Source organism: Ruegeria sp. AWH4_226 (assembly GCF_056159225.1).
This window is the reverse complement of the sequence record NZ_JBSWUU010000001.1, coordinates 1,080,102-1,136,450: the sequence shown is the minus strand read 5'-3', so window position 1 is coordinate 1,136,450 and position 56,349 is coordinate 1,080,102. Positions and strand designations below refer to the sequence as shown.

At 56.5% G+C, this 56,349-nt stretch carries 52 protein-coding genes and 4 tRNA genes (2 of these 56 running past the window's edge); 26 read left to right on the top strand and 30 right to left on the bottom strand.

The features are described 5' to 3' along the window. Nucleotides 1-6 (bottom strand) — tRNA-Asn (locus ACXAET_RS05490) (it extends 69 nt beyond the left edge of the window). A gap of 77 nt (nt 7-83) precedes the next feature. Next, nucleotides 84-998 carry an MBL fold metallo-hydrolase gene (locus tag ACXAET_RS05485; protein WP_475182276.1) on the bottom strand — a complete coding sequence of 305 codons (915 nt, stop codon included), beginning with the start codon at nt 996-998 and terminating at the stop codon, nt 84-86. A gap of 44 nt (nt 999-1,042) precedes the next feature. Here ACXAET_RS05485 and ACXAET_RS05480 point away from each other — a divergent pair, with 44 nt between their 5' ends. Next, nucleotides 1,043-2,362, top strand: coding sequence for an ATP-binding protein (locus ACXAET_RS05480; RefSeq protein ID WP_475182274.1), 1,320 nt, complete (start codon nt 1,043-1,045; stop codon nt 2,360-2,362). A gap of 178 nt (nt 2,363-2,540) precedes the next feature. Here the strand turns inward: ACXAET_RS05480 and ACXAET_RS05475 are convergent. Beyond that, a tRNA-Ile gene (locus ACXAET_RS05475) sits at nt 2,541-2,614 on the bottom strand. Between the two features lie 185 nt (nt 2,615-2,799). Between ACXAET_RS05475 and purM the strand changes: the two genes are divergently transcribed. The 3 genes from purM (at nt 2,800) to rnd (ending at nt 5,713) form a co-directional block, all read left to right on the top strand. Then, nucleotides 2,800-3,846: a phosphoribosylformylglycinamidine cyclo-ligase gene (gene purM / locus ACXAET_RS05470; RefSeq protein WP_475182271.1), complete on the top strand. Its 1,047-nt coding sequence runs from the start codon at nt 2,800-2,802 to the stop codon at nt 3,844-3,846. After that, nucleotides 3,843-4,439: a phosphoribosylglycinamide formyltransferase gene (gene purN / locus ACXAET_RS05465; RefSeq protein ID WP_475182268.1), complete on the top strand. Its 597-nt coding sequence runs from the start codon at nt 3,843-3,845 to the stop codon at nt 4,437-4,439. The genes purM and purN overlap by 4 nt, the downstream gene beginning before the upstream one ends. A gap of 116 nt (nt 4,440-4,555) precedes the next feature. Then, entirely contained in the window at nt 4,556-5,713 is a 1,158-nt protein-coding gene (gene rnd, locus ACXAET_RS05460; protein WP_475182264.1) for a ribonuclease D, read from the top strand. A 6-nt stretch (nt 5,714-5,719) separates the two neighbouring features. Here rnd and ACXAET_RS05455 read toward each other — a convergent pair whose 3' ends face one another. Further along, nucleotides 5,720-6,247, bottom strand: coding sequence for a hypothetical protein (locus ACXAET_RS05455; RefSeq protein ID WP_475182262.1), 528 nt, complete (start codon nt 6,245-6,247; stop codon nt 5,720-5,722). Between the two features lie 139 nt (nt 6,248-6,386). Between ACXAET_RS05455 and ACXAET_RS05450 the strand changes: the two genes are divergently transcribed. Further along, nucleotides 6,387-6,797 (top strand): SufE family protein, encoded by a 411-nt coding sequence (locus ACXAET_RS05450; protein ID WP_475182261.1) that lies wholly within the window; start codon nt 6,387-6,389, stop codon nt 6,795-6,797. A 6-nt stretch (nt 6,798-6,803) separates the two neighbouring features. On the opposite strand, the gene ACXAET_RS05445 is transcribed toward ACXAET_RS05450, so the two are convergent. Continuing rightward, nucleotides 6,804-7,469, bottom strand: coding sequence for a DUF1638 domain-containing protein (locus ACXAET_RS05445; protein ID WP_475182255.1), 666 nt, complete (start codon nt 7,467-7,469; stop codon nt 6,804-6,806). Between the two features lie 83 nt (nt 7,470-7,552). Beyond that, complete coding sequence (locus tag ACXAET_RS05440; RefSeq protein ID WP_068331454.1) at nt 7,553-8,251, bottom strand: corrinoid protein; 699 nt, start codon at nt 8,249-8,251, stop codon at nt 7,553-7,555. A gap of 299 nt (nt 8,252-8,550) precedes the next feature. On the opposite strand from ACXAET_RS05440, the gene ACXAET_RS05435 reads away from it, so the two are divergent. After that, a complete protein-coding gene (locus ACXAET_RS05435) occupies nt 8,551-9,615 on the top strand; it encodes a PA0069 family radical SAM protein (protein WP_475182250.1) in 1,065 nt (354 codons plus the stop codon). 45 nt (nt 9,616-9,660) lie between these two features. Here the strand turns inward: ACXAET_RS05435 and gltA are convergent, their stop codons facing one another. Continuing rightward, nucleotides 9,661-10,956 (bottom strand): citrate synthase, encoded by a 1,296-nt coding sequence (gltA, locus tag ACXAET_RS05430; protein ID WP_475187107.1) that lies wholly within the window; start codon nt 10,954-10,956, stop codon nt 9,661-9,663. A 121-nt stretch (nt 10,957-11,077) separates the two neighbouring features. Further along, a complete protein-coding gene (gene gltX, locus ACXAET_RS05425) occupies nt 11,078-12,478 on the bottom strand; it encodes a glutamate--tRNA ligase (protein ID WP_475182246.1) in 1,401 nt (466 codons plus the stop codon). Nucleotides 12,479-12,557: 79 nt separating this feature from the next. Here gltX and ACXAET_RS05420 point away from each other — a divergent pair, with 79 nt between their 5' ends. Next, nucleotides 12,558-14,609 (top strand): ComEC/Rec2 family competence protein, encoded by a 2,052-nt coding sequence (locus ACXAET_RS05420; RefSeq protein WP_475182242.1) that lies wholly within the window; start codon nt 12,558-12,560, stop codon nt 14,607-14,609. On the opposite strand, the gene lexA is transcribed toward ACXAET_RS05420, so the two are convergent. The 6 genes from lexA to ACXAET_RS05390 form a co-directional block, all read right to left on the bottom strand. After that, nucleotides 14,603-15,301 carry a transcriptional repressor LexA gene (lexA, locus tag ACXAET_RS05415; RefSeq protein ID WP_475182237.1) on the bottom strand — a complete coding sequence of 233 codons (699 nt, stop codon included), beginning with the start codon at nt 15,299-15,301 and terminating at the stop codon, nt 14,603-14,605. The two genes, ACXAET_RS05420 and lexA, sit on opposite strands and share 7 nt — an antisense overlap. A 78-nt stretch (nt 15,302-15,379) precedes the next feature. Then, nucleotides 15,380-16,552 (bottom strand): molybdopterin molybdotransferase MoeA, encoded by a 1,173-nt coding sequence (locus tag ACXAET_RS05410; protein WP_475182232.1) that lies wholly within the window; start codon nt 16,550-16,552, stop codon nt 15,380-15,382. After that, entirely contained in the window at nt 16,549-17,022 is a 474-nt protein-coding gene (moaC, locus tag ACXAET_RS05405) for a cyclic pyranopterin monophosphate synthase MoaC (protein ID WP_475182229.1), read from the bottom strand. The genes ACXAET_RS05410 and moaC overlap by 4 nt, the downstream gene beginning before the upstream one ends. Next, nucleotides 17,022-17,834, bottom strand: a complete 813-nt coding sequence (trpC, locus tag ACXAET_RS05400; RefSeq protein ID WP_475182226.1) for an indole-3-glycerol phosphate synthase TrpC — start codon at nt 17,832-17,834, stop codon at nt 17,022-17,024. The genes moaC and trpC overlap by 1 nt, the downstream gene beginning before the upstream one ends. Further along, nucleotides 17,831-18,850: an anthranilate phosphoribosyltransferase gene (gene trpD, locus ACXAET_RS05395; protein WP_475182222.1), complete on the bottom strand. Its 1,020-nt coding sequence runs from the start codon at nt 18,848-18,850 to the stop codon at nt 17,831-17,833. The genes trpC and trpD overlap by 4 nt, the downstream gene beginning before the upstream one ends. Then, nucleotides 18,847-19,428 (bottom strand): anthranilate synthase component II, encoded by a 582-nt coding sequence (locus ACXAET_RS05390; RefSeq protein ID WP_475187104.1) that lies wholly within the window; start codon nt 19,426-19,428, stop codon nt 18,847-18,849. Before ACXAET_RS05390 ends, trpD begins: the two co-directional genes overlap by 4 nt. A gap of 194 nt (nt 19,429-19,622) precedes the next feature. On the opposite strand from ACXAET_RS05390, the gene ACXAET_RS05385 reads away from it, so the two are divergent. Continuing rightward, nucleotides 19,623-21,212 (top strand): divergent polysaccharide deacetylase family protein, encoded by a 1,590-nt coding sequence (locus ACXAET_RS05385; protein ID WP_475182218.1) that lies wholly within the window; start codon nt 19,623-19,625, stop codon nt 21,210-21,212. 38 nt (nt 21,213-21,250) lie between these two features. Here ACXAET_RS05385 and trpE read toward each other — a convergent pair whose 3' ends face one another. From trpE to fabI, 5 genes are all read right to left on the bottom strand, one after another. Continuing rightward, nucleotides 21,251-22,765, bottom strand: coding sequence for an anthranilate synthase component I (trpE, locus tag ACXAET_RS05380; RefSeq protein WP_475182215.1), 1,515 nt, complete (start codon nt 22,763-22,765; stop codon nt 21,251-21,253). A 12-nt stretch (nt 22,766-22,777) separates the two neighbouring features. Further along, a complete protein-coding gene (locus ACXAET_RS05375) occupies nt 22,778-24,619 on the bottom strand; it encodes a peptidyl-prolyl cis-trans isomerase (protein WP_475182212.1) in 1,842 nt (613 codons plus the stop codon). Nucleotides 24,620-24,698: 79 nt separating this feature from the next. Continuing rightward, nucleotides 24,699-25,874, bottom strand: a complete 1,176-nt coding sequence (locus ACXAET_RS05370; RefSeq protein WP_475182208.1) for an aminotransferase — start codon at nt 25,872-25,874, stop codon at nt 24,699-24,701. A 27-nt stretch (nt 25,875-25,901) separates the two neighbouring features. After that, a complete protein-coding gene (gpt, locus tag ACXAET_RS05365; RefSeq protein ID WP_475182205.1) occupies nt 25,902-26,411 on the bottom strand; it encodes a xanthine phosphoribosyltransferase in 510 nt (169 codons plus the stop codon). A 3-nt stretch (nt 26,412-26,414) separates the two neighbouring features. Beyond that, nucleotides 26,415-27,221, bottom strand: coding sequence for an enoyl-ACP reductase FabI (gene fabI, locus ACXAET_RS05360; protein WP_475182201.1), 807 nt, complete (start codon nt 27,219-27,221; stop codon nt 26,415-26,417). A 135-nt stretch (nt 27,222-27,356) separates the two neighbouring features. Here fabI and pdxH point away from each other — a divergent pair, with 135 nt between their 5' ends. From pdxH to ACXAET_RS05340, 4 genes are all read left to right on the top strand, one after another. Beyond that, nucleotides 27,357-27,962, top strand: coding sequence for a pyridoxamine 5'-phosphate oxidase (gene pdxH, locus ACXAET_RS05355; RefSeq protein ID WP_475182198.1), 606 nt, complete (start codon nt 27,357-27,359; stop codon nt 27,960-27,962). 142 nt (nt 27,963-28,104) lie between these two features. Then, the gene (locus tag ACXAET_RS05350) at nt 28,105-28,611 is read left to right on the top strand and encodes a cold-shock protein (protein WP_263618898.1); all 507 of its coding nucleotides are present in this window, start codon (nt 28,105-28,107) and stop codon (nt 28,609-28,611) included. Between the two features lie 6 nt (nt 28,612-28,617). After that, on the top strand, nt 28,618-29,085 hold the full coding sequence (locus ACXAET_RS05345; RefSeq protein WP_475182194.1) for a DUF192 domain-containing protein: 468 nt from the start codon (nt 28,618-28,620) through the stop codon (nt 29,083-29,085). 43 nt (nt 29,086-29,128) lie between these two features. After that, nucleotides 29,129-29,205: transfer RNA gene (locus ACXAET_RS05340), tRNA-Pro, on the top strand. Nucleotides 29,206-29,214: 9 nt separating this feature from the next. Here ACXAET_RS05340 and ACXAET_RS05335 read toward each other — a convergent pair. Continuing rightward, nucleotides 29,215-29,649 carry a hypothetical protein gene (locus ACXAET_RS05335; RefSeq protein WP_475182192.1) on the bottom strand — a complete coding sequence of 145 codons (435 nt, stop codon included), beginning with the start codon at nt 29,647-29,649 and terminating at the stop codon, nt 29,215-29,217. Between the two features lie 533 nt (nt 29,650-30,182). Here ACXAET_RS05335 and ACXAET_RS05330 point away from each other — a divergent pair. Beyond that, nucleotides 30,183-33,803: a vitamin B12-dependent ribonucleotide reductase gene (locus ACXAET_RS05330; RefSeq protein WP_475182190.1), complete on the top strand. Its 3,621-nt coding sequence runs from the start codon at nt 30,183-30,185 to the stop codon at nt 33,801-33,803. 407 nt (nt 33,804-34,210) lie between these two features. On the opposite strand, the gene ACXAET_RS05325 is transcribed toward ACXAET_RS05330, so the two are convergent. Then, on the bottom strand, nt 34,211-35,755 hold the full coding sequence (locus tag ACXAET_RS05325) for a trimethylamine methyltransferase family protein (RefSeq protein ID WP_475182189.1): 1,545 nt from the start codon (nt 35,753-35,755) through the stop codon (nt 34,211-34,213). Between the two features lie 415 nt (nt 35,756-36,170). Between ACXAET_RS05325 and ACXAET_RS05320 the strand changes: the two genes are divergently transcribed. Continuing rightward, nucleotides 36,171-36,689, top strand: coding sequence for an outer membrane protein (locus ACXAET_RS05320; RefSeq protein ID WP_475182188.1), 519 nt, complete (start codon nt 36,171-36,173; stop codon nt 36,687-36,689). A 5-nt stretch (nt 36,690-36,694) separates the two neighbouring features. On the opposite strand, the gene ACXAET_RS05315 is transcribed toward ACXAET_RS05320, so the two are convergent. Together ACXAET_RS05315 and ACXAET_RS05310 are read right to left on the bottom strand one after the other, a co-directional pair. Further along, on the bottom strand, nt 36,695-37,063 hold the full coding sequence (locus ACXAET_RS05315) for an aminotransferase class I/II-fold pyridoxal phosphate-dependent enzyme (protein ID WP_475182185.1): 369 nt from the start codon (nt 37,061-37,063) through the stop codon (nt 36,695-36,697). Between the two features lie 287 nt (nt 37,064-37,350). Next, entirely contained in the window at nt 37,351-37,695 is a 345-nt protein-coding gene (locus tag ACXAET_RS05310; RefSeq protein WP_475182183.1) for an MmcQ/YjbR family DNA-binding protein, read from the bottom strand. Nucleotides 37,696-37,923: 228 nt separating this feature from the next. Here ACXAET_RS05310 and cysS point away from each other — a divergent pair, with 228 nt between their 5' ends. From cysS to ACXAET_RS05295, 3 genes are read left to right on the top strand one after another with little or no spacing between them, the layout of a single operon-like run. Continuing rightward, a complete protein-coding gene (gene cysS / locus ACXAET_RS05305) occupies nt 37,924-39,318 on the top strand; it encodes a cysteine--tRNA ligase (protein WP_475182180.1) in 1,395 nt (464 codons plus the stop codon). Then, nucleotides 39,318-40,952, top strand: coding sequence for a citramalate synthase (gene cimA / locus ACXAET_RS05300; RefSeq protein WP_475182177.1), 1,635 nt, complete (start codon nt 39,318-39,320; stop codon nt 40,950-40,952). Before cysS ends, cimA begins: the two co-directional genes overlap by 1 nt. Then, entirely contained in the window at nt 40,949-41,731 is a 783-nt protein-coding gene (locus tag ACXAET_RS05295; RefSeq protein ID WP_475182172.1) for a squalene/phytoene synthase family protein, read from the top strand. Before cimA ends, ACXAET_RS05295 begins: the two co-directional genes overlap by 4 nt. A gap of 3 nt (nt 41,732-41,734) precedes the next feature. On the opposite strand, the gene ACXAET_RS05290 is transcribed toward ACXAET_RS05295, so the two are convergent. Continuing rightward, nucleotides 41,735-42,961, bottom strand: coding sequence for an MFS transporter (locus tag ACXAET_RS05290; RefSeq protein ID WP_475182168.1), 1,227 nt, complete (start codon nt 42,959-42,961; stop codon nt 41,735-41,737). Between the two features lie 98 nt (nt 42,962-43,059). On the opposite strand from ACXAET_RS05290, the gene ACXAET_RS05285 reads away from it, so the two are divergent. From ACXAET_RS05285 to ACXAET_RS05275, 3 genes are read left to right on the top strand one after another with little or no spacing between them, the layout of a single operon-like run. Further along, nucleotides 43,060-43,692, top strand: a complete 633-nt coding sequence (locus ACXAET_RS05285; RefSeq protein WP_475182163.1) for a DNA-3-methyladenine glycosylase family protein — start codon at nt 43,060-43,062, stop codon at nt 43,690-43,692. Then, nucleotides 43,689-44,354: an alpha/beta hydrolase gene (locus tag ACXAET_RS05280; protein ID WP_475182162.1), complete on the top strand. Its 666-nt coding sequence runs from the start codon at nt 43,689-43,691 to the stop codon at nt 44,352-44,354. The genes ACXAET_RS05285 and ACXAET_RS05280 overlap by 4 nt, the downstream gene beginning before the upstream one ends. A 2-nt stretch (nt 44,355-44,356) precedes the next feature. Further along, a complete protein-coding gene (locus tag ACXAET_RS05275) occupies nt 44,357-44,860 on the top strand; it encodes an N-acetyltransferase family protein (RefSeq protein WP_475182160.1) in 504 nt (167 codons plus the stop codon). Between the two features lie 11 nt (nt 44,861-44,871). Here the strand turns inward: ACXAET_RS05275 and ACXAET_RS05270 are convergent, their stop codons facing one another. After that, nucleotides 44,872-45,297: a VOC family protein gene (locus ACXAET_RS05270; RefSeq protein WP_475182158.1), complete on the bottom strand. Its 426-nt coding sequence runs from the start codon at nt 45,295-45,297 to the stop codon at nt 44,872-44,874. A gap of 31 nt (nt 45,298-45,328) precedes the next feature. Further along, on the bottom strand, nt 45,329-45,934 hold the full coding sequence (locus ACXAET_RS05265) for a pseudouridine synthase (RefSeq protein WP_475182155.1): 606 nt from the start codon (nt 45,932-45,934) through the stop codon (nt 45,329-45,331). A 214-nt stretch (nt 45,935-46,148) separates the two neighbouring features. Here ACXAET_RS05265 and ACXAET_RS05260 point away from each other — a divergent pair, with 214 nt between their 5' ends. Further along, nucleotides 46,149-46,736, top strand: coding sequence for an HNH endonuclease (locus tag ACXAET_RS05260; protein WP_068331393.1), 588 nt, complete (start codon nt 46,149-46,151; stop codon nt 46,734-46,736). Here ACXAET_RS05260 and ACXAET_RS05255 read toward each other — a convergent pair. Then, entirely contained in the window at nt 46,706-47,200 is a 495-nt protein-coding gene (locus ACXAET_RS05255) for a disulfide bond formation protein B (protein WP_475182150.1), read from the bottom strand. The genes ACXAET_RS05260 and ACXAET_RS05255 overlap by 31 nt on opposite strands. Next, nucleotides 47,197-47,775, bottom strand: a complete 579-nt coding sequence (locus tag ACXAET_RS05250; RefSeq protein ID WP_475182148.1) for a YqaA family protein — start codon at nt 47,773-47,775, stop codon at nt 47,197-47,199. Before ACXAET_RS05250 ends, ACXAET_RS05255 begins: the two co-directional genes overlap by 4 nt. Nucleotides 47,776-47,920: 145 nt before the next feature. Between ACXAET_RS05250 and ACXAET_RS05245 the strand changes: the two genes are divergently transcribed. The 5 genes from ACXAET_RS05245 (at nt 47,921) to ACXAET_RS05225 (ending at nt 53,822) form a co-directional block, all read left to right on the top strand. Next, a tRNA-Leu gene (locus ACXAET_RS05245) sits at nt 47,921-48,006 on the top strand. A gap of 211 nt (nt 48,007-48,217) precedes the next feature. Further along, on the top strand, nt 48,218-49,423 hold the full coding sequence (locus ACXAET_RS05240) for a glycosyltransferase family 2 protein (RefSeq protein WP_475182145.1): 1,206 nt from the start codon (nt 48,218-48,220) through the stop codon (nt 49,421-49,423). Between the two features lie 286 nt (nt 49,424-49,709). Next, nucleotides 49,710-50,681: a TAXI family TRAP transporter solute-binding subunit gene (locus ACXAET_RS05235; RefSeq protein ID WP_475182142.1), complete on the top strand. Its 972-nt coding sequence runs from the start codon at nt 49,710-49,712 to the stop codon at nt 50,679-50,681. A gap of 100 nt (nt 50,682-50,781) precedes the next feature. Further along, a complete protein-coding gene (locus ACXAET_RS05230; RefSeq protein WP_475182139.1) occupies nt 50,782-53,394 on the top strand; it encodes a TRAP transporter permease in 2,613 nt (870 codons plus the stop codon). Then, nucleotides 53,391-53,822 (top strand): universal stress protein, encoded by a 432-nt coding sequence (locus tag ACXAET_RS05225; protein WP_475182137.1) that lies wholly within the window; start codon nt 53,391-53,393, stop codon nt 53,820-53,822. The genes ACXAET_RS05230 and ACXAET_RS05225 overlap by 4 nt, the downstream gene beginning before the upstream one ends. A 40-nt stretch (nt 53,823-53,862) precedes the next feature. On the opposite strand, the gene ACXAET_RS05220 is transcribed toward ACXAET_RS05225, so the two are convergent. Continuing rightward, nucleotides 53,863-54,903 carry a lipocalin-like domain-containing protein gene (locus ACXAET_RS05220; RefSeq protein ID WP_475182134.1) on the bottom strand — a complete coding sequence of 347 codons (1,041 nt, stop codon included), beginning with the start codon at nt 54,901-54,903 and terminating at the stop codon, nt 53,863-53,865. Beyond that, on the bottom strand, nt 54,893-56,349 hold the 3' portion of the coding sequence (locus tag ACXAET_RS05215; RefSeq protein WP_475182132.1) for an ABC transporter permease. The gene runs 958 nt beyond the window's last position; the window shows 1,457 of its 2,415 coding nt (coding positions 959-2,415); its start codon lies beyond the right edge, outside the window; it ends in the stop codon at nt 54,893-54,895. Before ACXAET_RS05215 ends, ACXAET_RS05220 begins: the two co-directional genes overlap by 11 nt.

Genomic DNA, 56,349 nt, shown 5'->3' with positions numbered 1-56,349 from the left:
GCCGGAACTGAGGCGCGTATAACAATCCCGAATTTTCCCGTCCAGAGGGGAAAATGACGATTTTGCAAAAAACTTATGGCTGTTCAGGTTTGCCTTTTAAATTCGACGTTTACGGAAAGCTGTCCTTGTGCTGAGACCTGATGCTTTCCAAGTAAGTCGATGAGGTGAGCGAACACGTTTCTTTCGGCAGCAGGTAGCAGGGCGGCTGGAGTCTCTACATAGATTCTCTGGGCTAAATCTCTGGCTGTACCGGGGTGATCCTCTAGCGCTGATAAGATCTGCGCCTCGCGGGTCAGGCGGTGATTGATTAGCCAATCCAACCGCGCGCCAGGTTCGGTGATCGGTGCGCCATGCCCGGCGTGAAAGACCGACCAATCACGTGAGCGCAGGCGGTGGCAGGCTGTCATGAAATCCGTCAGGTCACCGTCCGGGGGCGAGACAAGCGAACTGGCCCATCCCATCACGTGATCCCCGGTAAAACAGACATCGCCCCAGCCCAAAGCGATATGATTGCCCAGATGACCGGGCGTATGAATCACCTCAAGCTGCCAGCCCGCACCAGAGATAAGCGCGCCGTCTGGTAGTTCGATATCAGGGCGGAAAGCGGTATCAATGCCTTCACCTCCGCCCACCAGTCCGTTCTGAGCAAGTTCAGCCATGACCATGCTGCGTCCGGCGTCGGGCCCGCCAAAGGCCAGAACCGGTGCTCCGGTGCGGTCGGCAAGTGGACGCGCCAAGGGCGAATGATCCAGATGGCTGTGTGTTACGATGATATGGCTGATCCGCTGACCCGGTAGCACTGCCTCTAGAATCGCGTTCAGATGTGACTCGTTCAACGGCCCGGGGTCGATTACGGCAAGTTCGGATGTGCCCAGCAGGTATGTGTTGGTTCCGCGATATGTCATCGGGGATGGATTCGGGGCCAAAATACGCCGCAAACCCGGCGCAAGCTCTATAGCTGCGCCAGTGGGTGGGTTGAAATCGTCAGGAGCCTGCATTCTGCGCTCTTTCTCTTGTCGTAACAGCTCGTTAGGTTTAGCGCATGTCCGCGGATTGGCTCAAACCCTATATGCCGCGCAGCCTCTATGCCCGCGCTGCGCTGATACTGGTCCTGCCGGTGGTTGTCGTGTTGCTGGTGGTTGGGATCGCATTTCTGCAAAAACACCTGGAAGACGTCACCGAACAAATGACGCGCGCAGCGTCGCGAGAAGTTCTTTTGGTTGTGGGCGTGATGGAGGGTGCAGAAACGCAGCAAGAGGCCCTGGCGGCCGCGCGTCCTGATTTGAAGGCGCTGTCCATGACAGCCCGGTTCTTGAGTATCAATGAGGAACCCATGATCGGGCAGCGTCGGTGGTATGACTTTATTGCGCCGCGTGTCGAGACCGACCTGAGAGCATTGTTGCCCGATATCGAGGGCGTGGCTTTGCCCAGCGGTCAGGAAGCAAGGTTGTACATGAATACTGATCTAGGGTTGCTGCAACTGACGTTTGACCGCCGTCGACTGTCCCCGGCGGCGCCGCATCAGTTGATCGTAACGATGGTGTTTTTTGCGGTCGTTATGACAACAATTTCTTTCCTGTACATGCGCAATCAGTTGCGTCCGATCACACGGCTGGCCGAAGCTGCGCAAGCCTTTGGTCGGGGTAGGGTGGTGCCATATTCGCCTGGCGGTGCGATTGAGGTTCGCGCGGCCGGCAGCGCTTTTCTGGACATGCGCGCACGTATCGAACGCCAGATGGAACAGCGGACCATGATGCTGTCCGGTGTCAGCCATGATCTACGGACGCCGCTAACACGTCTGAAATTGGGTTTGTCGATGTTGCCCGAGGATGAAGCCGCGCCCTTGAAACAAGATGTTGACGAAATGCAGCTGCTCTTGGACTCGTTCCTGGAGTTTTCGCACGGGACAACCGAAGGAACACCGGAAACCGTTGAGCCGATAGCGTTGATTGAGCAAATCGTGAAAGACGCATGCAGAGCGGGGCATGAGGTTGCCGTGGTTTCGGTCGAGGGGGAAGGCACAATTGCGCTGCGTCCAACCGCGATGCGGCGCGCCGTGGAAAACTTGATCGGAAACGCAGTCCGTTATGGTGAGCGTGCGGATATCAGCCTGTCAATCACGCCAAAATCCATGCGCATCCGCGTTGAAGATGACGGGCCCGGCATCCCGCCCGAACAACGGTCCGAGGCGATCAAGCCATTCTCACGCCTTGATCCAGCGCGCAATCAGAACAGGGGCAGCGGTGTGGGATTAGGTCTTGCCATCGTCTCGGACATTGCACGCGCCCATGGCGGCGTACTGCGCCTGAGCAAAAGTGAACGTCTGGGCGGCCTTTGCGCCGATATCATCATCGGCCGCTAAGCGCTGTTCCGGTGGATCCGCCGCATCAGCGGATAGAGCCTCGGCCCGAGGAGCCGATTCGCGCGACATCAAACGAATGACTGGGCTCCATAAAGCCCAATCGTGACAGACGTTTACTGGCAGCGAGGTGATGTATGATTCCTTAGCGAGCCACCTTTGTTTTCAATGGCTGCTCACCTAGGGGATGAGGGACTTGAACCCCCAGCCAAAGCGTTATGAGCGCTCTGCTCTAACCAATTGAGCTAATCCCCCAGGAGCAGGCGTTGAGTACAGCAATGTTGCCGCGACGCCAAGGGTCATCGGTCATCAAATTGAATTTTCTTGCAGGACCGCCCAAAGACTTTTCGTGTCCCTTGGATGTCCGCGTCAAGCGTGACCGTTGCAACACGCGTCACAATCGACTAACCCGCGCGGGAACCATTCATGAGGGGCTGGAGATGACAACTGGCAAGAACGGAATCACCTATGCGGATGCGGGTGTCGATATTGATGCTGGGAACGCTCTGGTCGACCGGATCAAGCCTGCGGCCAAACGGACAAACCGGTCGGGAGTGATGAGCGGGCTAGGCGGATTTGGTGCTTTGTTCGATCTCAAGGCTGCGGGGTACCAAGACCCGATTCTTGTTGCCGCGACGGATGGTGTGGGAACAAAACTGCGCATTGCCATCGACACCGGCGTGGTTGATGGCGTGGGCATTGATCTTGTTGCGATGTGCGTGAATGACCTGATCTGTCAAGGCGCGGAACCCCTGTTTTTCCTAGATTATTTTGCAACCGGCAAGCTGGATACCGATACCGCCGCACGGATCATCGAAGGTATTTCCGAGGGCTGCGTGCAGTCCAACTGCGCCCTGATCGGCGGTGAAACAGCAGAGATGCCCGGCATGTACCCGGATGATGATTTTGATCTGGCCGGGTTCTCGGTTGGCGCGATGGAGCGCGGGGCGCATTTGCCAGCGGATGTGCAAAACGGTGATGTCCTGCTTGGGCTTGCTTCGAACGGCGTGCACTCCAACGGTTACTCGCTGGTGCGAAAGCTGGTTGATCTTTCCGGCTTAAACTGGAACTCGCCGTCGCCGTTTGGCGATGGGGCGTTGGGTGAGGCGCTGCTGACACCGACACGGCTGTACGTAAAGCCAGTGCTGCAGGCGATCCGGGCAGGGGGCGTTCATGCGCTGGCTCATATCACCGGGGGCGGCTTGACCGAGAACTTGCCGCGTGTCTTGCCCGAGGGGATGGGGGCATCGATTGACCTGAATGCCTGGGACCTGCCGCCCGTCTTCCGCTGGATGGCCGAAACCGGCGGCATCCACCAGACCGAGATGCTCAAGACCTTCAACTGCGGCGTCGGCATGATCGTTGTTTGCGCTGAAGAGCGTGCTGACGAACTAACCGTCCTGCTGACCGAAGCCGGTGAAACCGTTGCCCGCATCGGCACCGTTACCGAAACGCCTGGCGTGGCATACACAGGCCAATTGTTGTGAGCCATAAACGCGTCGCGATCCTGATTTCAGGAGGCGGATCCAACATGGTGTCGCTGGTCGACAGCATGGTCGGCGACCATCCGGCGCGGCCATGTCTGGTGTTGTCAAACGATGCTGAGGCAGGCGGGCTGAAAAAAGCCACCGCGCGCGGTATTCCAACGGCTGTTGTGGACCACCGCCCGTTCAAGGGCGACCGCGCGGCCTTCGAGGCCGAGCTGCTGAAACCGCTTGAACAGGCGCAGCCAGATATTGTTTGCCTGGCAGGGTTCATGCGGGTTCTGACCGGTGGTTTTGTTTCCCGTTTTCAAGGTCGTATGCTGAATATCCATCCCTCGTTGCTGCCAAAGTTCAAAGGCCTCAACACGCATGCCCGCGCTATTGAGGCCGGAGAGACAGAGCATGGATGCTCGGTTCACGAAGTCACAGCGGCGTTGGATGACGGTCCGATCCTGGGACAGGCGCGGATCAGGATTGAATCAGGCGACACTCCTGACAGCCTTGCTGCCAAGGTTCTGGTGTGGGAACATCAGCTTTATCCCGCAGTGTTGCGCCGATACGCCAATGGAGACCGGACTCCGGTGTTGCTGCCCTGAAACTCTCAGGATGATTTACACGCCTGTCATAATCGTCCTATGGTCCGCACTACGGTTGGATACGGCAAAGAACTAACTTCCAACCGCTGAAAACAAAAGCAAGAACAGCACGGCGTATGAAAACCCTTACAACGACGCAAGAGCTGGCCGATTTCTGCAAGGCCGCGGCGCAATATGACTATGTCACCGTAGACACCGAGTTCCTGCGCGAACGGACGTACTACTCAAAGCTATGTCTGGTACAACTGGCGTTTCCATCCAGTGATGAAGACAGCGCGGTTTTGCTAGATCCGCTGTCCGAGGGGCTTTCTCTGGATCCGCTTTACGCGCTGTTCAAAAACGAGGATGTGGTCAAGGTTTTCCACGCCGCGCGTCAGGACCTTGAAATCTTTTGGGTCGAGGCGGGCATCTTTCCCAAGCCGCTGTTTGACACTCAGGTCGCTGCCATGGTCTGCGGCTTTGGTGAACAGGTGGGCTATGAGACGCTGGTGCGCAAGATCTGCAAACAGGGTGTCGACAAAACATCGCGCTTTACGGATTGGTCGCGGCGGCCGTTGACTGATGCGCAAAAAAACTACGCCCTGGCTGATGTGACGCATCTCCGCCAGATTTATGAACACCTCGCAGCGCAACTGAAGAAAACGAAACGTAGTCATTGGGTGGCTGAGGAATTGCGGACACTGACCCAGCCGGAAACCTATGACATCCGCCCCGAGGATGCGTGGAAACGCGTGAAAACACGCACAAACTCAGCCAGATTTCTGGCCGTGGTGCGCGAATTGGCACAGTTCCGCGAGTCCTACGCCCAGGATAACAACGTCCCCCGCAGCCGGGTGTTCAAAGATGATGCACTGATCGAACTGGCCTCGACCAAGCCCAGAACGCCTTCTGATCTGGGCGGTTCGCGTCTGTTGTTGCGCGAGGCGCGCAAAGGCGCGATCGCAGAAGGGATTTTGGCCGCCATTGACAATGGCCTGAACTGTCCGGCAGATCAAATGCCCAAGGTGGACAACAGTCGCGACAAGTTGAAGGTCAACCCGGCCTTGGCAGACCTGCTGCGGGTGCTGTTGAAATCGAAAACCGAAAGCTCGGGTGTGGCGGCAAAGCTAATTGCCACCAGTTCGGAACTGGACCAGATTGCCGCAGGTGAGCGTGAATTGCCCTCGATGTCAGGATGGCGGTTCGAAGTGTTCGGCGAGGATGCTTTGAAGCTGTGTGAAGGCAAGATCGCCTTGGCTGCCCAAGGACAAAGCGTCAAGGTTGTTGCCCTGTAACGCCGCTTAGCGGCGCCGTGATTCCAGTGTGTTTTGCTGCCCGACAACCCGCACCAAACGGGTGGCTTGCAAGTCGTCCCTGCTGATGTTGATGGCGTCCGAGACCATGCGTGAGCGTTCGGTTCCCTGATTTGTCGCTCTTTCTGGATAAGTCACTCGAAAGACGAACTCCAAAACGCCGTTCTCCTGATTCTCTTCATTTTCAGAACGAACGAGCCGGGCGTCGTAAGCCCCTTGTCGGCTTGCGGTTCCTGACGCAAATATGATCGCTCCGTTAGGCGTCGGATCAATCCTCAATTCATCAATTCGCGTGATCGGAACGCTGGTATCCTCAGGTACTGGTCGGGAAAACAGACCTCCGCCCTCTGACACTTCGGGCACAAGGGCGTTTGGATCATAGGTGGCTGTATCCACTGTTTCCGTGGACGAGCTGGACCCAAACCAATTAGACGGGTTCGCCCGAGAGTTGCTCCAACTGTTACAAGCAGACAAGGTCAGAGTGGCCACCAAGAGAACAATAAACGATTTTTGCATGGTCCCAACGTCCAGAGCAGTAAGTCCTGCAACGGGTTATCGCACTTTCCGCTGATTGAAAAGCCACGCAAAGGGGTGGACAGGGATAGTTCGGCGGCATAGTTCACAATTGTGGTTGCAATGAAAGGATCGCCGCACCATGGCAACACCTGCCTTTGAAGAGATCGTCGAGGATTTTGAGTTCCTGGAGGACTGGGAAGACCGGTATCGTCATGTCATTGAACAGGGCAAAGCGATGGATCCATTGGACGATGCGCTCAAAGTTCCTGCCACCAAGGTTGACGGCTGTGCCAGTCAAGTCTGGTTGCATCCGATCATCGAAGGTGGTGTCTTTCGGTTCGACGGCGATAGTGACGCGTTGATTGTGCGAGGGCTGATCGCCGTTTTACGGTCCTTGTACAACGGTTTATCGGTCAGCGAGGTTCCGAAGGTCGACGCTGGGGGTGAGCTGGCACGTTTGGGCTTGAACGACCACCTGTCTGCGCAGCGTTCGAACGGTTTGCGCGCTATGATCGAACGCATTCGTGAGGTCGCGCAAGAGAACGCCTGATAGGGTCTAATCTACAGGTTTGCGGTTCGCCCATTCAGCAAGGGTGGTTTCAAGGTCGCCGTACCCGGTAAACCGCCGTTCGAATTCCAGACCCATCCGTTCGGCACAGTCGCGAGCACGGGCCGTCAGGCTCGGATCATCGATCTGCGCTTGGTAGATCAGTTTCGTGTAATTACCGAAATACATATCGCGCAATTCGGGGTGCCGATCCAAACCAAGGGGTTTCCAGACAAACGCATCGAACTGGCGGGCCAGAAAGTCGGTGAGATAAAACGCTGTCGTTTCATCTTCGCCTCGCGTCTCAAACGCTTGATTCCCCTCGAAAAAGGAATAGCAGTGGGGGCCTTTGACCATCTCAACGCCCAACTCAGTACACGCTTTCTCTAGCAGACCACCGGTGCCACAGTCAGCATAAACGACAAAAATCTGATCGTAGTCTTCGCGATGTTTTTCGATGGCTTCCTGAACGGCCTGAGTGATTTTCTCTGGATGGATATGCAGGATTGCAGGCAGGCAAGTCAGCGCCATGTGATCCCAACCATTTCGACGCTTCAGGTCCAGAATCTCACGCGCAAGGGCGCCGCAGGCCAACAACAATATCCGCCCCTGGGAATCAGAGTTGTAACCTGAGGTTGTCAGGCTGGCATCATCTGGCAATTCAGTTGGCTGCATCATGCGCCCCTTAGATAGTACGTGACCGGCACGAAAAAAGCCGCCCGCAGACCGGACGGCTTTGGAACAGTCTTTTTGTCCGTTCAGCCGGCCAGTTGATTGTGTTTGCGAGACACGAAGGTCTTGGCCGTCTCAACAGCGACCGCCGCGTCACGGCAATAGGCATCCGCGCCGATCGCTTTGCCAAATTCTTCGTTCAGCGGCGCGCCACCGACCAAAACAATATAGTCTTCGCGCAGGCCTTGTTCGACCAGCGTGTCGATCACAACTTTCATATAGGGCATGGTCGTGGTCAGCAGGGCCGACATGCCCAGAATGTCCGGCTGTTCAGTCTCCAACGCCTCAAGGTAGTTTTCGACCGGGTTGTTGATTCCGATATCGACCACCTCGAACCCTGCGCCTTCCATCATCATTGACACAAGGTTTTTGCCAATGTCGTGGATGTCGCCCTTCACGGTGCCGATAACCATTTTGCCCACACGTGGTGCACCGGTTTCGGCCAACAGCGGCTTGAGGATCGTCATGCCACCCTTCATCGCGTTTGCCGCAAGCAGAACCTCGGGTACAAAGAGGATACCATCGCGGAAGTCGTGACCAACGATGGTCATACCGCCGACCAGAGCTTTGGTCAGAATGTCATAAGGCGTCCAGCCGCGTTCCAGCAGGATGTTCACGCCTTCTTCAATTTCTTCTTTCAGGCCGTCATAAAGATCGTCGAACATCTGTTCGACCAGTTCGTCGTCATTCAGTTCGGACAGGACGATGTCTTCTTCATCGGACATGGGGCGTTTCCCTAAGCTTTTCGGACCATCGGCCCTTGGTGGCATTTTTTCCGTTTTGGCCAAAACGTCGCAGTTTTACTGTGACGATTGCGACCTCAGTGGTTTCGGGACCGACCTATACGCCAGATTCTAACGTCCCACGACAGAATTATCTGCATGATTATCCTGCATTCCGCTCAACAGATTTACGGCGTGTCATTTGGGTTATTCAGCGTGCAAGCGTATGAATTTGCATGGAGTGCTTGTTCGGTTGCTTCTTTCTAACTATTACTAAGCATTAGAACAAAGAAAGAACAAACATGGATGCGCCGCATATCAAGGGGCGGGGAACTGCCACAAACAACGCGGGACGGTTCGAGAAATTCAACACCGTTCCCTGTGAGGACGGTTGGGATATCGAAGAAGATATCCCACCGCTTCGGACGGATGTGCGGGACGAGTTTGCGCGCAGCCTGATCACTTATAACCGCTCACCAGACTTGCCCTTCGACCGCTCGATCAATCCCTATCGCGGGTGTGAGCATGGCTGTGTCTATTGTTTTGCGCGTCCGACTCATGCCTATCTCGGCCTATCGCCAGGTTTGGATTTCGAAACGCGCCTGATCGCGCGGCCAAACGCGGCCGAGGTACTGCGTAGCGAGCTGTCTGCGAAGGGATACAAGGTTGCTCCCATCGCCCTTGGGACGAATACTGACCCTTACCAGCCGATTGAAAAGACACGCTCGATTACAAGGGATTGCCTCTCGGTCTTACAAGAGTTCAACCATCCGATCGGAATCGTGACGAAGGGAACGTTGATTGAGCGTGACTTGGATATTTTGGCCCCGATGGCGCAACAAGGCTTGGTGCGGGTCGGGATTTCTCTGACCACGCTGGACGCCGGGCTGTCCCGCAGGATGGAGCCACGCGCACCATCGCCTCGGCGTCGTTTGGGCGTTATTCGTCGTCTAACCGAGGCGGGCGTTCCCGTACGTGTCATGACCTCACCGATCATTCCGGGGCTTACGGATCACGAGTTGGAACATCTGTTGGAGGCGGGCCGGGATGCGGGCGCGGATGCCGCAAGCTGGATAATGCTGCGCCTGCCGCGCGAAGTCTCGACTCTGTGGCAAGAGTGGCTGGAGACTTACGAACCAGCGCGGGCCGAAAAAATCATGTCCAAGCTACGGGACATGCATGGGGGCAGGGCCTATGATCCGCGGTGGGGGCATCGCATGCGCGGACAAGGTGAGTATGCCGAGTTGATCGCCAAGCGGTTCAAGCTGGCAGTAAGACGGTTTGGCCTTGCTGTGAAGCTGCCGCCTCTTAGATCTGATCTGTTTGCGCGGCCTGCCCAGATTGGCGATCAACTGAGCCTTCTATAGAAAAAGCCCCGGACAATCGACCGGGGCTTTTGGGATTTGGTGCTTTCAGCGCTTTTCGATATCTACGTAGTCGCGCAAGGTTTCGCCCAGGTACAATTGGCGCGGGCGGCCGATTTTGTTCTGTGGATCAGCGATCATTTCTTTCCACTGGCTCACCCAACCGACGGTGCGCGACAGCGCAAAGATCGGCGTGAACATGGAGGTCGGGAAGCCCATCGCCTCAAGGATAATACCCGAGTAGAAGTCAACGTTGGGGAACAGTTTCTTCTCGGCGAAATACGGATCCTCCAAAGCCTGTTTTTCCAGTGCTTTTGCGACCTGAAGCTTCGGGTTGTTTTCGATGCCAAGCAGATCCAGTACTTCGTCAGCCGACTGCTTCATCACCTTCGCACGCGGGTCGAAATTCTTGTAAACCCGGTGACCAAAGCCCATCAGGCGGAACGGATCGTTCTTGTCCTTGGCGCGTTCAATGAACTCGGGGATGTGGTCAACGCTGCCGATTTCTTCCAGCATTTCCAAACAGGCTTGGTTTGCACCACCATGAGCAGGACCCCACAGGCAGGCAATACCAGCCGCGATGCAGGCAAATGGGTTCGCACCGGAAGACGACGCCAGACGCACGGTCGAGGTCGAGGCGTTCTGTTCGTGGTCAGCGTGCAGGGTAAAGATACGATCCATTGCCCGGCTCAGGATCGGGTTGACCTCATATTCCTCGGCCGGAACGCTGAAGCACATGCGCAAAAAGTTCGAGGCATAGTCCAGATCGTTGCGCGGATACACGAACGGCTGGCCGGTATGATACTTATATGCCCAGGCCGCGATGGTTGGCATTTTGGCGATCAGGCGGTGAGAGGCGACCTCGCGCTGATGAGGGTCCGAGATGTCGGTCGAGTCGTGGTAGAACGCTGACATGGCACCGACCACACCAACCATGATCGCCATCGGATGCGCGTCACGGCGAAAGCCACGATAGAAATACTGCATTTGTTCGTGCAGCATGGTGTGGCGCGTGATGGTGGTTTCAAAGTTTTCCAACTCTTTGGCGGCTGGCAGCTCTCCGTACAAAAGCAGGTAGCAGACTTCGAGGAAGTGCGATTTTTCTGCCAGTTGGTCGATCGGATAGCCGCGATGCAGAAGTTCACCCTTTTCACCGTCGATATAGGTGATGGTGCTGTCGCAGCTGGCTGTCGAGGTGAAACCCGGGTCATAAGTAAACACGCCAGCGTCGCTGTAGAGTTTACGAATGTCGATTACATCCGGACCAGCAGTCGGCGAGTGAACCGGCAACACGTGTTTTTCGCCATGGATGGTGAGGGTAGCTGTTTTTTGGCTGTCGGTCATCATTGTCCCTTCTTCGTTCATGCGCGTGCCAAACGAGTTATCGGCACAGCGGTCTGCGGTCACGCACTAATGTGCTGATCGTCTCGTAGCGGAGCAGCGTTACCGGAATATAAAACCAATTTCAGTTCGCTGCGTCGTTAAGCCGTGCCAGAGTTTCTTCGCGCCCAAGCACAAGCATCATGTCAAAAACCGAAGGAGTTACCGCACGGCCTGCCAACGCCGCCCGCAAGGGGGCAGCCAGCTTGCCGAACTTTATGCCCTTGTCGTTTGCAAAGGCATTGAGCGTCTCCTCCAGTCCGTCTCGCGACCAGCTAGCATTTTGCACATGCGGCGTCAATTCTTTCAGTATACCATCGGATACTGAATCTAAGGCTTTTGCGGCCTTCTCATCCATCTCAATCGGTCGTGATGTCAATACAAATTGAGCTTTTTCAAGCAATTCCGGGAATGTACGCGCGCGATCTTTGAGGCAATACATCGCACGTTCCAAATCACTATTTTGTGTCTCGGTGAGACCAGATTGCCCTGCGGCTTGCAGATACGCGCCGATTTCATGCCGCAATGCAGCATCATCAGAGATAGCAATATGCTGGCCACAGAGATTTTCGAGCTTTTTCAAATCGAAACGAGCCGGGCTTTTCCCTATTCCGTCAAGGTCGAACCATTCTTTCGCCTGAGCATCGGTAAAAAACTCATCGTCACCGTGGCTCCAGCCGAGGCGCGCCAGGTAGTTGCGCATTCCGGCGGCTGGGTAGCCCATTGCCTGATATTCCTGCGCTCCCAATGCGCCGTGTCGTTTTGATAACTTCTTGCCATCCGGGCCGTGAATCAGTGGAATGTGCGCCCAAACCGGTACGTCCCAGCCCATCGCTTCATAGATCATCATTTGGCGCGCCGCATTGTTCAGGTGGTCGTCGCCCCGGATTACGTGGGTCACGCCCATCTCGTGATCGTCCACGACCACTGCCAGCATATAGACCGGCGTACCGTCCGAGCGGAGCAGGACCATGTCATCCAACTGATCGTTGCGGATGGTCACGTCACCCTGTACCTGATCCCGGATCACGGTCGCTCCGTCCTGAGGTGCTTTGATGCGGATCACAAAAGGTGCATCCGGTTGGGTCGACGGGTCAGCGTCACGCCAAGGGCTGCGGAACAGGGTCGATTGGCCTTCAGCTCGCGCGTTTTCCCGGAAAGCCGCGATTTCGTCTTGGGTCGAGTAGCATTTGTATGCCTTTCCTTCCGCCAGCAACTGATGGGCCACTTCGGCATGACGCGCTGCGCCCTCGAACTGGCTGATCACATCACCATCATGATCCAGTCCAAGCCATTCCATACCCTGCAGAATCGCTGCTGTTGCTTCGGGAGTCGAGCGTTCGCGGTCGGTATCTTCGATCCGCAGCAGGAACTTCCCACCGCGGCCACGCGCGTAGAGCCAGTTAAACAGGGCAGTGCGGGCACCACCAATATGCAGAAAGCCGGTGGGCGACGGGGCGAAACGGGTGACAACCTGATCGGGCATTATCGAAAATTAACCTTTTGGTAACCTTGGCGGGCATAGTTTGGCGTCTGTCTAACGAGCCCTAAGGACGGGGGCAACCATGCGCGTTCTGACACGGGTTGAAGCCGCAGTGCTGAACCAGACTGGGTATCTGTTCCAATGGTCTCCGATTTGTTTGGCCGTTGGAGTCGGCCTTTACTTCAGCCTTCGGTTTGAGCCGGGTTGGCAGATCTATTCCTGTCTTCTGGCTGCCCTTGCGGCGTTGGTCTGGATCGGTCTTGCGCTGCAATCCGGTTGGGCTCCGTTGGCATTCGGGGCCGCGCTGATTGCCGCTGGGTTTGTCTTGGCGGGTGCGCGGGCCCACTCAGTTGCAGAGCCGGTCCTGTCCTGGCGCTACTACGGCCCCATCGAGGGGAGGGTCGTTGCCTTGGACCGCTCTGCGTCGGACGCGCTGCGCGTGACGCTGGACCAGGTGCGTATAGGGGATGTGCCCCCGGACCGCCGACCGCAGCGCGTCCGACTTTCATTGCATGGCGGATCGACATCCTTGACGCCGGGTCAAAAGATCATGACCACGGGACATCTGTCGCCGCCTCAGGGGCCGGTTGAGCCCGGTGGGTTCGATTTCCGTCGTCACGCCTGGTTTCAGCGTCTTGGTGCGGTTGGATATACGCGTGTCCCTGTTGTAACGATTGCGCCGCCAAGCGACGGAGCCGAAGGGGTACGCATTACAGCCCTGCGAATGGCTATTTCCGAACGGGTACGCTCAATCCTGCCGGGTGAGGTTGGAGGGTTCGCGGCAGCGGTTACCACTGGTGACCGTAGTGGTATGGGGCAAGACACGCTCCGGTCGTTGCGCGCATCGAACCTGGCGCATCTATTGGCGATTTCTGGTCTGCACATGGGGCTGCTGACCGGGTTTGTGTTTATGGTCTTTCGATTGACAATGTCCGCCATTCCCGCTGTGGCGTTGAGGTTGCCTGTGCGCAAGCTGGCCGCGCTCTTTGCGCTGGTCGCCGCCACGTTTTACCTGTTGCTGTCCGGGGGGAACGTTGCAACCGAACGTGCGTTTGTGATGGCTAGCGTGATGCTGGGCGCCATCCTTATTGATCGCCGCGCAATTTCTCTGCGCGCTGTTGCTGTCGCCGCGATGATTGTTTTGATCCTGCGACCCGAAACGCTTTTGAGTCCCGGGTTCCAAATGTCCTTTGCTGCAACCACGGCGCTTGTTGCAGTGTTCAGTCGCCTCCGCGATTTCGGACCGATGCCTGGCGCCAAATGGCTCAAGCCTGTGGCCGGTCTTTTTCTGTCATCGGCTATTGCCGGATTGGCCACCGCGCCGATCGGTGCAGCGCATTTCAACACGATGTCGCACTACGGCCTGTTCGCCAACATGCTCTCGGTCCCGATGATGGGTGCGATTGTTGTTCCTTCTGCTTTTGTTGCGGCACTCTTGGCTCCGTTCGGGCTTGAGGCTATTGCGCTGCACGTCATGGGATTAGGGTTGGAGTGGATACTGACTGTGTCCGAGAAGGTGGCGGGTTTGAGCGGCGCACAGGGCTATATCGTTAGCCCGCCGCACTATGTCCTTCCCATGTTTGCGCTAGGAGCTTTGTGGCTGGCGCTGTGGCGGGGTCGGGCCAAATGGATTGGGATCGCTCCGGTTGTTGCGGCATTCTTGCTTTGGGGGCAAGGGCACCGTCCCGAGGTTCTGATCGCTGATTCCGGCGGGCTGGTGGGTGTAATGACCGTAAATGGTCGAGCGCTGAGCAAGGAAAAAGGCAGCGGCTTTGTTGCATCGGTTTGGCTGGAGAACGACGGCGACGGTGTGGATCAAGTAAAAGCGGCAAGTCGTTGGCCAACCAACTCCGGTTTTATCCGGCGGTATGTTTGGCAGGATAAAGAACTGGTTCACATCACAGGAAAGCGCGCCGCCAATGGTTTTGAGGAATGTAGCGAACACCAAATCGTTGTGTCCGCGGTAAACCTGCACCTGAGCGGGGATTGCGGTCGTTTTGACCCCGAACTTTTGAAGCACACGGGGAGCATCGCACTTATTGGCGACCGAATAACAACCAGCCGCGAAACGACCGGCCATAGGTTGTGGTCCCCAGATGAGGGCGGTGGCCGAGGCTTTAAGTCAGATCAGTAGCTGCGGATCAGTCCGACCAGCCGACCTTGGACTTTGACTTTGTCCTCGGGCAGAACGCGGGTTTCGTAAGCTGGATTTGCTGCTTCCAGCGCGATGGCATTTCCGCGACGGAAAAAGCGTTTTAGCGTGGCTTCCTGATCCTCAACCAAAGCGACAACGATGTCGCCATTGTCGGCCACTCTGCTTTCGCGGATCACCACGACGTCACCGTCATTGATGCCGGCGTCGATCATCGAGTCGCCACGCACCTCCAGCGCGTAATGCTCCCCTTTGCCTGAGACCATGCTGCCCGGCACTGCAACACGATGTGACACATGACTAATGGCTTCGATAGGCACACCGGCAGCAATGCGGCCCATCACCGGCAGTTCCATTGCGTCTACCGTCACAGGTTCAAAATTGGCAGGGCGCGGACCTGTCGGTTTGTCACCTTCAATTACCCGAGGTTTAAAAGCGACGGTCGGTTCGCCCCCGAGGCTTTCGGGTAGTTTCACGATCTCAATTGCCCGGGCCCGATGGGCGAGCCGGCGGATAAAACCACGCTCTTCCAGCGCAGTAATCAAGCGATGAATACCGGACTTTGAACGTAAATCCAGCGCGGCCTTCATTTCGTCAAAGCTGGGCGGAACACCGTCCACCTGAACGCGCTTGTGGATGAATTCCAACAAATCCAACTGTTTCTTGGTCAGCATTGCTCTCACCTCGTCGGTCGTGCGTTTTCTTTTGTTCTACGCATGTTCACGTTTTGTGTCAATGGATTTGAACGAGGACTATAAAGGTAGGTACTGGACTTCATCACCGGCGGGGCGTGCTGGATCGTGTGGTTCGCGTACCAAAAGGGCGTTGGCTTGGGCCAGGACGCTAAGCAGCGAACTGTCCTGATCCGCGCAAGCACGTATACCGTCAGCCCCAAGAACAGCGCGTATGTAGTGCTCACGTGGGCCATTCTTACCGATTGGCTCGGCCAGTCGCGCACTTTTAAATGGAGTGATAACCTGTTCGATACCCAGCATACGGCGAAGCATCGGAAGCAAGAAGAGATAGCCGCAAACCATTGCACTCACTGGATTTCCTGGCAATCCCACCATGGCGGTTTTCCCCAACCGCCCAGCCATCAGGGGCTTACCGGGGCGCATGCGGATTTTGTAGAAAGATCGCTCCATCCCTAGGCTCTGGGATACTTCGGCGACCAGATCATAATCCCCGACAGATGCTCCGCCAATTGTGACGACCAGATCGGCCCCGGTGGCCAGTCCAAAAGCCGTTTCAAGTGATGCAACCGTATCACGTGCTATTGGAAGAATGCGCACCTGGGCGCCCGCGTTTTCCAACAGTGCTTTTAATCCAAAGGTGTTCGACGCAATGATCTGGTCCGGGCCGGGAGTTTCGCCGGGCATCACCAACTCATCCCCGGTTGAGATCAACGCGATCACAGGTTTGCGCGTCACAGGAACGGTAGGAATGTTCATCGCAGCCATCAATGCAATGTCTTCGGGGCGCAAAATGCGTGGGGCGACGATTTTGGTGCCTTTTGAAAAGTCTATGCCTGCAGGTCGGATGTTTGATTTCGGCCCAGGGTTCTGAGTGATGGTAATCAGACTTTTACGTCTTTCGGCATCTTCTTGAATTAAAATAAAATCTGCACCTTCCGGCACTGGGGCGCCAGTAAAAATTCTCACTGCCTGACCCGCACCAACCACACCGTCGAACCGACGCCCGGCCGCAGATTCACCAATGACTTCAAACATGGCGTGCAGCTCGGCCTCAGTCGATTTCAGAGCATAGCCATCCATCGAGGATGCAGCAAAAGGCGGCTGATCGCGCGTTGCCGTCATATCCTCGGCCAGAACACGTCCGGATGCTTCTGCAAGCGGGACATGTTCCGAATGGAGTGGTGAGACAAGATCAAAAAGCAGTGCCCGCGCTTCTTCAACTGATATCATGTCGCCTCGTAACGCCCTGACTTACCACCATCTTTTAGCAGTACGCGAATGCCGCCAATTTCCATCGACTTATCAACTGCCTTGGTCATGTCATACACGGTCAGTGCGGCGGTTGAGGCAGCGGTCAGCGCCTCCATTTCCACTCCGGTCTGGCCCGAAGTTTTTACGGTCGCCCGAATCTGAACGCCCGGCAAATCAGGGTCTAGCGTCAGATCGATGGATACTTTTGTGACAGGCAGAGGATGACACAGCGGGATCAAGTCCGGCGTCTTTTTCGCACCCATGATGCCAGCAAGACGTGCTACGCCCAACACGTCACCCTTTTTTGCCCGACGTTCCGATATTAAATCAAAGGTTTCCGACGTCATCTTAATGTAGGCTGCCGCAACCGCCACCCTGTCGGTCACGTCCTTTCCCGATACATCAACCATGTGTGCCTGGCCCTGCGTGTCAAAATGGGTCAGGGGCATCACATCACTCCCGGGACCAATGGGTTGGCAAGCAGGTTCCGCGTGGCGGCTGCAACATCATCCTGACGCATCAGGCTTTCCCCAATCAGGAAACACCGCGCGCCAAATCTGGCAATATCGGCCAGATCTTCGGGTGTGCTCAGCCCGCTTTCGCAAACAATTGTTCGATCAGCGGGAACCAGTTTCGACAACCGTCGTGTCGTATCAAGAGTCGTCCCGAAAGTCTTGAGATTGCGATTATTTATTCCTATCAGTGAACTCTTCAGTTGAGTCGCACGTTCAAGTTCGGCTTCATCATGAACCTCAATCAGGACATCCATACCCCAATCAAACGCGGTCTGTTCCAGTTCAACGGCCTGGGTATCTTCGACGGAGGCCATGATGATCAAAATGCAGTCCGCACCCAAGGCCCGCGCCTCAACCACCTGATAGGGGTCATACATAAAGTCCTTGCGCAAGACTGGCAGCGAGGTTGCCTCGCGGGCTGCAGTCAAATAGTCTTTAGCACCTTGGAAACTGGGTGTATCGGTCAGCACGGACAGACAGGCTGCCCCTCCGTCTTCATACGCCTTGGCTAGTGATGGCGGATCAAAGTCCGGGCGGATCAGTCCTTTGGAGGGGCTGGCTTTCTTAACCTCGGCAATCAGGCCATAACCGCTGCGCGCAGACACCTGCAAAGCCTCGGAAAAACCACGAACTTGAGGGGCGCCCTGTGCCTCACTTTCCAGTTCTTCCAGTGGTTTACCAGCTTTATCTGAAGCGATTTCCTCCAGCTTATAGGCTTTTATTCTATCCAGTACCGTCTCGGTCATGCGGCCTCCTGCGTCAATCGGGCCAGTGCGGCGATTTTTTCTTTTGCTTTTCCGCTGTCGATGCTTTCGATGGCCATGGCGACGCCTTCGCGCAAATTTGAAACTGCGTCCGCCACCACCAACGCAGCGGCTGAATTCAGCAGTACAGCGTCTCGGTAGGCCGAGGGCTTTCCATCCAGCAGCGCGCGGAAAGCGACTGCGTTTTCTTCAGGTGATCCGCCGAGGATGTCTTCGAACGGGTGAACCGGCAATCCCGCGTCGTCGGGGTGCAGTTCGACCTCTTTGACAACCCCATCTTCAAGGGACGCGACCCAGCTTACGCCAGTTATGGTCAGCTCATCAGTACCGTCCGATCCGTGAACCAGCCAAGCATGTTCCGCGCCCAGTAACCCCAGCGTTTCGGCCATCGGGCGGATCAATTCGCGACTGAAAGCACCAGTCAACTGGCGTTTGACACCAGCCGGGTTCGTCAACGGTCCGAGAATATTGAAAATGGTGCGAGTCCCAAGCTCCTGCCGGGTCGGCATGACATGGGCAATGGCCGGATGATGCATGGGCGCCATCATAAAGCCGATGCCAACGTCTTCCAGTGCTTTTTCAACAACTTTCGGGCCGACCATAACGTTGATCCCCAACTGGCCCAAAGCGTCAGCAGCCCCGGATTTTGAGCTGAGATTGCGGTTGCCGTGCTTGGCCACGGGTACACCAGCACCCGCGACAACAAAGGCAGTGGCGGTCGAGATGTTCAGCGTACCCTTGCCATCACCGCCGGTGCCAACGATGTCCATCGCACCGGCCGGAGCTTTGACTGCATGACATTTTGCCCGCATCACGGCGGCAGCGGCGGCATATTCTTCAACCGTCTCGCCACGGGTTCGCATGGTCATAAGAAGGCCGCCAATTTGGCTGGGCGTCGCCTGGCCTTCGAAAAGAATACCAAAGGCCTGTTCAGCCTCGGCGCGGGTCAAGGGCCGGTCAACAGCGGCCCCGATCAACGGTTTCAGAGCGTCGCTCATGCAGGAACTTTCATCTCGGACAGGAAATTCTTGAGCAGGGCATGACCATGCTCGGAGGCGATGGATTCCGGGTGGAACTGAACACCATGGATCGGCAGGTCTTTGTGCTGCAAGCCCATTATCGTGCCATCTTCCAACTTTGCCGTTACCTCAAGACAGTCGGGCAGGGTATTCGGATCAACGACCAGCGAGTGATAACGCGTCGCCTCAAACGGTGAGGGCAAACCAGCGAACAGACCTTTACCTGTATGGTGCATGGTGCCCATCTTTCCGTGCACAATCTCATGACACCGGATGACGTCACCGCCAAAGGCCTGTCCGATTGTCTGATGTCCCAAGCACACTCCCAGTAAAGGTGTCTTTGTCTCAGCTGCTGCTTGGGTCAAAGCCAGGCAAATTCCGGCCTGGTCAGGGTCACATGGCCCGGGACTCAGCAGGATGCCCGTCGGATTCATGGCCATGGCTTCTTGAACATCCAGGGCATCGTTTCGCCGAATGACCATTTCGGCACCAAGTTCGCCTATATAGTGGACGAGGTTGTAGGTAAACGAGTCGTAGTTGTCGATCAGCAGCAGCATTTGGGCACTTGTCTCGGATTGGGCATTTCGGACTGGCGATGCAGCCCCGCGCCAAGGTATAATGTCGGGACATACATGCTCAGGCTTGCGCGGCAGCGTCAAGGGGACATCCTGTTCTTGCTGTTGCCGCAAGTAACTGCTGCAGTAGACGGCGAGTGTGTATTCAAGCAAGGCCAGGACGAGAGGCAATTGTTATGGGCGGATTTGTCGGCGGGATGATCGTGGGAACGGTCGTTGTACTTGCGATGGGGGCTGTGTTGTCTTTGAACGCACCCCTAACGAACGAACCGGACGTGGCGGTGACGGCTCCGGCCCCTGAGGTGGTCGAAGTTCCTGAAACGATTATAGACGCCACTGATGCAGTGGGTGACGCCGATGTGCTGGACCTCGCCCCGACCACGCCTAGCGCCGTTGACGATCAGACCGATACATTGGCCGAGTTGACGGATATGGAGGTTGAGCCGGAAGCGCAGCCAGAATTGAAAGAGGCGGCGACGCAGGTCGATGCGCCTAACATTCCAAGCTCGACAGCCGTTTCCGTGGCGACCGAGGTGCCGGTTGCACCGCAAGCGCCACCACTTGCGCAAACGTCGCCAAGCGCAGAAGCTTTGCCCGAAGTGTCGCTCGTCGTCCCCGAACCGCAGCCTGCGCCGATTGCTGAGGCTGAGCCAGAGACCACAAATGCCGAGTCGCAACCCAACGCTGAAGTAGCCACGCCCGAACAGACAGCAGAGCCTGAGGCTGTTGAAACGGAAGCCATACCCGAACCAAAAGTCGCCGAGGTTGAACCGAAGACTGACCCCAAAACCGCTGAAGTTGAACCGCAGCCCCAGCCTGAAGCGTCTGATGTTGAACCGCAGCCCGAACCCGAGGTTGCGGCTGTTGAAACGCCAGAAGACGAAGTGAATCCGTTCGTAGATAGCCCGATTGCCGTTGAAGGTGACGAGGACTCCGCGCCGCGCGACTTGCCCCGGATTGCTTCGGTTCCACAAATCGGCGGAACCGATGACGCGCCAACAGTTCCGACAGTTGGAAAGCGCGTCCTTCCATTGACCGAGCGCGATGACGTCACCCCGGTTAGCTCCACCACCTCCGCTACGCTCGCGCCAAGCAAACCGATTGAGGCCTACGCCGCCGAATTTGAAAACCCCGACGCTAAGCCGCTGATGTCCATCATCCTGATCGACGATGAGGGCGCATATGGGGCCGAGGCCTTGCGCGATTTCCCGTATCCACTCAGCTTTGCCGTCAGCCCGTCTGACCCGGAGGCAGCCGAAAAAATGGCCCGTCATCGCGAGGCCGGGTTCGAGGTACTGGCCATGGCGGATCTACCCGAAGCGGCCAGCGCGCAGGATGCTGAGGTGTCACTGGCTGTTTGGCTTGACACGTTACCTGAGACTGTTGGCATTCTCGAAGGTGTCAAATCAGGTATTCAGGGCAATCGAAAACTGGCCGATCAGGTTGCTGCGATCGCCGCCGGAACGGGGCGCGGTCTGATCACGCAGGACAATGGTCTGAACACCGTGCAAAAGCTAGCCGCGCGAAACGGTGTACCTTCAAGTGTGATCTTTCGTGACATAGATGGCGCGCGTCAGAACCCGGAATTGATGCGCAGGTTTCTTGACCAAGCCGCGTTTCGCGCCGGTCAGGAAGGAACAGTAGTAATGCTGGGCCGCCTTCGCCCTGATACGATCTCAGCCCTTGTGCTTTGGGGTCTTGAAGATCGGGGCGGGCGCGTTGCGATGGCACCAATTTCGGCGGTTATGATGAAAGAGATTCAGTAACTAGAAACACTAAACGGCTCAGTCGAAATGCAAGCCGTTTATCGAGAGTTTCCAGAGCCCATGAACCGGGCTGCGTCGGCGGCCGCGCGTCGGATGGCGTTGGATTTGTGGACCGTCTCCATATACTCGGCCTCGGGGTCGCTATCATAGACGACACCGCCACCGGCCTGGATATACAGCTTTTGATCCTTTACGATTGCGGTCCGCAGCGCGATGCACATATCCATGTCGCCGCCCGCGCTAAAGTAGCCCACACCGCCGCCATAGACGCCACGTTTCTCGGGCTCCAGCTCGTCGATGATCTCCATCGCGCGCACTTTCGGGGCACCCGAGACGGTACCAGCAGGCATCCCGGCAAAAAATGCATCCAGCGCGTCTTTGTCTTCAGCCAACTCTCCGACCACGTTAGAAACAATGTGCATTACGTGGCTGTAGCGCTCGATGATGAACTCTTCGGTCGGGCGCACCGTGCCGATTTTGGCCACACGACCCGTATCGTTGCGGCCAAGGTCCAGCAACATTAGATGCTCTGCCAGTTCTTTCTTGTCGGCCAGAAGGTCGACCTCATTGGCCTTGTCCTCTTCTGGCGTCGCGCCGCGCGGGCGGGTACCCGCGATTGGTCGGATCGTGACCTGATTGCCGAAAACACGTACCAAGATTTCGGGGCTGGCCCCCACAACCTGAAAGCCACCAAAGTTAAAATAGAACATAAAAGGCGAAGGGTTCGTTCGCCGCAGCGAACGATAGAGGGCGAAAGGCGGCAGCGGGAAATCCTGCGTCCAGCGTTGCGCCGGGACAACCTGAAAGATATCGCCCGCGCGGATGTAGTCCTTGGCCTTTTCAACGGCCTCCATGTAACCGGATTTTGTGAAGTTCGAAACTGGCGGCGCAATCTCAGACGCATCGCCCAGATCGCGGGTTTCGGCGGGCATGGCGCGTTCCAGATCGCGCACGGCATCCATAACACGCTCGGCGGCCTGCGCGTAAGCGGCTTTGGCTGATTGCCCCTCAGCCACCCAGGCGGGCGAGACGACCGTGACCTCTCCCTTCACGCCGTCCAGAACTGCAACCACGGATGGGCGCAGCATGATGGCATCGGGCAGGCCCAGCGGGTCGGGGTTCACGTCGGGCAGGTATTCCACCAACCGCACCATGTCATAGCCTAGGTATCCAAACAGCCCTGCTGCGGCTTGCGGCAGGTCGTCGGGCAGATCAATCCGGTTCTCTGCAAGCAGCGCACGCAGGTTGTCCATCGGGTTGCCATCCTGAGGCACAAACGTCTCGGTGTCGAAGCGGGCCGAGCGGTTCAATTCGGATGCTTCCCCCCGACACCGCCAGATCAAATCCGGCTTCATGCCGATGATCGAATAGCGGCCACGAACCTCACCGCCGGTCACCGATTCCAGCATGAATGCGTCTTTCTGTGCTCCGGTCAGTTTGAGCATCAGTGACACCGGTGTATCCAGATCTGCCGCCAGGCGCGTGTACACGATCTGGTTTTCACCAGCTTCATAGGCGCGGGCGAATCTGTCGAACTCGGGGGTCAGGGCCATTTTCGGTCTCTTTTAGTAGCTCGACTGAACGGCGTTCAAAGCTTGCTGGTCAATGACTGGCCGGGCGCGGGCCTGTGCGTCCCGCACAAACGCGTCGAAGATGTTCTGGGCCAGCGCCTGGTTCATCTGCGCCTCTAGCGCGGATTGGGCCTGGCGCAATTCGTCGGTTTCCGCAGGCGGCAGCGTTTCATCAAGGCGGACGACAAAGGCCGAACCCGCACCGGGTATGACGCGCATCTCGCCCACTTCCATCTCGAAGACCTGGGTCATGAAATCTGCCGGAACATCGTCCAGAAAGGCAGTGCGGGTCAGCGCATTCTCTACGCGGAAAGGCAGGCCAGTGACATTGAAATCCCCGTCCTCTTTCAATGACTCAAGGACTGACTTGGCCTGATCTTCCAGTGCCTTGTTGGTCTCAGTCAAAGTCCAGGCCGCAGCGACACGGTCACGTGCGCTTTCCAGTGGTTCGGGGCGTTGGGGCAAAACCTCGTTCAGACGCAGGGCAAAGATTGAGCCATCTTCAAGAAAGCCGACTTCGGGAAAGTCTCCCTCGTTCACAGCTTCGGCAACCGTACGAAACCCGTCATACGCCGCGACGCCATCATCGCTCTGACGGGTCCAATCCATTTGACCCAACTCCATGTCGGTTTCCTGAACCACCTCTTCCAAGGTTGCGCCACCAGCAAGCAGGTCATTGATCCCTTCTGCCTGCGCCTCAATCTGACGACGGGCGCGATCTGCGGCCAGTTCCTCGCGCAGGGCAGGGGCTGCCTCTTCGAATGGTGTGCTGTTTTCGGCCAGCGCGCCGTTGACGCGAAACAACGCGGGGCCAAAGGTCGAAGGCAACGGGCCTACCACTGTGTCCAGTTCAGCGGCAAAAACGGCATCGGCAGCTTCGCCCAGATCCTCGCGGGTGACATCGCCGAGGTCGATATCGCTAAGTTCCAACTGTCGATCAAGCACGAGGTTTTCAAACGTGGTGCCGCCAACCTCAAGCTGAGCCATCGCATGCTCTGCCGCTTCTTCATTCGGATACGTCAGGCGTTCGACCAGACGACGTTCGGGCTGAAAGAACTCGGACGCGCGCTGATCGTAGAGTCTGCGCACCATCTCGTCATCGACCTCAACGCTGTCCAACAGCATGTCGGGGGACAAGATCACGTAGGTCAGCTGTTTGGTGCGGGGCAGGGTAAACTGATCCTGGTTTTCATCGTAATAGGCCTTGATCTGTTCATCCGTCGGTGCGGCAACGGGCGACTCCAGAGCATCTGGCGACACCGTAGCAACAGTAAAACTGCGACGCGCGGCGATATAGTCGGTCAGCACCTGCGTCACGACAGCAGGCATTTCCACCCCACTAATCACCGCGTTTTGGACGATCGTACGCGAGGACTCCTTGCGTAAATCCGACTCGAACTCGGAATCCGTCATCCCAACCTGTTCCAGTTGAAATTGATAGGCTTCGCGGTCAAAGCTGCCGTTTACACCTTGAAAAGCGGGGATTGCGAGGATTTCCTGTTGCAGGTTTTCGTCGCCGATGGAGATGCCAAGTTCGCCAACCTCATTATCCAGCGCAGCCAGAGCGGTCAGGCGGGACAAGGCCAGTCGATCCAATCCGATCTCATGCGCCTGCGACATTTGCAAAGGTTGCCCGGTTTGCTGTTCTACGGCACGGATTTCGCGCTGAAGTTCGCGCACGTATTCGTTGACCGAGATATCTTCGTTTCCGACCTGCGCAACAGAACGCACCGTCCCTGTCAGGTTGGTTGCGCCAAAGCCTGCTAGGCCTACGAACAGCAGGCCCATCAGTATCCAGACGAAGGTTTTCGATAGGTTTTTCATGCCTGCGGCCATGGTGCCCTCTTGTTCTGTGGCAAGGATCTGCCCTGTCGGTTGACGCCTTGAATACGACGCGCACCGCCGAGGGGCAAGCTTAGAAGGACAGTGCTTGCAGCCGTTCGAACAATTGCGCGATTCCCGACCGGTCGAGATTGGCGAACGCTATGCGAACCTGACGCTTTCCAGCCGGGTCGCCGTCGGGCATGAACATGGTCCCTGGCAGCAGAAGAATGCCGGCCTCGGGGACCAGACGTCGCGCCAGCGTGTCCGACGGGATGTCAAAGGGATGTTCAAAATAGGCGAAGTAGGCACCCAGACCTAACAAGCGCCAGCCCTTGTCTGTCAGGCGAGGTAAATGCTCTTGTATCGCGGCACGCCGGTTGAGGATTTCGTCGCGTTCCTGCGCAACCCACTGCGACAGGTTCTGCATACCCCAAAGCGCCGAGAATTGGCCGATCTGGCTGGGGCAGATCGCGACTGTGTCGAGGAATTTCTCAACTTCCCTCAACAGGCTTGCTCCGCTGGCAATCGCGCCAACCCGATGTCCGGTCAGGCGATAGGCTTTGGAAAAAGAATAGAGGTGGACCAGAGTGTCTTCCCACCCGGGTTGGCTGAACAAATCGTGGGGCGGGCCGCTGCGGCTGTCGAAATCGCGATAGGTCTCATCCACAACGAGATGAATACCAGTCTCGCGAGCCAGATCGTAAAACGCGCGGACCAAATCGCTGGGATACTCAACTCCGCCCGGGTTGTTGGGCGTCACCAACGCTATGGCGCGAGTCTTGTCGGTGATCAGCGCGCGGGCGGCCTTTGCATCGGGCAGCAAATCGTCCCCGGTTTGAAGGTCGATGGCATTTACGCCAGCCATGTCCAACCACATTTTGTGATTGAAATACCATGGCGTTGGCAGAATAACCTCATACCCCTGATCCGTAATCGCGGTGATAACGGCGGCAAAGGCTTGATTGCACCCCGATGTAATAGCCACCTGATCCGCACCCACGTTGGCCCCGTAGTGCTGACCAATTTGCGCCGCAAGCGCGGCCCTCAGCTCGGGGTTTCCAAGCACCGGACCGTAAAGATGAGCGCGGTCTTCGGTTACAGCGAATTCGGCCATTGCCTGACGCATAGCCAAGGGCGGCGGATCCACTGGTGCGGCCTGACTGACATTGATCAAAGGGCGGTTTTCAGGAAAAACCACACCTTCCAACCATCGCCGCGCCTCCATCACCGGAGGGGCGAACGTAGCAGCGGTACGTGTCAGGGTCATGCGTGGTCCTTGAAGTTCTGCAAACGATCAGTCGGTGCCGCGATACGGCTCAACATATTGCAGGGCCATATCCCAAGGGAAAAAGATCCAGGTGTCTTGACTGACCTCGGTGATAAACGTGTGCACCATCGGGCGACCTTTGGGTTTTGCGTAAACAGTCGCAAAATGCGCTTTGGGGTACATTGCGCGGACGAGCTCAAGGGTTTTGCCACTATCGACCAGATCGTCGATGATCAAAATGCCTTCGCCATCGCCCATGAGTTCAGCGTCCGGAGCCTTGAGAACCTCAGCCTCGCCTTGTGCCTGATGATGGTATGAGCGCACGCTGATCGTATCAACGGTACGAATGTCCAGTTCACGGCTGACAATCATCGCGGGTGCCATACCGCCGCGCGTGATCGCAACTACGGCACGCCAGGCACCGTCATCTGGGCCTTGCCCGTCCAGACGCCACGCCAACGCGCGCGAGTCGCGATGAATTTGGTCCCAGCTTATGTGAAAGCCCTTTTCGTGGGGCAGACGGTCCTTGGCGCTCATGACTTAACCCTTTTCAACGTCAGGGGCGTCGACGGCTTTCATGCCGACGATATGATATCCTGAATCTACGTGCAGGTTCTCTCCAGTCACGCCGCTGCTGAGATCAGACAAGAGATAAAGCGCCGATCTGCCGACATCATCAATGGTCACGTTGCGGCGCAGGGGCGAGTTATATTCGTTCCATTTCATAATGTATCGGAAATCGCCGATGCCACTGGCGGCCAGAGTCTTGATAGGACCGGCCGAGATTGAGTTGACGCGGATACCGTCCTTGCCCAGATCCTCGGCCAGATATTTGACCGATGCTTCCAATGCTGCCTTGGCAACGCCCATGACGTTATAATGCGGCATAACCTGTTCGGCGCCGTAATAGGTAAGCGTAATCGCGCTGCTTCCTTCGGACATCATTTTCTCGGCGCGTTGCATCACGGCCGTGAAGGAATAAACAGACACGTCCATAGTCAGCTTAAAATTCGCGCGGCTGGTATCGACGTAACGGCCCCGAAGCTCGTTCTTGTCGGAAAAGCCGATCGCGTGAACAACAAAGTCCAGTTTGCCCCATTTTTCTTCGAGCGAAGTGAACAAGGTATCAATTGACGCCTCATCACTGACATCGCAGGGCAGAACGATTTCACTGCCAAGCTGTGCCGCCAATGGATCGACCCGCTTTTTTAACGCATCACCCTGATAGGAAAAGGCCAACTCGGCCCCGGCATCGGAAAGAGCGCGGGCAATCCCCCATGCGATCGATTTATCATTGGCCAGTCCCATGATGAGGCCGCGTTTGCCGGCCATCAACTGATTTGACATGTGTGGTTCTCCGCCTGTCGTCGCGATTTGTTGCGTTGGTTTATGCCATTGGATGCGTTCCATCAAGGCCGTGAACTCTTGCTCGCAGCGGGTTCTCGCCCTAGGGTGTAACTTAAAAGTTTCCGGGGGATGGAAATGACAGAGCGTGACGGCATTTTTGCTGGCACCGATCCTTTTGCAATTGCGGGACGGTGGCTGGCAGAAGCTCAGGACACTGAACCGAATGATCCCAACGCAATTGCGCTGGCGACCGTCGATAGCGATGGCATGCCCAATGCGCGCATGGTTCTGCTAAAAGAAATCGAATCCGACGCTTTTGTTTTCTATACCAATTACGAAAGCGCCAAGGCGGCAGAGCTGGACACAGCGGGAAAAGCGGCTTTTGTGATGCATTGGAAATCATTGCGGCGTCAAATCCGTGTTCGTGGTACAATAACACGTGAAACCGGGCCGCAGGCAGATGAATACTATGCCTCTCGTTCGTTGAAAAGTCGTCTGGGGGCATGGGCGTCAAAGCAGTCCCAGCCTCTCAGCAGCCGGTCTGCATTGATGGCAGAGGTTGCAAAGGTGACCGCGAAATTGGGACCTAACCCGCCACGACCACCATTCTGGGGTGGATACAGGTTGGTGCCGACAGAGATCGAGTTCTGGGCCGATGGGGCGTTCCGTCTGCATGACCGGTTCCAGTGGCGCCGGGATCAGGCAGGCTCGGCATGGGAAGTGCAAAGGTTGAATCCATGACGTTCGCATATCGTGAAATGCAACACGCAGGAATTAAAGGTTTTTTTCAACTTGAATTTGCGCGACAATTTCATACACATCGGACCCTTAACGAGCAGTTAACATTCGCGTTAGGAATACCGTGCCAGAAGACCTGAACAATATGTACCGCGTTCGTGGACACGTAAAATGGTTTGATCCCGCAAAGGGATACGGGTTTGTTGTGTCGGACGAAGGTGGCCCGGATATCCTGTTGCACGTAAACGTATTGCGTAACTTCGGTCAAAGTTCGGTCGCGGATGGTGCCGGGATCGAGATTATGACGCATCGCACGGATCGTGGTGTTCAGGCCGTAGAGGTTATCAGCGTTGATCCGCCAGCGCGGACCGACTCAATGATGCTAGCGGACTTTGCTGAGCTTGATCCGGTCGTGATCGCCGAAGCGCCGTTAGAGGCTGCACGGGTAAAATGGTTCGACAAGGGCAAAGGTTTTGGTTTTGCCAATGTTTTTGGCCGCGGCGAGGATGTGTTTCTGCATATCGAAGTTCTACGCCGGTCCGGTTTGGCTGATCTGCAACCTGGTGAGGCGCTTGCTATGCGCGTTATCAGTGGCAAACGCGGACGTATGGCTGCTCAGGTACTGGCCTGGGAAGCGGCGTTGGATGAATAAACCCTGATGGCCAGACTTTTCACGGTTCTTGCTAGTATCCTGATGCTATGGACCGGTGAGGTTCTTGCTGCATGTGTTGATGACCGCGTCAGCCTGCGAAACGATAAGGCTCAGATTACCTTCAACGTGGAACTGGCAGTAAGCCCGCAGGAGAGGGCGCGTGGCTTGATGTTCCGCGAGTCGCTGCCGCAGCGGGCTGGTATGTTGTTCGTGTTCGACCCGCCGCAACCAGTCGTATTCTGGATGAAAAATACTCTGATTCCACTGGATATCATTTTCCTGAGTCGCAACGGCACAGTTGTTCATGTGCACCACAACGCGATTCCGGGCGACCTAACGCCGATCGAGGGTGGCGATTCGGTGTTTGCGGTTCTGGAAATCAACGCCGGGCTTGCCGAGCAGTACCTGATTACACCGGGTACGCAGATGCAGCACAAAATATTTTCGCAAGGACCTGCAATTTGGCCCTGTTAGGGCTTTTCAAATCCGAACGGCATCGTTAGGAAGGCGCACGGTCCGGGGCGTGGCGCAGTCTGGTAGCGCACCTGTTTTGGGTACAGGGGGTCGTAGGTTCGAATCCTGCCGCCCCGACCACTTCTTTTACTACGTTGGTGTTCCACCCATTCTTTGAAATAGTGCACCAATAGCTGTGTCCAAAGCCTTGCTTTCCACGGGGATTATTACAGCAGGGCCATTTTTCTGCGGCACATTAAAGTACAGTTCTGCATCCACACGATAGCCTGACGCGTTTTTTGTTGATGTCATACGCATCACGCTTTTCGGCAGATCCTGCGGATAACCGTCGTAGTTGAGAATCAGAAACGCTGTGGTCTCGGGCGGTAACAGTTCCTGGCATTCAAAGACCCGATTCCCGATTTTTTCGAACTGTTCGGCAAGGCCGTCGCATTCGGTTTCGAAAGTTTTGAAAAGACGTTCAGGATACGTTTCGAACTGTGCGCTTTTTGTAGGAGCGGGGGCGATTTGTTGTGTGCAAGCCACGATCAGGGTCAGTACTGGAAACAACCTTAGTACCTTCATCGCCCATCATCCTTTTGATTCACTGTCTCGATCATGCTGCCTCCTGCCTGGTGCGGTCGGTGAAGGGCCCTGATTCTTTCTGGCGCTATCCACCATATCGTGAGTTTATAAAGTGCTCGTAACTGTGTAGAGAAAAACAGCTAATCTGGCAGCGTCAAAACTCAAGACGCTTCTGCGAACCCCAGATGATCCTGTGGAGGAATCGGTGTCGGCCAAAAACCGTGGCTGCCGGAACTTTAGGGTCAATACAAAAGATTTCAAAAATCACAGAAAAAGGCCGTTGACGATCTATGGCCGAATACGTCAAGTTGTATGGGCCGAAAGGGGTGCTACTAAATCTGGTATGATAATCAGAAATAGCACAGGGCGAGGACCGGAAAGCACATCAAATTAACGTGCGGCCGCGTCGGCGGTATTGCGCTGCCGGAGGCGGAGCTTGGATAGTCGCGCCCAATCCGTTCAGGCATGGCGTAAGGGTGCCGCAGGCGTGCCTGATGCCAACGAAAAAGTTGATTGAATCTAGGGCGGCGGACATGAAGATTGACAGAAAATTCACTAAGTCGGGGCAGGACGCATACGCAAATCTGGACTTCGTCACAGCGACGTCCGAAATCCGTAACCCGGACGGAACGATTGTCTTTCACCTGGATGATATCGAAGTCCCGGCAGAGTGGAGTCAGGTCGCAAGCGATGTGATCGCGCAAAAATACTTCCGTAAGGCCGGTGTCCCTTCGGCGTTGAAAAAGGTGAAAGAAAAGGACGTTCCAGAATTTCTGTGGCGTTCTGTCCCCGCCGAGGGTGCTGAATTTGGCGGCGAGACGTCTTCGAAGCAGGTGTTTGACCGTCTGGCAGGCGCCTGGGCGTATTGGGGCTGGAAAGGTGGGTACTTCTCGACCGAGGAGGACGCGCGCGCTTACTTTGACGAGATGCGCTACATGTTGGCGACCCAGCGTGCCGCGCCGAACAGCCCGCAGTGGTTCAACACGGGTCTGCACTGGGCCTACGGTATCGACGGACCGGCGCAGGGCCACCATTATGTCGATTACAAAACCGGCAAACTCACCAAGTCGAAATCCGCCTATGAGCATCCGCAACCGCATGCCTGCTTTATCCAGTCTGTCGGTGATGATCTGGTGAATGAAGGCGGTATCATGGATTTGTGGGTGCGCGAAGCTCGCCTGTTCAAATACGGCTCGGGCACCGGAACCAATTTCAGCCACCTGCGCGCAGAAGGCGAAGCGCTGTCGGGTGGCGGCAAGTCATCGGGCCTTATGGGCTTCCTCAAGATCGGCGACCGCGCCGCTGGCGCGATCAAATCAGGCGGAACAACCCGTCGAGCAGCAAAGATGGTAATCGTCGATGCGGATCACCCTGACATCGAACAATTCATCGAATGGAAGGTGATCGAAGAACAGAAGGTGGCCTCGATCGTTGCCGGATCGAAGATGCACGAAAAGATGCTGAACGGCATTTTCGAGGCCATCCGCGCGTGGGATGGTGCTCAGGACGATGCGTATGACCCCCAAAAGAATGACACTTTGAAGAAGGCCATTCGCGAAGCCAAAAAGGTCGCGATTCCAGAAACATACGTTAAACGCGTACTGGATTACGCCAAGCAGGGCCACGACAGTATCGAATTCCCGACCTATGACACGGACTGGGATTCGGAGGCCTATAGCTCGGTCTCGGGTCAGAACTCGAACAACTCAATCCGCGTGACCAATGCGTTCCTGACAGCGGTTGAGAAAGACGCCGATTGGGAACTGATCAACCGCACTGACGGTAAGGTGGCCAAGACTGTTAAGGCGCGCGATCTGTGGGAAAAGGTCGGCCATGCGGCATGGGCCTGTGCCGATCCGGGCATCCAGTTCCACGACACTGTTAATGAATGGCACACATGCCCCGAGGATGGCGAAATTCGCGGCTCGAACCCGTGTTCGGAGTACATGTTCCTGGATGATACGGCCTGTAACTTGGCGTCAATGAACCTGTTGACCTTCCTGAAGGATGGTGAGTTTCAGGCGGCGGACTATATGCACGCCTCGCGTCTGTGGACGCTGACGCTGGAAATCTCGGTGACTATGGCGCAGTTTCCGTCAAAGGAAATCGCGCAACTGTCGTATGATTTCCGCACGTTGGGTCTGGGCTATGCCAATATTGGCGGCCTGTTGATGAACATGGGCTACAGCTATGACTCCGATGAGGGGCGTTCGATCTGTGGTGCGCTGACCGCGATTATGACCGGTGTGGCCTATGCGACGTCGGCTGAAATCGCCGGGGAACTAGGTGCGTTCAAAGGGTACAAACGCAACGCCGAACACATGCTGCGTGTTGTTCGTAACCATCGCCGCGCGGCGCAGGGCGTAACCGAGGGTTATGAGAAGCTGGCCGTGAAACCCGTGCCTTTGGATCATGACAACTGCCCTGATAAGCGGCTGGTTGATCTGGCTATGTCGGCTTGGGATGAGGCGTTGAGCCTGGGTGAAAAGAACGGCTATCGCAACGCGCAAGCCACGGTCATCGCGCCGACCGGCACCATCGGTCTGGTGATGGATTGTGACACCACTGGCATTGAGCCTGACTTCGCTCTGGTAAAGTTTAAGAAGCTTGCGGGAGGCGGTTACTTCAAGATCATCAACCGCTCGGTGCCTTCGGCGCTGGAAAAGCTGGGCTATTCCTCGTCTCAGATCGAAGAAATCGTCGGCTATGCCGTCGGTCACGGTACTATCGGCAACGCGCCGGGGATCAATCACACCTCGCTGACCGGCCACGGCTTTGGCCCGAATGAGCTGGCCAAAGTGGATGCCGCGCTGGAAAGCGCCTTCGACATCCGGTTCGTCTTCAACCAGTGGACCCTGGGCGAGGACTTCTGCACCGGTGTTCTGGGTATTCCGGCAACCAAGCTGAATGACCCGACTTTCGATCTGCTGCGCCACTTGGGCTTTACCAAAGCCGATATCGACGCGGCGAACGATCATGTCTGCGGAACGATGACGCTGGAAGGCGCACCGCATCTGAAAGAGGAGCATTACGCAATCTTCGACTGTGCCAACCCGTGCGGCAAGAAAGGCAAGCGTTTCCTTGGGGTTGATAGCCACATCACCATGATGGCCGCGGCGCAAAGCTTTATCTCGGGCGCGATATCGAAGACGATCAACATGCCGAATGACGCGACCATCGAGGATTGCCAGAAGGCTTATGAGCTCAGCTGGTCGCTGGGTGTGAAGGCAAACGCGCTCTATCGCGATGGATCGAAGCTATCGCAGCCTCTGGCAGCGGCGCTGGTTGAGGATGACGACGAAGCGGCGGAAGTGTTGGAAAGCGGATCGGTGCAGGAAAAAGCCGTCGTTCTGGCCGAAAAAGTGATCGAGAAGGTTGTGGTCAAGGAGATGATCCGCAGCCATCGTGAGAAACTGCCGCATCGGCGTAAAGGGTACACGCAAAAGGCGATCGTCGGCGGCCACAAGGTGTATCTGCGGACCGGTGAGTTCGAAGACGGCAAGCTGGGCGAGATCTTCATCGATATGCACAAGGAAGGCGCTGGCTTCCGGGCGATGATGAACAACTTCGCCATCGCGGTCTCGGTCGGCCTGCAATATGGCGTGCCATTGGAAGAATTTGTCGACGCCTTCACCTTCACCAAATTCGAACCGGCGGGGATGGTGCAGGGCAACGACTCGATTAAGAACGCGACGTCGATCCTTGATTATATCTTCCGCGAACTGGCCGTGTCCTATCTGGACCGCACCGATCTGGCCCACGTGAAACCAGAGGGCGCAACCTTTGACGATCTTGGTCGGGGCGAGGAAGAGGGCCGTGCGAACGTGTCGGAAATCAGTGAAAGTGCAGCGTCCAAGTCTCTGGAAGTGTTGAAACAAATTAGTTCGACCGGATACCTGCGAAAGCGCCTTCCGCAAGACTTGGTCGTGTTCAACAGCGGTCAGACCGAGGTGAACGGCATGGCGGAGCCTGCGGTACAATTTGAAGCGTCCGTCGTGGAAACGACCGTGGCGACCAGTATGGACGCCCGCACCAAGGCCAAGATGCAGGGCTACGAAGGCGACCCCTGCGGCGAATGCGGAAACTACACGCTGGTGCGCAACGGCACCTGTATGAAATGCAACACCTGCGGGGCGACCAGCGGGTGTAGCTAAGGCAAACGCCCCGTCAGGCGGGGTGTAGGGACTTGGGTTTCCAATGGATTTCCGGTCCCGACGAACACGGAGAAGGGCGCCAAGACTTACCGGGGTTGCCTTTCTCCACTCGGCCGACATGCCCGTGTTGGCCGGGAACAGGGTGGGGCGGAATATTTGCTCCCTCCCACTCTTTCACGGGGCGGGTGCGCTCGTCCCATGCGCAGTCCAGGCCGCAGGCAAAAAAATACCGGGCGGTCAACGAAATGAGCCTGGAAGGCGAAACTGACAGGGGGCCTCGGCCCCCTTTCTTTTTTTGCCGCCGTTCAATAGGGCTCCTAGGTAGACTCTCGCCGCGATACGAATGGCCTCATATGGCTGGCTGCCGAAGCTAAGGTAGCCAGAACGAACGCCATTATTCCAGTAGGTTACTTGCTGAGATGGATGTTAAATTTTTCGCGAATCTCAGCGTCCAGCAAGGGGTCAAAGCGGGCTGGCGAGGGCGCGGCCAAAATCTCTTGTTTGCGTTTGACAGCCTTTTCAATCAGGTCGGGTTTGCCAAGTTCAGCCCATTCTTTAGGTGATGTGCGGTCGCCAAAGTTGGGGTAAACGTAGTCCGCCTGCATTCGGCTGAGTGTTGCATCGACACCAAGATAGTGACCGGGCCCACCCATACAGACCTGTGCCATCTGATCCAATGCAAGTGTTTCGTCAGTAACCTCGATCCCGCGCACGCAGCGCTGCGCCTGACCGATCAAATCGTCACTCAAGATCAGGCTTTCATGACAAAACCCAAGCAATGACGCGTGCATGCCCGCAGCTTCGTATACCATGTTCAAACCGGCAAGGCCTGCCATGACGTTCGAGCACATCTGCTCCCATCCCGCTTGCATATCGGGCAGTTTCGAATCCGACGCACCGGCAGCGGCCCCGCCCGGCAAATCGTAGAAACGGTGCATCTGGGCACAACCTGCGGTCAGCAGGGCTTGTTCGCCCGATCCAATGGACATTGCACCGGTCCGCAGGTCGAGGCCAAACGGCCAAGTCCCAAAAATTGCCGGAGCACCGGGTCTTACAGCGTTGACATAAACCAGTCCGGCAAGGCATTCGGCGGTCGCTTGGGCAATTGCTCCGGCAATGGTTGAGGGCGCAGTAGCACCAGCCATCCCGGCAGAGAGCAGCAGGACCGGCATGCCGCCCTTGATGCATTCTTCCATCACTTCGCAGCTTTCGGTCGCGAATTTCATCGGTGGGACAACGAAACAGTTCGAATTCGACACGAAAGGTCGTTCGCGATACTGATCTTCGCCGCCTGCGATCATGTGGATCAGGTCCAGCGCCGGGGCAACATGGCTGGGTTCGGTAAACGAGGTTCCAATGTGTTTATACGTGCCTGAACAGGCTGCGTAAATTGTGTTCAGGTCCATTTCCAGATTGTCAGCAATATCGCGGCAGACCATTGGACGTTGAACAAAATGAATGTTTTCGAGCTGCTCACAGATACGCGCGGCGTCGTGCAGGTCTTGTACGGTCGAGTCGCGATATTCCTGACCATACACATCGACCATACTGACCGCGGCACCGGCCGTCCCGTAATGGACCTTCGTGCCCGACAACTCTAGATCGGTTTTACCGTCTCGACTGTAGAGCGTGACCGAGCGGTTGGCCTTTGCGAGCGTATCTTCAACCAAAGCGCGCGGAAACCGGATGCGACCATCGTCGCCCAGTGTGCAGCCAGCCCCAACCAGATAGTCGATACCGCTTTGCGGGGCATCTGCCAAACCGATGGTTTCCAAGGCGGTCAGGGCTGTTTCGTGGATGCGTTCGATCTGAGCTTGGGTCAGAACATTTAGCACACCACCTTCCATGCCGGGGCGGATTGGGCGCAAATGCTCGGGCAACGCGGTAGCACGGGCAGCACGGCGCGCCGCGCGACCACCAGTGCGGGATGAGGTTCGGGATTGATCGTTCATGGTATGGTGTCCGGGTGATTGAAGGTTTCAGGGTGGGTGTTTCAACGCCCTGAAGGCCTTCCTCGGGCAGCGCGCCCGCGGTCCGCACCGATCGTGCGGCTGACCAGTCTAATCTTCCACACGTCGTTCTGCATGCTGGTCCTCACCTATTAGGAAAAGTATTCAGCCATGCAGGGTTGCAATCTGTTCTGTTTGCGACGTGGAGCGCCAAAAACGAAGTAAACATGCGGATGTCACACTGTTCATTTGTCTGCACAAGTTTTTTTCCGTGCGGACGTAAATCTGTTATACTTGTTTCACTTATTCGAGAGTGTGTTTTGCGCTTAATTGAAAATTAACCAACACGAACCAAGTTATTGAGTTATTACTGTTTTAAAGACCAAAGCTGAGACGCTTGGTTTTTTGGGAGAGGTGAATGAAACGCCTGTTGGCACTCAGTCTATCTTTGGCGGCGTTGCTGGCGACTCCGGTTTTGGCCGAGGATTGGACTGGTGCCTATGCCGGGTTCAGTTTCGGATATGCTGATGCGGATGGTCCGGATGGAGCGGGCGGAGATGACTTTGGCCTCGGTGCTCATATCGGATATGACCGGGACTTTGGGAATTTCGTCTTGGGTGGTGAGCTTGAGTACAACCACCTTTCACTCAGCTTGGGTGATGGAGAGGGGACACTTGACGGTATTGCCAGTGTGAAGCTGCGTGGTGGTTACGATTTTGGCGCAGCTATGGGTTATGTTGTGGTCGGCGCAGCCCGCGCGGACGCATCAGCTGATAATGATACCGCCGCCGTGTACGGAATTGGTGTGGCATATCCCATCGGCGACCGTCTTATCATCAGTGGCGAGGCATTGAGGCAAGAGTTCGACGATGTCACGCGGTCGAACGGTACTTTGGATACAAACGTGTTCAACCTGCGCACTTCGTTCCGGTTCTGAGGCCTTTAGCGTGCCGCAGACCACTTATTAGCAAGATCTGCAGCAAACGTGCAGAGTGTCGAGAGCGCGCTGATCAACCCCACCTGAGTGTTATAAACCCCATCAGAAATCAGCCATAAGCCGATGTTTCGGCACAGTTTTGCTATACCTTCATGGGTCTCGGGTCGGTAAACAGCTCCGGAGCGGTTGTTCGGTGTGTTGATCAACAGCGATACAGCGCCGTCAGCGGCAGGCTCGATAAGGTTTACGCGCGGCTGGAATGCGTCCTCAGCGGTGGTTTGGATTGCCCGCGCGACCGCACCCTCGCCGCGGGTTGTGCCGGGGTAAGTTGCAACAAAACGGGTCGAGATACAGCCACATATCGTCCGGATCACAAACGGCAAGCTGCGAGGCGAAGAAGCTCGCTGGACCGCCGGAGGTGATCAACACGTTGTCGCGGGTAGTCGGTACGCCGGTCCTCGCCAGTGACCGTGCGGTTATCATGCTCATCTTCGGACAGTTCGGTCACGGCACAACCTGCGTTAATCATCCGGCGCACGCGGTAGAATACACATCCGTGACCGCCGTCCTCGGTAAGCTGCGTGAGGGGCGCGACAAATTCGTGACCCGTTCCCGTTCCGTCTTTTTCAGGGAAAGAGCAAGAGCAGCGATAGTTTTTCAATCAGCTTCGCGGCGGGAGAGTTGCCTGGACCTTTTTGGTGAGTGAGGCACGGACAATGTCGTATGAGGAGGCTAGTCGATGCTGCAATTCGTCCTTATCGCAATCGAAAGGTAGGCGAATCCAGCTTCGATGGAAATAGGGCGCTTTCACACCAACCCCCGCATCGATTAGCATCTGGGCAGTTTCGATGTCAGGCGTTTTAACAGAAACGCCGTCATTTGCCGTTCCGATACAGGCAAACATTTTACCGCCGATTTTCCAGGCGTCATGACCGCCGCCCCATGGGTCCGACTGTTCCGCGCCCGGAAAGGTCCGGCAAATGGCATTCACTCTGTCTCGGTTCATAATGTAAAAAATGCAGCGGAAGAAAGCGAAACTCAAGGCTTGGCGTCTGGCCATCTGCGTGCTAGTGCAGAATTATGAAACCGACGACTTGCATCATTACCTGCTGCATTACCTGCTGCATTACCTGCTGATTAATCAAGCGGGCCGGTTTCTTTCGTTTTCATCCCTGAGACAAGTTGCTAAGCCCGCGCCAACGCGAGTAGCTACGCTGTCTTTAGGAGCTGACCGATGACAATCAAACTGCACAACACCCGGACCCGGACGAAGGAAGATTTCGTGCCGATTAATGCGGAAGATGTGCGGATGTATGTCTGTGGTCCGACAGTCTACGACCGTGCTCATCTGGGTAACGCGCGCCCTGTCGTAGTGTTTGATGTGCTGTATCGGTTATTACGGCATACCTATGGCGCCGACCACGTGACTTACGTACGCAACTTCACTGACGTTGATGACAAGATCAACGCAACGGCGCTGGCCCGTCAAAAGGCCGGGGCAGAAGGAACGTTGGAACAGTTGGTGCAGCAACGGTCGGACGAGACAATCGGCTGGTATCTTCACGACATGGGAGCGTTGGGTGCGTTGGAGCCCAACTACATGCCGCGCGCGACTGAGTATATTGGTCAGATGATCGCGATGATTCAGGACCTGATCGACAAAGGCCACGCCTACGCGGCCGAGGGGCACGTTCTTTTTGCTGTCGACAGCTGGAAAGCGCACTACGGGTCACTGTCCGGCCGGTCCGTTGATGACATGATCGCGGGCGCGCGGGTTGAAGTTGCGCCTTACAAAAAGAACCCCATGGATTTTGTTTTGTGGAAGCCATCCACCGACGAGTTGCCGGGTTGGGACAGCCCATGGGGACGTGGGCGTCCGGGATGGCACATAGAGTGCTCGGCCATGAGTTATGAGTTGTTGGGGGACAGTTTTGACATTCACGGGGGCGGCAATGATCTGATGTTCCCACACCACGAAAATGAGATTGCACAAAGCTGCTGCGCGCATCCCGAAGGTGAGTTTGCCCGGTACTGGCTGCACAATGAGATGTTGCAGGTGGAAGGCAAGAAGATGTCGAAATCACTGGGTAATTTCTTTACTGTGCATGATCTGCTGGAACAAGGCGTTCCAGGGGAAGTGATCCGCTTTGTCTTCCTTCAGACCCACTATCGCAAGCCGATGGACTGGACGGAGAAGAAGGCGCATGAGGCTGAAGCCACGCTGCGCAAATGGCGTGCGCTGACCGCCGGCATCGAGCCCGCCGCCAGCGCGGCACCCGCAGTTGTCGCTGCGCTGAGTGATGACCTGAATACAGCGGGTGCTTTGGCTGACCTCTACCGCCTGGCTGCAGATGGGGATGCAGCGGGCCTGTTGGCAAGTGCGCAGTTGCTGGGGCTGTTATCACCGGAAATGGGGGCGTGGGCGGACACAGGTTCGTTGGATCTGGCTGCTTTTGAAGATCGGCTTGCGGATGCGCGGACTGCTGCGATGCAAAGCAAGGATTTCTCGGAAGTGGATCGCCTGAAGGCTGCCTATATCGCCGCCGGACTCGAAGTTCGCATGAGCAAGGAAAAGGTCGAGTTGGTTCCGGGCGCTGGTTTCGACGCGGCCAAGCTGGAGGAGGTGTAATGTCAAAGGAACGTTTATACCTCTACGATACGACCCTGCGGGACGGGCAGCAGACGCAAGGGGTGCAATTTTCGACCGCCGAAAAAGTGCAGATCGCGCAGGCTCTTGATGCGCTGGGGCTTGATTACATCGAAGGCGGGTGGCCCGGCGCAAACCCAACGGACAGCGCGTTTTTTGAAAGCACTCCGAAGATATCGGCGCGGTTGACCGCCTTCGGGATGACCAAACGCGCGGGGCGGTCGGCAGAAAATGACGATGTGTTGGCCGCAGTAATGAACGCAGGCACGCAAGCGGTCTGTCTGGTGGGAAAATCGCATGATTACCACGTGACTCATGCGTTGGGAATTTCACTGGAGGAGAATGTTGAAAACGTTCGAGCATCGATCGCGCATGTCGTGGCGCAGGGGCGTGAGGCCCTGTTTGATGCCGAACACTTCTTTGACGGTTACAAAGACAATCCAACCTATGCTGTCGATGTGTGCCGGGCCGCTTTGGAATCTGGTGCCCGTTGGGTCGTGCTGTGCGACACAAACGGTGGTGCGCTACCAGCCGAGGTCTCGCGCATCGTGACCGAGGTAATCGCAGCGGGGTTGCCGGGCGACCGCCTCGGGATTCACACGCACAACGATACCGAGAACGCGGTGGCCTGTTCTCTGGCCGCTGTCGATGCCGGTGCGCGACAAATTCAGGGGACTTTGAACGGACTGGGTGAGCGTTGCGGAAATGCGAACCTGACTGCTCTGATCCCGACCTTGTTGCTGAAGGAACCGTATGCATCAAACTTTGACATCGGCGTCAGCGTCGATGCCTTGGCCGGTTTGACCCGTGTCAGCCGAATGCTTGACGACATCCTGAACCGGGTGCCCAGCAAGCAAGCGGCTTATGTCGGGGCGTCGGCCTTTGCGCATAAAGCAGGGCTGCATGTCAGCGCGATTCTCAAGGACCCGTCGACCTATGAACATGTAGATCCGGCCTCGGTTGGGAATGCGCGGATCATACCGATGTCGAACCAGGCGGGGCAGTCGAACCTGCGTAAACGGCTGACCGAAGCGGGGCTGTCCGTTGACAAAGATGATCCGGCCCTTGGCCGCATCCTGGATCGGATAAAACGCCGTGAGGCTGATGGTTATTCCTACGACACCGCTCAGGCCAGTTTTGAACTGCTGGCACGGGAGGAGTTGGGGCAACTGCCCGAGTTCTTCGAGGTTAAGCGCTACAAAGTCACGGTTGAGCGGCGAAAGAACAAGTACAACAAGATGGTCAGCCTGTCTGAGGCAGTGGTTGTTGTGAAGGTGGACGGGGAAAAGAAACTGTCGGTCAGCGAGTCTTTGGATGAGGACGGCAGCGACCGGGGGCCGGTTAACGCGTTGGCCAAGGCTTTGGCAAAGGATCTGGGGCAGTATTCTCAGGTTCTGGCAGATATGAGGCTGGTTGATTTCAAGGTGCGCATCACACAGGGCGGGACAGAGGCCGTGACCCGCGTGATCATTGACAGCGAAGACGGGCAGGGGCGGCGGTGGTCAACTGTGGGCGTCAGCGCGAATATCGTTGACGCCTCGTTCGAGGCATTGTTGGACGCAATCCAGTGGAAACTGGTGCGTGACGCAGGGCCGCAAGCGGTAGTGGCAGAGTGACCGTTGGTTTCGACGATGACGTCAAGGCCTGCGCTGCGCTGGTGCATCGCGCCGACCCAGATCGCTTCATGGCGGTTATGGCAGCGCCTGTTGCTGTGCGACCAATGTTGTTCCCGCTTTATGCCCTGAACGCCGAGGTTGCGCGCGCACCCTGGGTCACGCAAGAGGCGATGATTGCCGAGATGCGCCTGCAATGGTGGCGCGACGCGCTGCAAGAGATCGCTGATGGCAAGCCCGTACGCCGGCATGAAGTCGTAACGCCTCTGTCTCAGGTTCTATCGCCGGATATGGCGGGAATGCTTGATGAATATGTGGCCGTAAGACGTTGGGATATCTATCGTGATCCGTTTGAGGATGAGGCCCATTTTGACTCTTATATCGACCACAGTTCCGGGTCTTTGATGGTTGCAGCGGCCCATGTTCTGGGTCCAGCGGATGAGACCGCGTTGCGTGATATCGGCTATGGAGTTGGCGTGGCGAATTGGCTTCGCGCCATTCCTGATCTTGAGGCGCGCAGCCGGATTCCATTGTTGGACGGCACGCCTGATGGTGTGCGCGCGCTTGCGCAAAAGGCGCTCAGTAGGCTTCGCAAAGGTCGGTCCAACGCTTCGCTCATTTCGGCACAGGCCCGACCCGCGCTTTATACCGGCTGGCAGGCTGAATGGGTGCTGCGGCGGGCTGTTACGCGACCAGACCGTGTTGCGGCTGGTGATCTTGCACAGGGTGAGATCCGGCGCAGGCTGTCCCTGATGTGGACGGTTGCAAGCGGTCGCTTGTAACCGTCAGACCGTTTCCGGCTCGGACGGTTTCAGGACCAGCCACAACAACGCACCACCCGCCAATGTCAGCAAGGGGATCATGGCGAGGTTGACTGCGGTCCATCCTTCGACAGCCGACCCGCCGGAACAGTTCATCAACCCGCCCGAGGCCAGTGATGCGACCGTAACGCCTCCGAACACCAGCAGATCGTTAAGACCCTGCATCCGGCCGCGCTCGCTCGGTTCATGTGAAGAGGCCAGCATGGTTGTGGCACCAATAAAGCCAAAGTTCCAACCGATCCCCAAAAGGATCAGGGCGACGAAAAAATTACCCAGCTCAACACCTTGCAGGGCAACAACGCCAGCCGCCCCCAAAATCGCAAGACCAAGGGCCACGATTTTCTCTACACCAAATCGCGCGATCAATTGGCCGGTGAAAAAGCTGGGTACATACATTGCAAGAACATGGCTCGTGACCACGTCCGCAGCATCATCGGAGCTGAACCCACACCCCACAACCGCCAGCGGTGTGGAGGTCATCACTAGGTTCATCAGCGCGTACGAGACCATGCCGCAGATGATTGCCACGGCGATTCTGGGGGTCTTTAACATCTCAAGCCGGGAACGACCTTTGGGCGCGTCTTCTTTGGGTTTCTCGGGCTTTGGAATATCGAGGAAAAGGAACAGGGCCGAGCCAAGAACATTCACCGCAATAACGGCCAGATACGTGCCGAGAAATGGAATGACATAGGCTTCCGCGGTCAGCTTTACGATCTGTGGCCCAATAATGGCGGCTGCCAGACCGCCCGCCATGACGTAGGAAATGGCTTTGGGCTGGTAGTCATCCGAGGCTGTATCCGCAGCGGCGAAACGATAAAACCCGTGCGCGCTCATATAAATGCCGGTCAGCGCGCTGCCCAATAGAAAAATCGGGAAGGACCCGAGGTAAAGACCATAAGCACCAACCACGCCACCGAGGGCTCCGGCCGTGGCACCCACGAGGAAACCAACGCGCCGCCCCCAACGTTGCATGATGGCTGAAACGGGTGTCGCCGCCAGCATTGAACCCAAAACGATCAGCGAAATGGGCAGCGTGGCTAAACAGGGGTTGGACGCCAGCGACTGTCCCGCCAATCCACCAACGATAAAAATCATCGGCATCTGTGCGCCAAGCACAGCTTGTGCCGCCACCAATACGGCGACATTGCGCTTGGCCTGGCTGTTGTCGGGGGTCGTCGTCGTCATCGTCATAGGCTCATCCGTATCTTTCAAACGCCAGTCATACAAGCGGGTTGCATCTGCGACAAAGCAACCTAACGTGAGCGCACTGCAAACAGCCCGGAGCGCCGATGTCCGTAGGACGTATTATCGAGACACCTGAATGCGTTTCAGAAGGGGCCACGTGGCTGGCAGATAGCTGTCCGCGCATGGCTTGGGCAATGGACCAGACCGGGCCACTGCCTTTGCGCCGACGCCCCGACGGGTTTGCGCAGCTTTTGAGCGCGATTGTGAGTCAACAAGTCAGCGTTGCGTCGGCCAATGCCATTTGGAAGCGTTTGAAAGACGCAAGTCTTACGGGGCCGCGCAAGATTATGCGGGCAACAGATGAAGATTTGCGGGCAGTCGGGCTAAGCCGTCAAAAGATACGATATGCGCGTGCACTGGCCGAAGCGCGCATCGATTACAAAGCGTTACGCACCTCTTCTAATGCAGATGTAATCGCCACGCTGACCGAAGTGCCCGGCATCGGGGTTTGGACGGCTGAGATCTACGCGATGTTTTCGCTGGGCCGTGCCGATGTCATTGCTCCGGGCGATCTGGCACTGCAAGAGGCGGCGCGAGTCCTCTACGATTTGCCCACGCGTCCTGCGGACAAAGAGCTGCGCAAGATGGCCGAGGCCTGGTCGCCCTGGCGGTCGGTTGCGGCGCGTGTGTTGTGGGCCTATTACCGGGTGGCCAAGGAACGAGAAGGGATCAGATGACACGGGTTTTGAATGCGCTCCGAAAAGAGCCGGTTTCGGGCGACACACGCTCGGTCGTGGTGTTCGTACACGGGTATGGTGCCAATGGGGCCGACTTGCTGGGCTTGGCTGATCCGCTGGGTGAACATTTACCCGACACGCTGTTCGTCGCCCCAGATGCGCCCGAACAGATTACTGGAATGCCTAACGGGTTTCAGTGGTTTCCAATTCCATGGATCGACGGGTCGTCGGAAGAAGAAGCGCAGCGCGGCATGGAAATGGCCATTCAGGATTTCAACGCCTTTCTTGATGCGTTGATGGTGGATGAAGACGTTTTGCCTGAGCAGGTCGTTCTGTTCGGTTTCTCGCAGGGCACGATGATGAGCCTGCATGTTGCCCCACGTCGCGAAGACCCGGTCGCGGGAATCGTTGCCTTTTCTGGTCGATTGCTGGAACCCGACCTGCTTGCTGACGAAGTTGTCAGTCGAATGCCCATCCTGTTGGTGCACGGTGACGCGGATGATTTGGTGCCGCCGCAATCATTGCCCGAAGCCGCCGAAGCGCTGCAGGCTGCAGGGTTTAAAGAGGTTTACGCCCACATCATGAAGGGAACCGGCCACGGAATTGCACCGGACGGCCTGAGTGTTGCGTTGGCCTTCATGCGCGACAAGTTGAGTCTGTAGCGGTGATCACCGTTCGCCCGATGATGTCCGAGGACGTGAGCATCGCGTGCCAAATCCTCAACGAAATCATTCAGATCGGCGGATCAACCGCATTTGAAACCCCGTTTACGGAAACATTATTCAGTCAATCCTTTTTGGAAAACTCAGGCAAGATTTGCTGTCACGTTGCGCTTGACGATCAAGGTCAGGTGACCGGTTTTCAGTGGCTGGGCGAGTATGATGCCCTTCCGGCAGGCTGGGCCGACATCGCCACGTTCACGCGCCGTCAGCCCGTCTTGAAAGGGGTTGGGCGGGCTTTGTTTGGGGAAACTTCAAAATTCGCCGCCTCAATTGGAATTGTTTCTATTAACGCAACAATTAGGGCCGATAACGGAATGGGGTTGAGGTATTATGAGAAAATGGGGTTTTCTGACTATTCAGTTGCTTACGGCGTTCCGCTAGCGGATGGGACACAGGTTGATCGAATCTCAAAACGCTTCGACATCAAGAGAGAAACAGTTTCCTGAACGCGCCGGGCTTAGGCCCACAGTTGCCGCTCGGCAAACTCCACAGAGTTTCCAGACGGATCACGCACATAAAGAGAGCGCGCACCGTTGGGCCAGTCGAATTCCGAGTCAATCGGTATGTTCCAATCCAAAAGGTGCTTCCGCATCACGTCGATCTGTTCCCGCGAAAGGATCAAACAGACATGGCCTGGTCCCCGTGCTCCGTGGGGCGGTACAGGGAACTGGGTGTTGCCAGGCGACTTTTCAGTTTCATCTGCATTGAACAGCAGCAAAACGGAACTGCCGACACGAAAAAAAACGTGTCGCTCGGCATCATGCTGGATTTTCTCAAGTGAGAGGATCTCTCCATAAAAGCGTTCTGCGGCAGCCAGGTCGTCGACATACAGCGCGGCCTCAAGAATGCCTTCGGGTACAGGTGTCTCAGGTGTAACTTTCATGCTGTAACGCTATCACACGACGCGTTTTTTGTCATCGGCGCGGGCGGCGGTCCCGCTTTCGTTGCTGCCCGACATTCAACTCGGGCGCAGGTAGACTATCCCACTGGCCGGGAGCCAAACCATCCAACGTCCAATCGCCGATCTTTGCACGGATCAGGCGCAGGGTTGGGTGGCCGACAGCCGCGGTCATCCGCCGTACCTGCCGATTGCGACCTTCGCGCAGGGTCAGCTCGATCCAGCAATCGGGCACTGTCTGTCGCACCCTGATCGGTGGATTTCGCGACCAAAGCCCGAGTGGTTCGTCAATTAATCGCACCTTTGCGGGGCGGGATAGCCCGTCCTTTAACTCGATCCCATTTCGAAGGGCTGCCAGCGCGGCTGCATCGGGCAAACCCTCGACCTGCACCCAATAGGTTTTGGGCATCTTGTGCTTGGGATCAGAAATCTGCGCCTGCAACCGACCGTTGTCAGTCAGCAGCATCAGCCCTTCACTGTCACGATCCAGGCGCCCGGCCGGATAGACACCGGGCAGGTCGATAAAATCTGACAACGTTCTGCGTGGTGATTCCGAGTTTGCGCGGTCGGTGAACTGCGGCAAGACGTCATAGGGTTTGTTGAATCGAATGAACCAGCTCATGAACGGTGCCATAGCTTGAAGGACACTGTTGACGCAACCTGTGGATAACTGTCACGCAGATGTTACGGAGTCGCCTTAACCAATCCGCGAGATATTGTGGAAACTCAGGGCTTGTCAGAGTTTTACCACGATATATAGTTAAGTTGTGGACAGGGCGGGTGATGCCCGCTCTGACGTCAAAAGCGGGCAGAGCAGAGCCAGGAGCGATTCTGATATGGATGGAGAATTCAGGACCGAATTTGTCAGGGAACCTGGTGCTCTCAAGCACCATCCGGCACTGGTTTTGAACGCCGATTATCGCCCGCTGTCTTATTACCCGTTGTCGCTGTGGCCGTGGCAAGAGGCAATAAAAGCTGCCTGGCTGGACAGGGTGGATATTGTGGCCGAATACGACGAAGTCGTCCGAAGCCCGAGCACCGAGATTCGAATACCTTCGGTGGTTGTCTTGAAAGACTATGTAAAACCCAGAAAGCGCGTGGCCTTCACGCGCTTTAATTTATTTCTGAGGGATGAATTCCGCTGTCAGTACTGTGGTTGCCGCGATAACTTGACTTTTGACCATGTAGTTCCGCGCGCCTCGGGCGGTGTTACAAGCTGGCAAAACGTGGTGGCAGCTTGCAGTCCGTGCAATCTGAAGAAAGGGTCCAAGTCGCTTAAGCAGGCTCGGATGACCTTGCGCAAACCGCCGCGTCGACCAGATGCCGAAGCGCTCAGAAATATCGGTCGGAAATTCCCACCGAACCACCTGCATGAAAGCTGGATCGACTTTCTCTATTGGGACGCGGAACTGGACGAGTTTTGACGGCCAGAGCGCCACGCAGCAATCCACAGCAATACCAGAATGCTCGAAAGAACGGCGTTCCACCCGGCCATGGACAGCCCGAACATCTGCCACGGTATCTCGTCGCAGCGCACCAGCGGTGCAGACATGATCTGGTCCATCAGTTCCTGCGCTGACAAACCTCCGATATCGCCGGCGGAACAGCTGGAGGGTCCTTCCCACCATCGTTGCTCGACCCCGGCGTGAAATACGCCAATCCCCGCTGTTGTAAGCGCAGCCAATGCGCCCAGCAGCGGCAAAAGATTTGCACGCGGCAGCGTCAGGGCCAAAACCCCTATCAGGATGCCCGCGCCATGCGGGTAGCGCTGCCAGATGCACATTTTGCACGGCGCGAGCCCACCCAGATACTGAAAGCCCCAAGCGCCTAACAGCAAAGCCGCGGATCCAATCATAGCGGTCAGCACCAAAGTGTTTCTGGGAGTCATAGGAACTTAACCGCGTAGAATCCGCCGATCAGAAAGATGATGAACAGCGTGAACATAAGGCCCAGACGTCGCTCGATGAAGGCCCGGATCGGTTCACCAAAACCCCACAATAGCCCGGCCACGGCAAAGAATCGCAACGCCCGGGCCAGTATCGATGTAGCAATGAATGTACCCAACGGCATTCCCGTCCATCCGGACATGATGGTGATGACCTTGTAGGGGAACGGCGTGACGCCAGCCGTCAGGACGGCCCAGAACCCAAAATCGTTAAAGCGGGTATTGAACGCCTCCATCGCTTGGGCTTTGCCCATGGACTGCAAGACGGGTTGGCCGATGCTTTCGTAGAAAAACGCACCGATGGCATAGCCCAGCAACCCCCCCAGTACCGAGGCCACCAATGCCACCGTTGCGATCAGCCAGGCCCGTGATGGGCGGGCCAATATCATCGGAATCATCAGCACATCAGGTGGGATCGGGAAGACCGAGCTTTCGATAAACGCCACAAAAGCCAACGCCCACAAAGCATGCGGATGTTCGGCCAGACGAATGGTCCAGTCATAAAGCGATCGCAACATATGGAGTTAAAACCCTGCTTTAACGTTCATCAAGCCAAATCACGCACCCGGTGGGTCGTCAACCGCTGTGGTGAAAACAAACTGTATTTAGGTTGGTTTTTGCCTCTGGACCTTCCCGGCTGTGGGCGCTAATGCAGTGTTCGTGGCCCAAGTGGCGGAATGGTAGACGCAGGGGATTCAAAATCCCCCGCCTTCACGGGCGTGAGAGTTCGAGTCTCTCCTTGGGCACCACATCTTATCGTTTTTCGACGCGGCTGAGCCGATTGTTTGATCTTGTTCAATTGTTTGCTTGTTTTGATCGTAAATACGAAACAATACGAGATGTTGTCTGAGTATTGATTGGCTATCCAGTCTATTCGCCCACCACAAACACCAAACGTTGACTTATTAGAACTGTCTGCGAAGCTACTATGCGTTCATTTAGGTCTTCTGGTGTTGTGTTATGGTTCCGGGTAAACAGAGCGGAGGCGCGCTTGAATTAACGATCTTGATGCCGTGCCTGAACGAGGCCGAAACGATTGAGATCTGTATTCGCAAGGCTTTGGACTTTCTCGAACGCGAAAACATCCAGGGCGAAGTACTGATCGCGGATAACGGCAGCACAGACGGGTCAATAGCAATGGCCGAAAATCTGGGTGCCCGGGTCGTTCACGTGGCGCAAAAAGGCTACGGCGCCGCATTATCCGGCGGAATTGAAGCCGCGCGCGGTACGTATGTCATCATGGGCGATGCTGATGACAGTTACGACTTTTCCAGGCTTGAGCTCTTCATCCAGGAATTGCGCGCGGGCAACGATCTTGTGATGGGCAATCGGTTCAAGGGTGGCATCTCTGAAGGCGCGATGCCGTTTCTACACCGTTACTTGGGCAATCCGGTTCTCAGTTTTATTGGGCGTCTTCTGTTCAATATCAGGACAGGTGATTTTCATTGCGGTCTGCGTGGGTTTCGCCGCGATGCGGTACTCGGCCTGGGGCTGCATACCTCGGGGATGGAATATGCGTCCGAGATGGTGGTTCGGTCGTCCATGGAGTCTCTGAAAATAGCCGAAGTGCCAACAACGCTCCGCCCCGACGGCCGCAGCAGGCCACCGCATCTCAGGACATGGCGGGATGGGTGGAGGCACCTGAAATTCCTGTTGATGCACAGCCCAAGGTGGCTTTTCCTTTACCCGGGCCTCGCGTTCACGGTGATCGGCGGGGTTGTTGCGCTGGTCTTGATGTTCGGACCCATACAGCTCACAGAGTCAGTCAGGCTCGGCACCAACACGTTCCTTGCGGCGTGTTTGACTGCAATCGTTGGGACGCAGCTTTTGACCTTCGGCGCCCTTGCGCGCATGATCGCCACCAAAAACGGGTTGGTGCCTGTTGGTGGCGCAAGCAGGGTGCTGCGCAACTGGGCGACGACGGACAATATTGCGTTATTTGCTTTCTGGCTGCTGCTGTTGGGGCTGTTATTGTTCCTCATAGCCTTTGCACAATGGGCGTGGACCGGCTTTGGCGACTTGAACACCCCGTTGACGACCAAACTGACAGCGGCGGGTTTCAGCTTGATGGCAATCTCCATTCAATCCGCATTTGCTGCGTTTCTATTTGGAATCATTGAAATACCAGTACGACAGGAAAAGGCAGAAAATGCCTTGCAGCAGTAATACTATGCTGCATTGCCAGAAGAACACCCGTCGCTCGAGTTCAGCCACATCGCAACGGGGAAAGTTCCACAAATCCCCTCAGATATGAAGCTTTGAGCTTTGGGCCCGGTGCTGGGGCTTGACAAGTACCGTCTCAGAATCAAACGTTTAATACGTTGGGAGATTTTAACACATTCGGCGCTTGCACCTGTTGCGACAGGCGCGCGCTTGCCTTAACCGGCGAAGTCCCTGGAGGGGGGCTGTAAGGCGGTCTCCCATCCAGCATAAGAATTGGGAGTTCTCAAATATGAAAAACAGCAGCAAGCTTAGCCTCGGCGCGGTGGTAACCGCAGCCCTTATGGCTCCGGCAGTGTATGCGGAAGAATTTATCACGATCGGCACAGGCGGCGTGACTGGCGTGTATTATCCGACCGGAGGTGCAATCTGCCGTCTGGTAAACAAGGGACGCAAAGAGCACGGTGTTCGTTGCTCGGTCGAATCGACCGGTGGTTCTGTCTACAACATCAAGACCATCCGCGAGGGTGAGTTGCAATTTGGTGTGGCACAGTCTGACTGGCAGTACCACGCGTTTAACGGCAGCTCGGAGAATTTCGAGGCCGATGGTCCGTTCGAAGGCCTGCGCGCGGTGTTCTCGGTTCACCCCGAACCGTTCACCGTTGTGGCCCGCGCCGATTCCGGCATCGCCAACTTCGAAGACCTGAAAGGCAAGCGCGTCAATATCGGCAACCCCGGTTCAGGTCAGCGCGGCACCATGGAAGTGCTTATGGGTGAACTTGGCTGGACCACCGGCGATTTCGAACTGGCGACCGAGTTGAAAGCGGCCGAGCAATCGGCGGCTTTGTGCGACAATCAGATCGATGCTATGGTTTACACCGTGGGTCACCCCTCGGGCTCGATCCAGGAAGCTACCACCGCGTGTGACTCGGTTCTGGTAAATGTCAGCGGTGAAGCCGTTGACAAGCTGGTCAGCGACAACTCGTTCTACCGTACCGCAACCATTCCCGGTGGTATGTATCGTGGCTCTGACGGGGACACGGCAACCTTTGGTGTTGGTGCAACCTTCGTGACCTCGGCAGACGTGTCGGAAGACGCGGTTTATGCGGTTGTCAGCTCGGTCTTCGAGAATTTTGAAGACTTCAAAAAGCTGCACCCGGCATTCGCCAATCTCAAGCCCGAAGAGATGATCGCAGACGGTCTGTCGGCTCCGCTGCATCCGGGTGCCGAGAAGTACTACAAAGAAAAAGGCTGGATTCAGTAAACCAGACCGAAAGCAGGGTGCCCACGGGCGCCCTGCAGCAAGCCCGTAGAATAACGGGTGTTCCAAAAGGCCGGAATAGGCCACGACGGGGAGACATCTTATGAGTTCCGACACACAATCCAATCGTCCACTTTCCGAGGAAGAACTGCAGGATCTTGTGGCTTCATCTGATGCGGGCGGGCGCAATCCGGTCGGGAACGTCGGGATATTTCTGGCCGTCGTGGCGGCGATCTGGTCGATATTTCAGGTTCTTTTGGCTTCACCAGTTGCGAACTATGTCCTCCCCGGCAGCGTAGTGAACAATGCGCGACAGTTTCACTTGGCATTCGCCATGTTTTTGGCCTTTGCAGCCTATCCGGCACTAAGATCCAGCCCCCGAGACTACATCCCTGTTCAGGATTGGATCATGGGTGTCATCGGCGCGTTTGTGGCGCTTTACGGGTATTTTTTCTATGAAAAGATCGTGCGAGCGGGAGGCCTTGCTGACGACACGGATAAATGGGTCGCTTTGGGTGGTCTGCTGCTGCTGTTCGAGGCCGCGCGGCGCGCGTTGGGCCCGGCAATGGCGATCATCGCTTCGATTTTTCTAGTCTACGTATTCTTTGGGTCATCCGATTGGGTGCCGGAGGTTATTCGCTGGAAAGGGGCCAGCCTGCAAAAGGCAATGAGCCATATGTGGATCACATCCGAGGGCGTGTTCGGCATCGCCTTGGGTGTTTCAACGAAATTCGTATTCCTGTTCGTGCTGTTCGGCGCATTGCTCGATAAAGCCGGGGCAGGGAACTATTTCATCAAAATGGCCTTTGGCGCCTTGGGTCACCTGCGTGGCGGTCCGGCCAAGGCGGCTGTTGTGGGTTCGGCTGCAACCGGTCTGATCTCGGGCTCGTCTATCGCCAACGTTGTGACAACGGGTACATTCACCATTCCGCTGATGAAGCGCGTCGGGTTTAGCAGCGAACAGGCCGGGTCGGTTGAGGTCGCGTCGTCCGTAAACGGACAGATCATGCCGCCGGTCATGGGGGCTGCGGCCTTTCTGATGGTAGAATATGTCGGCATTTCGTATGTCGAAGTGATCACGCACGCCTTCCTGCCCGCTGCGATCTCATACATCGCTTTGGTTTACATCGTACATCTGGAGGCGGTGAAGCGGAACATGCCCACGCTGGGTGACCGCGATGTGCATCTTGCGCGTACGGTAATTGGTATGCTGTCCTTCTTCCTTGTGTTTGCCGGTCTCTGTTATGGCTCGCAATTCCCGGTCGAGGCGGTCACAAGCTGGGCGCCGTCCTCCGCTGGCGTGATCCTGAGCCTTGTTGTTTGTGCCGTCTATGTGGGCTTGCTGTATCTGGCAGCCCAAGTGCCGGATCTTGAGCCTGATGATCCAAACGCCCAAGAGGTGCAACTGCCGGTCATCGCTGACATCTACAAGGCCGGTCTGCATTATTTGCTGCCAATCATCGTGCTGGTCTATTTCCTGATGATTGAACAGAAATCGCCAGGTCTGTCCGCGTTCTGGGCCACGGCCTTGCTGTTTGTAATCCTGTTGACACAAAAACCGCTCAAGGCGTTGTTTCGCGGTCAGCACACCCTGAGCGCCAGCTTTGTCGATGGCGTTGTCGACCTGTGGCAGGGCTTGATTGATGGTGCGCGCAACATGATCGGGATCGCGTTGGCGACCGCAACGGCGGGCGTGATCGTTGGCACCGTTACGTTGACAGGGGTGGGTCAGGTGATGGCCGATCTGGTTGAGTTCCTCTCGGGCGGCAACCTGATCCTGATGCTGGTCATGGTCGGTATCCTTAGCCTTATCCTGGGTATGGGCCTGCCGACCACGGCGAACTACATCGTAGTCAGTTCGCTCATGGCTGGCGTGGTCGTCGAACTGGGTGCGCAGAGCGGGCTGATCGTACCGCTGATCGCGGTTCACTTGTTCGTGTTCTATTTCGGCATCATGGCGGACGTGACGCCCCCGGTCGGCTTGGCAAGTTTCGCCGCTGCAGCAGTCTCGGGCGGTGATGCGATCAGAACCGGTTTCACGGCCTTCTTCTATAGCTTGCGGACCGTAGCCCTGCCATTTGTGTTCATCTTCAACACTGATCTTCTGTTGATTGATGTGACCTGGGTTGAGGGGATAATTGTTGCCATATTCGCAACAATAGCAATTCTTGTCTTCACTGCGGGAACAATGGGCTACTTCCTGACCCATAGCCGTATCTATGAGAGCATCGCACTGATCTTCGTGGCCTTTGCATTGTTCCGACCGGACTACTTCATGGATCGCATTTCCCCACCATATGCGTCGGTTGAACCGTCGGCCTTTGTTGAAACGATCGGGCAAACGCCCCTAGGAACCGAGGTTCGGCTTGTCGTCAGTGGCCCGGACTTTGATACGCTTGCGATGACGGACACCACCGTAATAGTAACCGTTGGCAATGAAGAGGGTGGTGAGGCGCGAGTCGACGCAATGGGTCTGCTGCTGCTTGAAGAGGACGGTTTGATCAAACTGGAAGAGCCGATGTTTGGATCGCCAGTTGCCGACGAGCTGGGCAACTTCGACTACTATGGGGACGAGGCTGTGCGTTTGACCTCGGTCAGCTTGCCGTCCAGCCAACCACCCAAACAGTTGATCTACATTCCCGCGATGATCTTACTGGGTTTGATCGCCTTCCTTCAACGCGGTCGCGCCGCCAGACAAGAAGAGGTGCCCGCATGACGCAATCCGTTCTCTGTGCAGTCGATATCAGCAATGGCGATGTGGACGTAAATGTACTGAAGACCGCAGCACGCTTGGCTGATCAAGACGGCGCCCAGCTGGATGTGGTGACGGTCTTGCCGGATTTTGGAGAAAGCTGGGTGTCCGGGTTTTTCCAGCCGGATTTCCACGAAAAAGCTCTGGAAGATGCGCATAAACATCTTGTCGATTTATGCACTACGGCTTTGGGTGCCGAGCGAAACGACAAAGTTCGCCACGTGGTCGCTACTGGCACTGCGTATCGCGAGATCCTGAAGACGGCGGAAAGCGCGAACAGCGATCTGATCGTGATCGGTGCGCACAAACCGGACCTCAAGGATTATCTGCTTGGTCCGAATGCCGCACGTGTTGTACGGCATTCAAATGCATCGGTTTACGTGGTGCGCTAAGGTCAGACCGCTAAATTGGAAAAGGTGATAACGTCGGCTTCTAATAGCCCGTCATCTCAAGATAACCTCGTCCGGTGTGGCTGCCTTTGACGGTTACCGGACCCTCCCAGTATTCGAATTGCGTGGCCATCCACGCGTCGGGCGTCATCGCAGAGACCTCAACGTCCAAGCCATGGTCGGGGAGGGTGACGTGCCATTCGGTCGGCACGTCGCGCCCGGCCACGCGCGTTGTGTTCAGCGGCGTGAATGACGCAGACCCGTTAGGCAGCGGGGTCGTTGTGCCATCCGGGCCGATCCATGTGGCGGCGGTGAAATCACCGCGCCCGCCGCGCAGACGAAACGCCATCAGCTTGTCGCCATCGTCAAAGCTCAGTGAAAACCAGTCCCAACCAGTTTGATCGTCGGCCAAGGGTTGCGACGACCATTCTCGATCCAGCCAGCCGTGACCAGTGACCGCCACATCGCCGTCAGGCAGGTTAAAAACGCCTTCGACCTCGAAGAACGGTTGGGAATAGTAGTAGCTGGCTTGCCCATCTGCGGACTTGACCGAGTATCCGGCGTCCCCGTGAAACACCAGTGGGCCTTGTGCTGTGAGGTCAAGTTCATAGGCAAACTCGGCACCGCTGGCCGACAGGGACACTGTATTCAGGTCTGGCCCACGCATGTACCATTCGTCGATCCATGCCTCGAACGGGTCGGCCTTGACACCAGCCTGACCGATTCCACCGCGTGAAAGACGTTCAGCAAAATAGTGCGTTTCCGGTGTGGTTACGGCCGCATGACCCATCCAGAGTTGCGGGCTTTGCCAGCCTTCGGCTTCGGAAGGTTTCAGAGCTGACCGGAAGAGGGTCCATTGAATGCCATAGTCGCGCCCGTCCTCACCGGTAAGATTGGCGGTCAAATACCACCACTCAATCCTATATGTTGGATGCGGACCGTGATCCCGTGGGAATTCGAACTGGTAGTCGCGTTTGGGAACGTCGAACCCATCGGCGGACCCGCCTAAGCCAGCATAGCCCTGCGCCCAGGATGTGCTGGGTAGCAACAAGAACATTACAACAAGCCAAGCTCTAGCGTTCATTGGCAAACACCCTCAAAAGATCAGCAGGCGGCAGGCGCAAGACCCGCAGGGCGGGCAGGGCAGCAGCAACCACGGCAGCCAGTAAGGTCAGCACGAACAGGTAGGCCCAATCCACCGGGAACAGAAACATCGGTAACCGCCAGCCAAAGGCCTGCACGTTGATCACCGCCAGCAGTGCCCAAGCCAGAACCAGTCCAAGCGGTAGGGCCAGAACCGCCGTCAACGCCGCCAACAATATGCTGCGTAAAAGCTCCAGCCGTGCCAGTTGCGCCCGCGTCAGCCCCAGCGCCCAGACAGGAGCGATCTGCGGCAGGCGCTGAGTCCACAACGTCAACAGGCTGGTCAGAATGGCGAACCCGGCCACGCCAAGTGTCAGAACGTTCAGCGCGGACGTCACCACAAAGGTATTGTCAAAGATGGCAAGCGACTGCGCCTTGACGGCGGCTTGTTGAACAACTGCCTGTCGAGACAAGTCGAACCTGTCACGCAACGCCTGTGCCAATTCGGTGGCGCGTTCAGGTGACACGCGTATGCCGAACTGGCGTGTCTCTGCCCCCGGTGCAATTAGATCAAGCTGTGGCATGGACACGATGGCCTGACCTGTCGGGTTCCCATAATCCGAATAGACGCCCGCGATGGTCAGAGTGTGTTCTGCGCTCAGGGTCAGCATGTCACCCGGCCAAAGATCCGCTCGACGGGCCAATTGCTCGTTGATTAGCACTGCCTGATCCGTCAAAACCCGATCCCAGGCACTGTCTGATGAGGCGATGAGCGGCCAGTGGTCGCGATATGTTTCGTGATCGACCACGCCATACAAGAAAAGCGGCCCGGTTTCGTGCGTTAACTCCACATTGCGGATCGGCAGGATGGCATCCACCTGAGGGCCAAGCCACTGCGCAATCTCTTTACCCTGCTGATCGTCCCGGGCAGTCACATACAGTTCGGACGTCAGACGTTGATCCAGCCAGCCGACAAAAGTGAGTCGAAAGCTTGATACCATAGTTCCAACGCCGATATTCGCGGCCAGCGCCAGCAACAAGGCCATCAACGCCAGAGATAGCCCGGGCAGTTGTGCCTGCATGTCAGCCCAAACCCATTGGGCCACAGGTCCACGGGCGCGTCGCTGAAAAACGGAAAGCGCTAAGGTCAGGAAGTAAGGCAACACCAGTGCCGCACCTGTCAGGATACCACCCACCATTGCAAATCCAGCGACCAGCCCTTCAACCGTGTAGCCGATGGCAAAGCCCCCGGTAATCAGAACCGTCCCAATAAGGAAGCTGACGCGTTGACCCGATGTGGAGCTCCGCCACGACTGCACTCCGGCACCGGTGAGTATTGGCATCCGTGACAGGCGGAACAAAGCATGTCCGCTGGCCAGAAATGTGCCCCCCAAGGCCATCCCTAGCCCCGCCAGAGCCCATTCCGGCTGCAGCGATATTTGCCCGT

Bases quoted from the DNA above. Each gene is read 5' to 3' on its own strand.
- ACXAET_RS05250 (WP_475182148.1), bottom strand. From the start codon at position 47,775: ATGTTGCGATCGCTTTATGACTGGACCATTCGTCTGGCCGAACATCCG.
- lexA (WP_475182237.1), bottom strand. From the start codon at position 15,301: ATGCTGACCAAGAAACAGTTGGATTTGTTGGAATTCATCCACAAGCGC.
- ACXAET_RS05330 (WP_475182190.1), top strand. From the start codon at position 30,183: ATGAAGATTGACAGAAAATTCACTAAGTCGGGGCAGGACGCATACGCA.
- cimA (WP_475182177.1), top strand. From the start codon at position 39,318: ATGTCAAAGGAACGTTTATACCTCTACGATACGACCCTGCGGGACGGG.
- purM (WP_475182271.1), top strand. From the start codon at position 2,800: ATGACAACTGGCAAGAACGGAATCACCTATGCGGATGCGGGTGTCGAT.
- fabI (WP_475182201.1), bottom strand. From the start codon at position 27,221: ATGTCAAATCAGTTGATGGCCGGCAAACGCGGCCTCATCATGGGACTG.
- ACXAET_RS05335 (WP_475182192.1), bottom strand. From the start codon at position 29,649: ATGAAGGTACTAAGGTTGTTTCCAGTACTGACCCTGATCGTGGCTTGC.
- ACXAET_RS05285 (WP_475182163.1), top strand. From the start codon at position 43,060: ATGTCCGTAGGACGTATTATCGAGACACCTGAATGCGTTTCAGAAGGG.
- ACXAET_RS05265 (WP_475182155.1), bottom strand. From the start codon at position 45,934: ATGAGCTGGTTCATTCGATTCAACAAACCCTATGACGTCTTGCCGCAG.
- ACXAET_RS05375 (WP_475182212.1), bottom strand. From the start codon at position 24,619: ATGGCCGCAGGCATGAAAAACCTATCGAAAACCTTCGTCTGGATACTG.
- gpt (WP_475182205.1), bottom strand. From the start codon at position 26,411: ATGAGCGCCAAGGACCGTCTGCCCCACGAAAAGGGCTTTCACATAAGC.
- rnd (WP_475182264.1), top strand. From the start codon at position 4,556: ATGAAAACCCTTACAACGACGCAAGAGCTGGCCGATTTCTGCAAGGCC.
- ACXAET_RS05255 (WP_475182150.1), bottom strand. From the start codon at position 47,200: ATGACTCCCAGAAACACTTTGGTGCTGACCGCTATGATTGGATCCGCG.
- ACXAET_RS05270 (WP_475182158.1), bottom strand. From the start codon at position 45,297: ATGAAAGTTACACCTGAGACACCTGTACCCGAAGGCATTCTTGAGGCC.
- ACXAET_RS05260 (WP_068331393.1), top strand. From the start codon at position 46,149: ATGGATGGAGAATTCAGGACCGAATTTGTCAGGGAACCTGGTGCTCTC.
- ACXAET_RS05320 (WP_475182188.1), top strand. From the start codon at position 36,171: ATGAAACGCCTGTTGGCACTCAGTCTATCTTTGGCGGCGTTGCTGGCG.
- trpE (WP_475182215.1), bottom strand. From the start codon at position 22,765: ATGGCCCTGACCCCCGAGTTCGACAGATTCGCCCGCGCCTATGAAGCT.
- ACXAET_RS05410 (WP_475182232.1), bottom strand. From the start codon at position 16,552: ATGATATCAGTTGAAGAAGCGCGGGCACTGCTTTTTGATCTTGTCTCA.
- moaC (WP_475182229.1), bottom strand. From the start codon at position 17,022: ATGCCCCTGACCCATTTTGACACGCAGGGCCAGGCACACATGGTTGAT.
- ACXAET_RS05310 (WP_475182183.1), bottom strand. From the start codon at position 37,695: ATGAACCGAGACAGAGTGAATGCCATTTGCCGGACCTTTCCGGGCGCG.
- ACXAET_RS05240 (WP_475182145.1), top strand. From the start codon at position 48,218: ATGGTTCCGGGTAAACAGAGCGGAGGCGCGCTTGAATTAACGATCTTG.
- gltX (WP_475182246.1), bottom strand. From the start codon at position 12,478: ATGCCCGATCAGGTTGTCACCCGTTTCGCCCCGTCGCCCACCGGCTTT.
- ACXAET_RS05290 (WP_475182168.1), bottom strand. From the start codon at position 42,961: ATGACGATGACGACGACGACCCCCGACAACAGCCAGGCCAAGCGCAAT.
- ACXAET_RS05455 (WP_475182262.1), bottom strand. From the start codon at position 6,247: ATGCAAAAATCGTTTATTGTTCTCTTGGTGGCCACTCTGACCTTGTCT.
- ACXAET_RS05225 (WP_475182137.1), top strand. From the start codon at position 53,391: ATGACGCAATCCGTTCTCTGTGCAGTCGATATCAGCAATGGCGATGTG.
- ACXAET_RS05220 (WP_475182134.1), bottom strand. From the start codon at position 54,903: ATGAACGCTAGAGCTTGGCTTGTTGTAATGTTCTTGTTGCTACCCAGC.
- ACXAET_RS05440 (WP_068331454.1), bottom strand. From the start codon at position 8,251: ATGTCCGATGAAGAAGACATCGTCCTGTCCGAACTGAATGACGACGAA.
- pdxH (WP_475182198.1), top strand. From the start codon at position 27,357: ATGACAGAGCGTGACGGCATTTTTGCTGGCACCGATCCTTTTGCAATT.
- ACXAET_RS05420 (WP_475182242.1), top strand. From the start codon at position 12,558: ATGCGCGTTCTGACACGGGTTGAAGCCGCAGTGCTGAACCAGACTGGG.
- ACXAET_RS05390 (WP_475187104.1), bottom strand. From the start codon at position 19,428: ATGCTGCTGCTGATCGACAACTACGACTCGTTTACCTACAACCTCGTC.
- ACXAET_RS05350 (WP_263618898.1), top strand. From the start codon at position 28,105: ATGTACCGCGTTCGTGGACACGTAAAATGGTTTGATCCCGCAAAGGGA.
- gltA (WP_475187107.1), bottom strand. From the start codon at position 10,956: ATGACCGACAGCCAAAAAACAGCTACCCTCACCATCCATGGCGAAAAA.
- ACXAET_RS05480 (WP_475182274.1), top strand. From the start codon at position 1,043: ATGTCCGCGGATTGGCTCAAACCCTATATGCCGCGCAGCCTCTATGCC.
- cysS (WP_475182180.1), top strand. From the start codon at position 37,924: ATGACAATCAAACTGCACAACACCCGGACCCGGACGAAGGAAGATTTC.
- ACXAET_RS05435 (WP_475182250.1), top strand. From the start codon at position 8,551: ATGGATGCGCCGCATATCAAGGGGCGGGGAACTGCCACAAACAACGCG.
- trpC (WP_475182226.1), bottom strand. From the start codon at position 17,834: ATGACCGAGACGGTACTGGATAGAATAAAAGCCTATAAGCTGGAGGAA.
- ACXAET_RS05345 (WP_475182194.1), top strand. From the start codon at position 28,618: ATGGCCAGACTTTTCACGGTTCTTGCTAGTATCCTGATGCTATGGACC.
- ACXAET_RS05485 (WP_475182276.1), bottom strand. From the start codon at position 998: ATGCAGGCTCCTGACGATTTCAACCCACCCACTGGCGCAGCTATAGAG.
- ACXAET_RS05450 (WP_475182261.1), top strand. From the start codon at position 6,387: ATGGCAACACCTGCCTTTGAAGAGATCGTCGAGGATTTTGAGTTCCTG.
- ACXAET_RS05385 (WP_475182218.1), top strand. From the start codon at position 19,623: ATGGGCGGATTTGTCGGCGGGATGATCGTGGGAACGGTCGTTGTACTT.
- ACXAET_RS05230 (WP_475182139.1), top strand. From the start codon at position 50,782: ATGAGTTCCGACACACAATCCAATCGTCCACTTTCCGAGGAAGAACTG.
- ACXAET_RS05280 (WP_475182162.1), top strand. From the start codon at position 43,689: ATGACACGGGTTTTGAATGCGCTCCGAAAAGAGCCGGTTTCGGGCGAC.
- ACXAET_RS05370 (WP_475182208.1), bottom strand. From the start codon at position 25,874: ATGACCCTGACACGTACCGCTGCTACGTTCGCCCCTCCGGTGATGGAG.
- ACXAET_RS05325 (WP_475182189.1), bottom strand. From the start codon at position 35,755: ATGAACGATCAATCCCGAACCTCATCCCGCACTGGTGGTCGCGCGGCG.
- ACXAET_RS05445 (WP_475182255.1), bottom strand. From the start codon at position 7,469: ATGCAGCCAACTGAATTGCCAGATGATGCCAGCCTGACAACCTCAGGT.
- ACXAET_RS05235 (WP_475182142.1), top strand. From the start codon at position 49,710: ATGAAAAACAGCAGCAAGCTTAGCCTCGGCGCGGTGGTAACCGCAGCC.
- trpD (WP_475182222.1), bottom strand. From the start codon at position 18,850: ATGAGCGACGCTCTGAAACCGTTGATCGGGGCCGCTGTTGACCGGCCC.